This is a genomic window from Microlunatus phosphovorus NM-1, from assembly GCF_000270245.1.
Taxonomy (GTDB): Bacteria; Actinomycetota; Actinomycetes; order Propionibacteriales; family Propionibacteriaceae; genus Microlunatus; species Microlunatus phosphovorus.
This window is the reverse complement of record NC_015635.1, coordinates 4606859-4663549: the sequence shown is the minus strand read 5'-3', so window position 1 is coordinate 4663549 and position 56691 is coordinate 4606859. Positions and strand designations below refer to the sequence as shown.

The following is a 56691-nucleotide window of genomic DNA, read 5'->3' as shown; positions in this document are numbered from 1 at the left end:
GAGTGCGGCCGCCCAGAAGTCCGCGAGCGCTCGCGGGTCGGCGGCATCGAAGGTGATCTGGATAGTCTTCGCCATACCCGCAGGGTCCCACCGGGCACTGACAGTCGTACACCCCAGTCGGCGTACGCCCAGCACGTCCGGCACCAGGGATCACGAGGGACAGCTCGCAAGACAGGCAAGTCGTAAGCCGGACAGAAAGACAGGGGAGAGGCAGTTGCTGATCCTGCTGCCGCCCTCGGAGACCAAGCGGCCAGGTGGTCGACGCACCCCGCTCCGGCTGGAACATCTGGCCCTCCCCAGCCTGCAACCGCAGCGGGAAGCCGTCATCGAAGCCCTGATGACGCTGGCTGAGGACGCCGATGCCGCGGCCAGGGTGCTCAAGCTCAGCGCGCGCCAACTCGGCGAGATCGAGGTCAACGCCGCACTCCGCCACGGTCCGACGCTGCCGGCGGTCGATCGCTACACCGGCGTGCTCTACGACGCCCTCGACGCGCCGAGTCTCGATGCCGCTGCCCGGCGGTGGCTGGGCAAGCACGCTCTCATTCATGCCGCAGCGTTCGGGCCGGTCGGTGCCCTGGACAGGATCCCGGCGTATCGACTGGGCGCCGCCGTCACGGTGCCCGGGCTGCCACCGCTGCGCCGGGTCTGGGCCGACGCCGTCACTGCAGCGTTGGCGCAGCACTCGGCGCCGTTCATCCTCGACCTCCGTTCCGAGGCGTACGTGGCGCTCGGACCTGTGCCCGTGACCGCTGGGGCCGCCTATGTCCGAGTCGTGACCAGCGGCGAGGACGGCCAGGTCCGCGCACTCAACCACTTCAACAAGGCGGCAAAGGGAGTCCTGGCCCGGACACTGGCTGAGCAGCGTCCCGCGGTGCGCTCGGTCCGCGGACTGCTGCGCTGGGCTGCGGAGTCAGGTGTCGCCTTGGAGCCCGGCCCCGCCGGGGAACTGCTGCTGCATGTCTGAGCGCGCCCTGCCTGAGTCGGCTGTGCTCGCGGTCTACCTATGTCCGAGCCGGCGCCCGACCAGGCGCCACACATGACCTACGCTGCTGCCATGGTGCGACCTGCCGACCCGACCCGTGGTTGGGTGCGGCTCGCGCGCGCCGGAGTGCTCGGCAGCGGCTCGCTGTTCTTGGCGACCGCGGGTCACGTGGCCGGTGGCGGTGTGTTGCCCGGTCCCGGCATGCTTGTCGTTCTTGGTGGGGTGCTGGCCCTGGTCTCGGTCTCCATGACCACTCGCCGCCTCCGCTTCGGTCTGCTGCTCGGCTTGTTGACCGTCGAGCAGTTTGCCCTGCACCTCATCCTGCAGGCGGCTGGTGGAGCCTCCGCCTGTGTGGCGGTGATGCCTGGGCACACGATGGCGGCCCCCACGATCTGCGGCGGCCCAGCTTCGGCTTCCGCGGTCGGCAGTTGGACGACTGGCGGTTGGCTGATGCTGGTCGGCCACGGTCTCGCGCTGCTGGCGACCGCCTGGCTGATGTCCGCCGGTGAACGATGGCTGTGGCGCCTGGTCGAGCAGACCTACCGGCGCGCCACCGTCCGACCGACCCGCGCTCGACGGACGTACGTCGGCGCACCCCCGGCTCCGTTGTTGACCCCGATCCAGCTCGCCTGGGTCCCTGCGGTCCCTCGTGGGCCGCCCGTCGCCTGATTCGACCTCACTCGGTGCCACCCGGCACTGCTCTTCGTACGCAGCTCTTCGCACGCGGCCGCGTACTCCCGGATCTTGCGATAGGACAACCATGACCATGCTTCTTGCCAACCAACTGCCTGCTGGCCGGACTGTACGACGACGCCCCACCTGGCGACGCCGAGCCCTGCTGACCGCGGCCGGCCTGACCGCCACCAGCCTGACCCTGCTGCCGATCACCGCGGAGGCCCACGTACGGGTCATTTCGGATGGCGCCAACAGCGGCGGCTACAGCGCCCTGACCTTCCGGGTGCCCAACGAATCGCCGACTGCGGGCACGGTGAAGCTCACCGTCGAACTGCCGACCGACCATCCGTTCCTGTCTGTCAGCACCAAACCGGTGCCGGGTTGGACGGCCACCACGAAGAAGTCGAAGCTGCCCGAGCCGGTCGACTCCCACGGCACCACCCTGACCGAGGCGATCAGCTCGGTCACCTGGACCGCCGACAAGGGCAATCAGATCAAGCCCGGCGAATATCAGGAGTTCTCCATCTCGGTCGGCCCGCTGCCCGAGCCGGGCACGGTGCTGCTGCCGGCCGTCCAGACCTACAGCGACGGCGAGATCGTCAGTTGGGATCAGCCGACGCCCGCCTCCGGTGAGGAGCCGGAGCATCCGGCGCCCCAGCTCGAGGTCGTGGCGGCCGACGGCGCTGACCATCACGGCGGCGCCGCGGGCAGCCCGACCGACGCGGCTGCCGAAGCCAACCCGCAGCAGGCCGGCGAGTCCCAGGGGGCCAACAACGACGGGCTCACCCGTACGTTGGGCGGCCTCGGGCTCATGATGGGCCTGGTCGCCTTCGTCGTCGCCGCGCTCGCGTGGCGACGTTCGGGCCGAGGACCATCCGCGTGAGGCATGGGCTGAGCCGAGCGGGCGACGCCAGTCGCGCCGTCGGCCCGGTTGGCGGCGGTCGCCGGATCTGGCTGACGGCGGTGATCGCCGCCGTACTGTTCACCCTGTACGGCACGCCGCAGGCGGCCTGGGCCCACAACGCCCTGCTCGGCACCACCCCCGCCGACGGCGCGCAGGTCAAAGCGGCGCCGGCGACGGTGGTGCTCACCTTCAATGAGCCGGCCATCAGCACCGGCACGAAGGTGCTGGTCACCGGTCCGGACGGTCAGGTCGCCGTGGGCGCCCCGGCCCTGATCGACAACACGGTGCAGCAGGAACTGAAGCCGGGCCTGCCGGCCGGGGAATACACGGTCGAGTGGCGGGTGACCTCGGCCGATGGTCATCCGATCAACGGGTCGTTCTCCTTCCAGGCACTGGCCGGTGCAGCCAGTGACCTGCCGACAACGGTGAGCCCAGCCGCGTCACCACCCTCGACGCCATCGTCTTCGACCGGGAACGAGGAGTCGGGTCAAGGCTCCGGCTGGTTGTGGTGGTTTGCAGCGGTTCCGATCGGGCTCGCTCTGGTGCTGGGCTGGCGATTCAGCCGACGCTGACCGGATGCTGGTCGAGGTGCATCAGCACAGCCTCGGCCAGTGCCTCCGGATCCTCGTCGGGAATCCAGTGCGAGACACCGTTCAATTGGATGAAGGTATAGGCGCCGTCGACGTAGCTGGCGGTGTCCTCGGCTGCTTGCCGGCCCAAGGCGACGTCGCCATCACTCCACACGTACAGGCTCGGGACACCGATCCGCCCGGTGCCCGGTACACCCTTCAGCCGCATCGCGCGATACCAGTTGAGGGCGCCGGTGGCTGTGGTCCGATCGGCCAGCAACCGCGCCATCTCGCCCGGATCCGTAGTTCCGCTGGAGGCCAGCCAGCGACCGCCCAACGGGCTGCCGAGCAGGGTCTCCGGTAGCCAGGGGAGCTGGAACAGCAGCATGTACCACGATCGCAGCGCCTGCTTTCCGCGCAACGCCTTGAAGAGCGCTTGCGGATGCGGCGCGGAGGCCACCGACAGCGTCCGGATCCGTTCGGGGTAGCGCGCCGCGAGATGCCAGGCGACACCACCGCCCCAGTCGTGCCCGAGCAGGTCGAACCTGTCCAGACCGGCGGCATCGGCGAGCGCGAGGACATCGCCGGCCAGTCGGTCGAGCCGGTACGCCGCGACGTCGGCCGGCTGCGCACCCGGCGAATAGCCCCGCTGATCGGGGGCCAGCACCCGTACTCCGGCTGCTCCCAATCGAGTCGCCACCCCCGCCCAGCACGCAGAGGTCTGCGGGAAGCCGTGCAAGGCGATGACCGGACGCCCATCTATCGGCCCCCAGTCGTGCACCCGGAAAGTGAAGCCGTCATTGCCATAGCTGGTCAGTGGCACGGTCACAGGCGGAGCCTCTCAAGAGTGCAGGAGCGATTCCGAACGACATGCCCCGCGAGGGGGGCGAGCTGATCGGTCAGAGTCGTCGTTCGGAATCGCGACGAACGAGTGAGATCTCGCGGAGCCTGTGACCGCGGAGCGCGGAGCGCGACATGCAATACGGTCATTTGTGCAGCATGTCACACGGGCAGGTCCCGTTTCGGGCGACCGACCCTTCGATGGGCTATGGACTTCGGTGGAGTGCTGTCGATCCGCATAAGGTCGTACGGTGCCCGCCGACGATGACACGATCACCGAGACTGCCGCTCCGCTCAGTCTGACCCGAACGGAAGCGGTCGAGAGAGCGGCCACGATTCGGGTCGAGCACACCGAGATCACCCTCGATCTGACTCGGCCGGGTGCGGCTTTTGACTCGGTCAGCGTCATCCGGTTCGTGCTGCGGGAGGGCGTCGCCGAGGGCTCGGAGACCTTCGTCGACTTCAAGGGCACCGAGCTGGTTGCGGTCGAGCTCAACGGGAGTCCCGTCGATCCGGCGCTGTGGCAGCAGGGCCGGATTCCGCTGCGGGACCTGCGGCGGGCGAACACGTTGCGGATCGCCGGCACCATGGCGTACTCCAGCGACGGTGAGGGGCTGCATCGGCACACCGACCCGGCCGACGGCAAGACCTATCTCTATGCGATGTCGTTCCTGGACGCTGCGCCGCGCTGGTTCGGCTGCTTCGATCAACCCGACCTGAAGTCCACATACGCGCTGGATGTCACGGCGCCGATCGGTTGGACGGTGCTCGGCAACGGCCCCAGCGGCCAACTCCAGCCCGGACAGTGGCAGATCCGCCCATCCGCTCCGCTCTCGACGTACTACGTGACGCTGGTCGCGGGCCCGTACGCCTCGTGCTATCGCGAGCACGACGGAATCCGCCTCGGCTTTCACGCTCGAGCGTCGCTCGCGGAGTCCCTGGAGGCGGAGGTCGCCGACCTGGCCTCGGTGACGGTGGCTTCCTTCCACTACTACCACCGGCTGTTCGGCTTCCGTTATCCCTTCGGCGAATACCACCAGGCGTTCGTGCCCGACTTCAATGCGGGCGCGATGGAGAACCCGGGCTGTGTGACGCTGCGGGACCAATACATCTTCCGCGGCCGTGCGACTAGGGTCGAGCGGGCCTCGCGGGCCGGCACCATCGCACATGAGATGGCCCACCAATGGTTCGGTGACCTGGTCACCATGCGCTGGTGGGACGACCTGTGGCTGAACGAGTCGTTCGCCGAGTACGCCGCCCATCGCTGCTGTAGTGAAGCGACCAACTATCCGCTGTGGACCGAGTTCGGGATCGTCCGCAAGGACTGGGGCTCGGTGGCGGATCAGTCACCGTCCACCCATCCGGTGGCAGGGAACGGTGCGCCCGATGCAGCGGCGGCCCTGCAGGACTTCGACGGGATCTCCTACGCCAAGGGTGCCGCGGTGCTCAAGCAGTTGGCGACGTACCTGGGTGATGAGGTCTTCATCGCCGGACTGCAGGACTACTTCGCTCAGCATGCGTACGGCAACGCCACCCTCGCCGATCTGCTGGCCGCCTGGCAGCGCGCGGGGGCTCAGGACCTGGACAGCTGGTCGCGAGTCTGGCTGCAGACCGCCGGGATGGACACGCTCACCATCGATGGCGTCGCGCTGCTGCGGACGCCTCCCGATGCCCCCGCTTCCGATGACAGTGCCCCTCCTCGGCCGCACTCGCTGGCGGTCGCGGCTGTGGATGCTGACGGGACCGAGGTCGCGAGGCAGCAGCTGACGGTGACCGGTAACCAAGCCCCGCTGGGCCCAACCGATCCTCGTACGGCACTGCTGATCCCCGATGCCGGCGATGAGACCTGGGCCAAGCTCCGCTTTGCCGCGCTGTGGCCCGAGGTGGCGGCGTTGCTGCCGCGGATCCAGGCGCCGTTGAGCCGCGTCGTGGTGGTCAACGCGTTCCGCGACGCGGTCCGCGGCGGCGAGGTCGATCCGGCACTGGCGCTCGACGCGCTGCTCGGGCTGGCCGCCGTGGACGACGAGGACGTGCTGATCGGCTCGGTGTTGCGATTCTGCACCGATGTGCTGGCCGCGACCTACACGGCGGTGGCCGAGCGGGCTGAACGGGTGGCACGGATCCACCAGGTCGCCGATCAGCTGGCGGGCAGTTCGGCGGCCGGCTCCGATCGACAGCTGCTCGGGTTCCGCTACACCATCGCCACCTGCGTCGACGCCGAACGGTTGCGTCGCTGGCTGACCGGCCGGGCGCTGCCGGCCGGCCTGTCCCTGGATCCGGATCTGACCTGGCTGATCGTCGTCCGGCTCGCCGAGATCGTCGATGACGAGCGGGTGATCGATCAGGCACTGGAACGAGACCCGTCCGCGGCCGGCCGGGTGCACGCGGCGCGGGCTCGCGCAGGTCTGCCCAGCGCTGCGGCCAAGCAGACCGCCTGGGCTGCGCTGGTCGAGCCGTCGGAGCTGCCGGCGTCGGAGTTGTACGCGGTCGCACGTGGGTTCTTCCGACCCGGCCAGACCGAGCTGACGGCCGCGTACCTGCCGCGGTTCTTCGCCGAGATGCCGCTCACCGCGGCGCTGCGCAGCGGCTGGGCACTGGGTCAGGTGGTGAGCGACGCCTTCCCGCTCAGTCACGCCACGCGAGCCACACTCGAGCTGGCGGAAGCGGCGTTGGCGACCGACCTGGCCGCCCCGGTGCGCCGGTCCATGGTCGACGGCACCGACATCGTGCGCCGAGCCGTGCGATCACTGGCGCGCTTCGCGTCGTCCTGAATCCGACTTCGCACCAGCTAAGGCGACTCCGCACCATTTCGGGTGGCCCCGATTCCGACTTCGCACCAGCTGCTGTCACCGCGCACCAAGCGGACCTGGTGCGGAGTCGCACGAAATGGTGCGAAGTGGTGAGGGGCCTCCGTCGCCGGCGCGGCCCCGGCGGCGGAGCACCCGCTGAGTGCCCCGGGGCATCCGCTCAGCTTTCCCGGAGCAGCTGGTTGAGTCGTGCAGCTTGGCGGGTGAGGTGGTCACGCTCGGCGGCGTTCGAGGCGTGTCGGGCCGCGTCGGCGTACAGGCTGGCGGCAAGGCTGAGATCACCGGACTTCTCATGCAGATAGGCGGCGACGGCGGTCCGGCGGGGCACCGAATCCTCGACCTCGGCCAGTGCCGCCAGCCCTGCCAGCGCTCCATCGGCCTCGCCGACGGCGACGGCGCGATTGAGTCGAACGACGGGGGACTCGGTGAGCCTCAGCAGTTCGTCGTACCACTCCACGATCTGCACCCAGTCGGTCTCAGCCGTGCTGGGTGCATCGGCGTGCAGGGCGGCGATGGCCGCTTGAGCCTGGTACGGCCCGAGCCGGTCACGAGTCAAGGCGTCCTGCAGCAGGTCGATGCCTTCGACGATCAGCTCGCGACGCCAGAGCCCTCGATCCTGCTCCGCGAGCGGGATCAGCCGACCATCGGCGGCCGTACGTGCATCGCGGCGGGCGTGATGCAGCAGCATCAAGGACAGCAGACCACTCACTTCGGGGTCGGGACTGAGCACCGCGAGCTCACGAGTCAGCCGGATCGCCTCCGCCGCCAGGTCGACGTCACCCGTGTAGCCCTCGTTGAACACCAGATAGAGCGTGGTCAAGACGGTGCGGACATTGCCGGGTTGGTCGAAGCGGAGGTCGGCCACCGTGCGCTTGGCGCGACTGATCCGTTGAGCCATGGTGGCCTCGGGGACCAGATAGGCGGCGGCGATCTGCCGGGTAGTCAGGCCGCCGACCGCCCTCAGGGTCAGCGCGACCGCCGAGGCCGGCGTCAGTGCAGGGTGCGTACAGCGCAAATAGAGCTCGAGGGTGTCATCCCTCGTCTCGGCGGGTCCCGGCGGCGGTTCGGCGATCAGCCGCTCCTCGCGACTGCGCCTTGCCGTATCTGCCCGTGCCAGGTCGAGGAATTTGCGCCAGGCGACGGTGACCAGCCATCCCTTCGGATCGCGGGGTAGATCGTCGGCCCAGGCGCCGATGGCGGCGAGCAGAGCCTCCTGGACCGCATCCTCGGCCGTCGCGAAGTCGGCTCCGCGACGGACGAGGATGGCCAGGACGGCTGGGCTCAGCTCGCGCAGCAGCGCCTCGGTCGAGGGGTCGATCACTCGTTGACCGTGGCCGGCACACCATAGAAGGGACGAACCTCGAGCCACTCGTGAATCGGCTTCCCGTCCTTGCCCGGAGCGGCGGACAGCTCCCCGGCCAGGGCGATCGCTCGGTCGTAGGAGTCGACGTCGATCACCATCCAGCCGGCGATCAGGTCCTTGGTCTCGGCGAACGGGCCGTCGGTGACCGGCGGACGGCCAGGGCCGTCGTACCGGACGAAGGTGCCCTCCGGGGCCAACGCCTGGCCGTCGACGAACTCGCCGGACTCCTCCAACCTGGCGGCGAAGTCGTTCATATAGGTGATGTGTGCATCGATCTCGGCCGGCGACCACTCCTCCATCGGGATGTCGACGAGATTCTCCGGTCCGCTGTTGCGACGGTAGTGCTTCAGCAGCAGGTACTTGGCCATGATGGTTCTCCTCAGCTCGTGCGGCCCATTCTGGCCGCGTCTCACCCCAGGGACGGAGCCGGTCGGGCGTTCTCGACATCCCTGCCCCTCTTGATCCCCAGTTTTGTCTCACGGTCCCCGCTGACGGTGGACAGCGGAACAAAGGCGCCGATGAGCCGGGCAGATGAGGGGTTCCTCATCGCGGGTTCATGACTGCCTCACACCCCGTGACAAGGGTGTCTCGCAGAGCAGTTGAGGTCGGCGTCCCGAGCTGAGGCGCCGGCGGCGAATATTCGATCGGGGTGGAACGGAGCGAAGATGAGGAGGCGCCGAGTGGCGACCAACCGGACTGAGTCCCTAGCCACGCGCACCTCCGGACCCCGGATTGCCTGTTACTCCCACGACACGGTGGGCCTGGGTCACATCCGCCGCAACATCGCGGTCGCCACTTCCCTGATCAACGCCTGGCCCCACGCCGATGCCTTGATGCTCACCGGCAATCCGGAGGCGACCTCCTTGTGGTTACCGCCGCGTACCGATGTGGTGACCTTGCCGACGGTGGCGAAGGACCGGGCGGGTCGCTATCGCAGTCGCACGCTGAACGCGTCGCTGGACAGCGTGGTCGCCATCCGCTCGGCGGTGATCGAGGCGGCCGTGACGACCTTTGCCCCGGATTTGTTGATCGTCGACAAGGTCCCGTTGGGGGTCGCCGAGGAGCTTGCGCCGACCTTGCGGCGGCTGCGGGCCGAGGTCGGCACCAGGATCGTCCTGGGGTTGCGCGAGATCCTGGACGATCCGGTGACCGCGGTCGCCCAATGGACCGCCAGCGGGGCGACCGCAGCGATCGAGGAGTTCTACGACGCGGTCTGATCTACGGAGACCAGCAGGTCTACGACCCCGTGGTCGAGTACGGCCTGCCAACGGCCGTCGCCGACAAGGCTGTGTTCACCGGCTACCTGGGCACCGATCGCTTCGTCGATCCGACAGCTGCGACGAAGGCGGGCAGCAGCGCACCCGAGCGCCCCTACGTGCTCTGCACGGTCGGCGGTGGTCAAGACGGTGCCGCCTTGGCCCGTATGTTCGCGCGTACGCCGCTTCCGGGCAGCCATGACGGGGTGGTCGTCTGCGGCCCCTTCATGGCCGCGGGCGATCGCGCGGCCGTCCGGGCGGCGGCCGCCGCCAACCCGGCCATGCAGATCCACGACTTCGTGCCGGATCTGCATCGCCTGATCGCCGGCGCCACGGCGGTGGTCTCGATGGCCGGCTACAACTCTGTCTGCGAGATTCTCAGCTGCTCGCGTCCAGCACTGCTGGTGCCCCGGACGAGGCCTCGGCTGGAGCAGTTGATCCGAGCCCAGCGGCTGACCGAGTTGGGGGCGACCGACCTCATGCCGCTGGACAGTCTTGCCGTGGCCGATCTCGCGAACTGGATCGACCAGGCGGTCGGCCGAGGACCGGTCGCGGAGCGGGCACAGATCGACCTCGATGGTCTTGGCCGGCTGCCCGCGGTCGCCGCCCGGCTGTTGCCCGACATCCCGCGGGCCGAGTTCGCCACCGCCCGCTCCGCCCGTCAGCCAGGAGTTGATCACCATGCGGCCTAAGTGCACCTCGGACCAGGCAGGACTCGCCCGGCCCCGCCGCGGCGGCCACGTCAATGCCGACGACATTCGGGTCGGCTACGTGACCAAGATGTTCCCGCGGTTCTCCGAGACCTTCGTCTTGACCGAACTGCTGCAGCTAGAACGGCTGGGGTACGAGGTCGAGATCTTCTCCCTGCGTCCCCCGGCCGATGGCCGCTTCCACGCCAAGCTGGCCGACCTGCGCGCCCCGGTGACCTATCTGACCTCGAGCGGCATCCGGGCCGCAGACCTCTGGTCGGAGTTCGCGGCCACCGACGAACTCGACGAACTCGGCCCGCACCTCGACGAGCTGCTCAGGCTCGACTACCGGTCCGCCCTGCAGGCGGTGCAGCTGGCCCGCCACTGCAGACGGCTCGGCCTCACTCATCTGCACGCGCACTTCGCCAGCGCCGGCACCACCGTGGCCCGGGTCGCTGCGCGGATCGCCGGCATCAGCTACGGCTTCACCGCCCATGCCAAGGACATCTATTGCGAGGTCGATCAGGACGATCTTCGGCGCAAGCTGCGGGACGCCGTCGACGTGGTGACGGTCAGTGACTTCAACCGCGACTACCTGACGAGTGAGTTCGGCGCCGATGCCGACCGGGTACGCCGGGTCTACAACGGGCTGGACCTGGATGCCTTCGAGTTCTCCGACCCGTCGGAGCGGTCCGCGACCATCGCCGCAATCGGCAGGCTGGTGGAGAAGAAGGGCTTCGACGTCCTGCTCGACGCACTCGCTCTGCTATTGGCCGACGGACATCAGGTGGACCTGGTCCTGGTCGGGTCCGGAGTCCTGGAGGGCGCGTTGCGGGCGCAGGCGGAACGGCTCGGCCTGGCCGATCGGGTCACGATGCTGGGCAGTCTGCCGCAACACCGGGTGGCCGAGATCGTGGCGACCGCAGCGGTGTTCGCGGCCCCCTGTGTGGTGGGGGAGGACGGCAACCGCGACGGTCTGCCGACCGTGCTGCTCGAGGCGATGGCCCTGGGCACGCCGTGCGTCGCCACACCGGTCACCGGTATCCCGGAGATCATCGAGCACGAGGTCACCGGGCTGCTCGTTCCGGAGCGTGATCCGCGGGCTCTGGCAGACGCGCTCAATCGGCTCCTCGATGATCCGGTGCTGCGCAGCGGCTTGGCCAAGGCCGCCCGAGATCTGGTGGAGACCGAGTTCGATGCCCGACGGCAGGCCGCTCTCGTCGCGGAAGGCTTCGGCCGATGAGAATCGCGTACGTCTGCACCGACCCCGGCATCCCGGTCCTCGGTCGCAAGGGTGCCTCGGTGCACGCCCAAGCTGTCTTGACCGAATTCGTCCGGGCCGGTCACGAGGTGCATCTGCTCACTCCGCGTCCGGATGGTGACGCGTTTCCCGGTGTCCGGGTCCACCTGCTGCCATCGATAGGAAAGGGCGACGCCGCGGTTCGCGAACGACGGGCTCAGGCCAGCGACGCGGCCGTTGCCGAGGTGCTCAGCACAATCGCGCCCGACCTGGTCTACGAGCGGTATGCCTTGTGGGGGCGTACCGCCACCCGATGGGCAGCCGAGCACGGGATCCGCAGCGTGCTCGAGGTGAACGCGCCACTGGTCGCGGAACAGCAACGATTCCGCGAGCTGGTCCACGTCGACGAAGCGGAGGCGGTCGCCCACAGCGCGCTGTCCTGCGCCGACACCGTGATCTGCGTCAGCGAACCGGTCGGTGCCTGGGCCCGCGAGCGTGGGGCACGTCCAGGAGCCGTGCTGGTCGAGCCCAACGGCGTCGACCCGACCAGGATCACGCTCCCGCTCGGCCCGGTTGCCCCGGTCGACAGCGACACGTTCACCGTCGGCTTCCTCGGCACCCTGAAGCCGTGGCACGGGCTGGACACGCTGGTCAGCGCCATGGAACCACTGATCCGAGCCGACCGCAGCTGGAGATTGCTGCTCGTGGGCGATGGCCCGATGGCCGAGGACGTACAGCACCGGCTGGCCGCGGCCGGACTGGCGGATCGGGCGGAGCTGACCGGTGCGGTGTCCCCGGCCGAGGTGACGGCGTACCTGCACCGGATGGACATCGGCTGTGCGCCCTACCCGGCCGGCGGCAACGACTACTTCTCGCCGCTGAAGGTGTACGAATACCTGGCCGCCGGCGTGCCGGTGGTCGCCAGCGCGGTCGGTCAGCTGCCGGCCGCGCTCGACCAGGGTCGGCTCGGCCGGCTGGTCCCTCCCGGCGATGCCGCAGCCCTCACCGAGGGACTGACCGATCTCCGTGGCAACCTGGACGAGCGGATCAGACTGCGGCGGCTCGGTCGGGAGGCCGTGCTGGCCCGGCACACCTGGCGGGCGCTCGTCCAACGAGTGCTGGCCCATGGCGACCACCCGAGGGCAGCCTGATGGCCAGACCGACCACCCTGCACGGCGCCCTGCCCGGACTGCGGGCCACCGCCCACCGATTCCGCGACCACATCGGTGAACAACGGCGGCTGCTCGTCCTCGGGCTGATCGCGCTGATCGCCGAGGTCGGCTTCCGGCTGCTGGAGCCCTGGCCGCTGGCGTACGTGATCGACGCCGTCGTCGCTGCCTCCGGATCCGAGCTGGCCACCCGACAGGCTGATCTGGGCAGCATGACCCTGCTGATCGGGGTCTGCGCCGGCGGGCTGGTGGTGATCGTCGCCCTGCGGGCACTGATGTCCTATCTGATGACGATCTGTTTCGCGCTCGCCGGCAACCGGGTCCTGACCAGGGTCCGCTCGGAGCTTTACGCCCACCTGAACGCCTTGTCGATGAGCTTCCACGATCGCCGTCGCACCGGCGACCTCGTGACCCGGGTCACCGGCGATGTCGGACGGTTGCAGGAAGCCGCGGTGACCGCGATGGTCCCGCTGGTCGGCAACCTGCTGACCCTGGGCGGGATGCTGGTGGTGATCGCACTGCTGGACTGGCAGCTGGCTTTGGTCGTGGTGGTCGTCTTCCCGACCTTTCTGTTGATCAGCACCCGGCTGACGAAGCGGATCGTGCGCGTCTCCCGCGGTCAACGGAGCGCGGAGGGCAATCTCGCCTCGCTGGCCACCGAGTCGCTGTCCTCGATGGCGGTGGTGCAGAGCTACTCGCTCGAATCGCGGCTGCAGGAGCGGTTCGGCGGCAGCAACCAGCGCAGCCTGGCCGACGGGGTCAAGGCCAAGAAGCTGTCCGCCGGCTTGGAGCGCAAGACCGACGTGCTGGTCGGTATCGCGACCGGACTGGTGCTGTTCTTCGGCGCCCACCAGGTGCTCACCGGCAAGCTGACCCCCGGCGAACTCACGGTGTTCCTCACCTACCTGAAGACGGCATTCAAGCCACTGAGAGATATCGCCAAGTACACCGGGCGGATCGCCAAGGCCTCAGCCTCGGGGGAGCGGATCATCGATGTGCTGGACGAGCGGATCGAGATCATCGACCCGTCCTGGGCGCGCCCGGCGCCGGCCTTCCGGGGTTACGTCAGGTTCGAGGACGTGCACCTGGCCTACCGGCCGGGCCACCCGGTGCTGCGCGGCCTGAACCTGTCCATCCAATGCGGTCAGCGGGTCGCGGTGGTGGGCCCATCGGGTTCGGGGAAGTCGTCGCTGATGTCACTGGTCTGCCGGCTGCGCGATCCCGACTACGGCCGGGTCCGCATCGACGGACACGATCTGACCGATCTCACCCTGGCGTCGACCCGACGGCAGATCTCGATCGTGCTGCAGGAGAGCATGCTGTTCGCCACGTCGATCCGGGACAACATCGCCCTCGGTTCGCCGGAGGCGGTGACCGATGAACAGATCCTCGCCGCGGCTCGGCTCGCCGGTGCGCACGACTTCATCATCGGGTTGCCGGACGGCTACGACACCGTGCTGGGGGAGCGTGGGGCCACGCTGTCGGGCGGACAGCGGCAGCGGATCGCCATCGCCCGAGCAGCGATTCGTGACGCCCCGATCGTGATCCTGGACGAGGCGCTGACCGGTCTCGATCCAGACACCGAGACCGAGGTCAAGGCCGCACTCGACCGGCTCACGCGCGGTCGGACCACGTTCGTCATCACCCACGACCTGCAGTCCGCGCGGGACTGCGACCTAGTGGTGTGGCTGGACCGCGGCCAGGTCCTCACCTCGGGGCGACCCGACGAGGTGCTGAACGCGTCCGGTGACGTCGTGGTCGGGAGCTCGCGGTGAGTTCACCGGCGCACGCTCGCGGCGCGCTCGGGCTCACAGCTCCGTGTCCCGGCGAGCCGGCACTCGGGGATCTGGGCCTGAACGATCCGGAAGTGCCGGGCGTGGCCGTGATCGCCGACAGCGGCGCCCTGTCCGGCCTGCTGGCGGGGGTCGGTGAAGAACTGCTCGGTCGCAGTTATCTGCGATACAAACCAGGCACCAGTCTGATCGCCGGTCTGCGCCTGGCCTCGGGCCCCGCCTTCACGTACGCCGTCAGCGCCGAGGCCAGGCCCAAGCTCGCCAAGCTGGTCGAGCGAGCGCCCCACGGTGCCGTGCTGGTGAACTCCACCTCGCTGCTGGTGGCCCGGCCGGCGGCCGACCGTGACCTGCCGGCGTTGGCGGATCCAGGCCGCCTGTCCGCCGCGGTCGGCCGACCTGTGGAGACCTGGACGACGCTGACCTACAAGCCGCAGCGTCGCTGGGTCGGCCGTCCCGAGGGCGACCCCTGCCGGACCGGCCTGATGCTGCGGGCCTATCGGCCAGGTGAGCTGCCTGCCGCGATGGCGGGTTGGCGTCTGGCCGGACAGCTCGCTGCGGCCGGCATCGACGGTGTTCGGCTGCCGACGACGCGTACGGTGTCCGCGCGGCGTGGGTTGGCCGTTGTCTCCTGGCTGTCAGGGACGCCGCTGGACCATGTGCTGAGTGACCAGTCACGGACGTCACCGTCGGAGGTCGTGCTGGCCGAGGTCGGCGCGGCACTGGCCCACCTCCACGACGCGCTGCCCCCAGGTACGGCAGACATCGTGGTGGATACTCAAGCTCTGCGTCCGGTGCTGTCGGAGCTGTCTGCGGTGCTGCCGGCGCTGCGCCGCCGTACTGTCTCAATGCTGCAGGCGCTCGAGGCGCGGGCGCCGCGCATCCACGGCAGCCGGCCAATCCATGGTGACTTCTCCGCCGACCAGGTGATCGTTGCAGCCGACGGGCGCATCGGAGTCACCGATTGGGATCGGGCCGGCTGGGGCGACCCTGGAGCAGACCTCGGCAGCTTGCGGGCCGCCGGGATGTCCGAGACCGCGTACGCCGCGGTGCTCGACGGCTATGCCCGTGTGCGCGCAGTGCCGGCATCGACCGAGTGGCACGGAGTAGCTGCCGCCGCGCAGCGGCTGACCGAACCGCTGCGGCGCGGTCGCGAGGAGTGGCGCTCGGAGATCGTGGATCGGCTGGGGCGGGCCGAGGAACAGCTCGAGGCCCTCGTCTCGCGTCCCGGCGGAAAGTGTGTCTGATGGTCACCTTCGTCGAGGTGCTCGCCGATCTCGGGGCGGCAGGTCTCAGCCTGCGCCGGGCCTGGCCACGGACCGACGGGCATCTCCTGCTCGACCTCGATGACCTCGAGCCAGGGGAGGAGTGCGCGGGGGAATCGGATCGCGGTGACTCCGGCAGCCGGGTCGCCGGGCAATGGTTCGCGGATGCGGACATCGCGAGAAAGGTGGCGGGCGCTACCGTGGGCGCCCGACGCCATGGCCGCGTCGTGCTCCAGCCGGCCGGCGCGGACCGCCGACTCGGCGAACTCGCAGCACTGCTGCGTCGGCCTGGGGCCCGGCTGGTGGCCCACCGCCCGGAGCGTCGTGCGGTCGTCGCTCTGGATGGCGGAGCGCGGTTCGCCAAGCTGGTGCCGCGTCGGCGACTGGGCAGACTGCATCACGCGGCTCACCGGGCAAACCAGCTACCCATCCGGACTCCGCGGGTGTTGTCCGACGGGGTCGAGGATGCTCTGGTCACCGAAGCATTGCCCGGCACGCCGTTGTCCGAGCTGCTGAGCGGGCCCCGGGCAGCCGAGGCGCTGCATGCCGTGGGTGCCGCGCTGGCGCAGCTACACCGCTGTCCAGCACTCGCCGGCTCGACCGTGCATGGTCCACGCGACGAGGTCGCGGTCACCACTCGATGGGAGGACTGGGCGCGTGCCTACGGGTTGCCGGTCGGGGTGCCCGAGGACTCGATTCCCTCGGCGACACCCGATCTGCGGGTGATCCATCGGGATCTGCACGACGGCCAGATCCTGCTCGCTGCCGGACCGGACGGAGGCTTCCACCCGGCCGGTGTCGGGCTGCTGGATTTCGATCTGGTCGCCGCAGGCGACCCCGCTCTTGATCTTGCGAACCTGATCGAGCATCTGCTGCTCCGGGAGCGTCAAGGCAGCCTCGCGGACGCCCAGTCTGCGGTCGGGGCCTTGCTCGATGGGTACCACCCGGACCAAGATGTGCTTGGCAGAGTAATCCCCTACCGGGCGCTGACGGCGCGCCGGCTGGTGGCCCTGTACGGCTTTCGGCCACTGAATCTTGCGACCTGATGTCGTGACGTCACAATCTAGTTGCGTATGTGACAGAAATCTCCCTAAGAGTTGCCGTAACTGCTTGGATGCCCTAGAAATGGGTTACTGCTCAGTACAGCTGAGTTGCGTATGTCCGAGTTTTCGCGCGCATCTGGGGCCGATCGGCTCCACGCGCACACAGTAGGGAGGGGCAGTTCATGCGGGGAAGAGCTCGCGCCGTACTCGCGGTCGGCGTGACCACGGTGGCGCTGTTTGCAGCCGCCTGCAGCGGCGGTAGCGGGGAGTCGCCAGGAACCGAGAACGAGGGCGGCCAAGCCGGCGGCGAGATCGTCATCAACGGCTGCACGCCGGAGAACCCGTTGATCCCGGGTGCCACCAGTGAGACCTGCGGCGGCAATGTGATCGATGCGTTCACCGCGAAGCTGGTGCACTACAACACTGAGACTGCCGCTCCGGAGATGGACATCGCCGAGAGCATCGAGACCTCGGACAACCAGAACTTCACCGTCAAGCTGAAGGCCGGCTATAAGTTCCAGGACGGCACCGACGTCAAGGCGAAGAACTTCGTCGACGCCTGGAACTTCACCTCCTACGGCCCGAACGGCCAGGCGGGCAGCTACTTCTTCGGCCCGATCGAGGGGTATGGCGACCTGCAGTGCGGCACCAAGTCCGACGGCACCGCCGACTGCGAGGGCAAGGCACCCAAGGCCAAGGAGATGTCGGGCCTGAAGGTGGTGGACGACACCAGCTTCACCATCAAGACCAGCGAGAAGGTGTCCAACCTGCCGGTTCGGCTCGGATACTCGGCCTTCTCGCCGCTGCCGGATTCCTTCTTCAGCGACCGCAAGGCGTACGAGGCGAAGCCGATCGGCGCCGGGCCGTTCCAGATCGACTCGATCAGTGCCACCGAGACGGTGCTGAGCAAGTTCGCCGACTATTCCGGTGCCCAGAAGCCGCAGGTCGACAAGATCACCTTCCGGGTCTATCAGGATGACGCCGCGGCGTACGCCGATGTGGTCGGCAACAACCTGGACTACACCAACAACATCCCGACCGACCAGCGGATCGACGGCCAGTTCCAGAACGACCTGCCGGATCGCAACCTGATTCGTGAAGGTGGCCGCTACGCCGAGATCGTGTTCTCGCCGTACGACCCGCAGCTGAAGGACAATCTGAAGCTTCGTCAGGCGCTCTCCTTGGCGGTCGACCGGAACCTGATCGCCGAGCAGATCTTCGGCGGCACGGTCAAGCCGGCCGACGGCTGGGTCTCCCCGGTGGTCGATGGCTACAAGGCCGGCGCCTGCGGTGAGTACTGCACCTACGATGCCGCCAAGGCCAAGTCTCTCTACGAGGAGGCCGGTGGTTACAAGGGCACGCTGACCCTGACGATCAACGGCGACGGCGGTCACGGCCCGTGGGCTGAGGCGGCCTGCAACTCGATCAAGAACGCTACCGGCGCCAACTGCCAGGTGAACACCGTGCCTGACTTCGCCCAGTTCAACAAGTTCGTCGATGCCAAGGACTGGAAGGGCCTGATCAGGTCCGGTTGGCAGATGGACTACCCGTCGATCGAGAACTTCCTGGCACCGCGGTTCGCCAAGGGTGCGGACTCCAACTGGGCTCAGTACGACAACCCGGCCTTCGACAAGAAGCTGGCTGAGGCTGCTGCAGCGACTGATCCGGCGCAGGCCAACACCCTCTACCAGGAGGCCGAGGCGATGCTGGGCCAGGACCTGCCGACCTCTCCGATGTGGTATCCGGCGACCGTCGTCGGCTGGTCGGACAAGGTGACCAACGTCAAGGTGAACGCGTTCGGCGTGCTGGACTACAGCGCCATCACGGTCAAGTAACGCTCTGCGTGACGTGAGTCGACCCGCCGGGGACAACCGGCGGGTCGACCCCACATCGTGAGCCGGACGAGCAGACCTCGTCGCTCATGATTCTGCGGGTTCCCCCCACCCAAAGGAGATGGTGCAGTGGTCACCTACGCGATCCGTCGCATCCTGCAGATGATCCCGGTCATCATCGGGACAACCTTCATCATCTATGCGCTGGTGTTCGCGCTGGGTGACCCCACCGTGGGACGGTGCGGTGAACGACCGTGTCCGCCCGCCTATATCGCGGCGTTCAATGCCGAGTACAACCTCGACAAGCCGCTCGTCGTGCAATATGTGCTCTATCTGGGCAAGCTCGTGCAGGGCGACCTCGGCACGAACTTCTACGGCAACAGCGTGGCCCAGGAACTGCTCCAGCGCTATCCGGTGACCATCAAGCTGGCGCTGATGGCGATCGTCATCGAGATCGTGATCGGCATCACCGCAGGCATCCTGGCCGGCATCCGGAAGGGCAAGTTCATCGACAACCTGGTGATGGTGTCGACGCTGGTGGTCATCTCCATCCCGACCTTCGTCATCGGCAGCCTCGCCCAGCTGGTGTTCGGCATCCGGCTCGGCTGGTTCCCGGTCACCGCGACCCAGGGCACGTTCTATCAGTTACTCATGCCGGCCTTCGTGCTCGGCGCGACATCCGTGGCCTATGTCGCCCGGTTGACCCGCACCAGCTTGGTGGAGAACCTCCGGGCCGATTACGTGCGCACCGCCAAGGCCAAGGGCCTGACGCGCAACCGGGTGATCGGGGTGCATACCTTCCGCAACTCGCTGATCGCCGTGGTCACCTTCATCGGTCTCGATATCGGCGCGCTGATGGGCGGTGCCCTGATCACCGAGCGGATCTTCAACATCAACGGGATCGGCAGTTTCATCTGGCGGAGCATCAATCAAAAGGACGCGACCTCCGTGGTGGGCACCATCACGGTGCTCGTCTTGATCTACCTGTTCGTGAACCTGTTCGTCGACTTGCTCTACGGCGTACTCGACCCAAGGATCAGCCATGACTGAACGACCGACGCAGGAGGGTCCGGGCATCACTGGCGCCGACGTGGTCGGCGACGAGGTCGGGACCCGGCTGATCAACCAGCCCGATCCGGCACTGGTGGCTCAGCCGGGAGTGACCGCGATCCAGGTCGAGGGCCGCTCGCTGTGGCAGGACGCCTGGACCGAGTTGCGGCACAACCCGCTGTTCTGGATCTCGGCCGCACTGATCTGCTTCTTCGCCCTGATGGCCATCTGGCCCAGTCTGTTCACCAACGGCGACCCCAACTTCGCCGACCTCTCCCGAGCGCGGGAGAAGCCCTCGGCCGACGCCTGGTTCGGCATGGACGGGCAGGGCTACGACGTGTACACCCGGACCATCTACGGCGCCCGGGCCTCGATTCTGGTCGGCGTGATGACCAGCATCTTCGTGTTGATCATCGGTCTGGTGTTCGGCATCATCGCCGGCTACCGGGCCGGCTGGGTCGACTCGTTCTTCTCCAGGTTCGGCGAGATCTTCATCGCCATCCCGATGCTGCTCGGCGGCATCGTGTTCCTGACCGTCTTCCCGAACAAGCCCGGGGATCCGTACGTGGTCATCGTCGGCAAGATCGTGCTGGTGCTGACGCTGCTGAGTTGGCCCCGGCTGATGCGGATCATGCGGTCGTCGGTCGTCCAGGTCAAACCCGCGGAGTACGTGGCGGCGGCACGTGCGCTCGGCTCCGGGCCATGGCGGATCGTCCGGTCGCACATCATGCCGAACGCCATCGCACCCGTGATCGTGATCGCCACCATCGACCTCGGTGTCTACATCACGATCGAGGCCTCGCTGTCCTTCCTGGGCATCGGCCTTCAGCCCCCGGCGATCTCCTGGGGCCTGGCGATCTCACAGGCCTCCGGCCTCGGCTCGGTGCGCAACGCACCGCACATGCTGCTGTTTCCGAGCCTGTTCCTGTCTTTGACCGTGTTGTCGTTCATCATGCTTGGCGACGCCGTCCGAGACGCCATCGACCCGAAGCTCCGTTGAGGAGGGCTGGCAGCATGGCTGTATTGGATGGTCGCACTCCGTGCTCCGGGGTCATCGGGCTCTGCGAATCTCGCTCGTTCGTCGCGATTCTGTGCGACGAAGAACGTGTCGCACAGAATCGCTCCTGCACTCGCGAGAGGCTCCGCCCATGACCCAGCAAGTCGAAGAGCTCCGAGTCGATCCCCACAATCCTCGCTGGCAGCCGGTCGACGGTCGGCTGCTCGACGTGGACCGGCTCGAGGTCGAGTTCCGGACCCGCGACGGCGTCGCGAAGGCCCTCAACGGCGTGTCGTTCAGCCTGGACGAGGGCGAGACACTCGCCGTGCTCGGCGAGTCCGGCTCGGGCAAGTCGGTCACCGCACAGGCGATCATGGGCATCATCGACACCCCGCCCGGCTTCATCACTGGCGGTGAGATCCGCTACTGCGGTACCGACATCCTCAAGCTGAGCGAGGACCAGCGGCGGCGGATCCGCGGTCCGGAGATCTCGATGATCTTCCAGGACGCGCTGTCGGCGCTGAACCCGGTCTATCCGGTCGGCTGGCAGATCGCGGAGATGTTCCGCAAGCACCGAGGGCTGAACAAGTCCGACGCGATGGACGGCGCGGCGCAGCTGATGGAGCGGGTGCAGATCCCGGCCGCTCGACAGCGGCTGAAGGCGTTCCCGCACCAGTTCTCCGGCGGTATGCGGCAGCGGATCATGATCGCGATGGCGATCGCCCTCGATCCGGCCGTGTTGATCGCCGACGAGCCGACCACCGCGCTCGACGTGACGGTGCAGGCGCAGATCATGCGACTACTCAAGGAGTTGCAGGAGGAGCGCAAGATGGGGCTCATCCTGATCACGCACGACCTCGGGGTGGTGGCCGACGTGGCGGACAAGATCGCCGTCATGTACGCCGGGCGGATCGTCGAGCGCGCCGATGTCTTCGACCTGTACGGCAACCCGGGCCACCCGTACACCCAGGGGCTGCTGGAGTCCATCCCGCGGCTGGACCAGAAGGGCCAGCAGCTGGCGGCGATCAAAGGACTGCCCCCCAACCTGACCAGGATCCCCGCCGGGTGTGCCTTCAACCCTCGGTGTCGCTACGCCCAGGACATCTGCCGAGCCGATCCGCCGCCGGAGCTGCGCGAGATCGGGCACCATCGCTACTCGGCCTGCCACTTCGCCGAGTCGGTACTGAGCGGAGAGGCGGTGCGTACCGATGCCTGACGAGCAGACGACCACGACGGCCACGAAACCACCCCGGGCGAGCGAGGTGATCCTCGAGGCCACGGACCTGGTGAAGCACTACCCGATCAAGGCGGGGGTCTTCCGCCGCACCGTCGGTCACGTCAAGGCGCTGGACGGCGTCTCGTTCCAGCTCTACAAGGGCGAGACCCTGGGCGTGGTCGGCGAGTCCGGCTGCGGTAAGTCCACCCTGGGCCGGACGTTGATGCGACTGGAGGAGCCGACCTCCGGGTCGGTGCTGTTCGACGGCGTGCCGATGTACGAGCAGCAGGGCAGCGCCATGCGAAAGCTGCGGCGCGACATCCAGATCGTGTTCCAGGATCCGTACACCTCGCTCAACCCCCGGATGACCGTCGGTGACATCATCGGAGAACCGTTCGAGATCCACCCGGACGTGGTGCCGAAGGAGCGCCGTCGGGAGCGGGTACGTGAGCTGTTGTCCCTGGTGGGCCTGAATCCCGAGCACATCAACCGCTACCCGCACCAGTTCTCCGGCGGCCAGCGGCAGCGGATCGGGATCGCTCGGGGGGTCGCCCTCAACCCGAAGGTGATCATCTGCGACGAGCCGGTCTCGGCGCTGGACGTCTCGGTGCAGGCGCAGGTCGTGAATCTGATGGAAGGGCTGCAGGAAGAGCTCGGGCTGGCGTACGTCTTCATCGCCCACGACCTGTCCGTGGTGCGGCACATCTCCGACCGGGTGGCGGTGATGTATCTCGGCAAGATCGTCGAGATCGGTGACGAGGACGAGATCTACTCGCGGCCGACGCATCCCTACACTCAGGCCTTGCTGTCAGCCGTTCCGGTGCCCGACCCGACCCTACGCACCGCGCGGGAGCAGATCGTGCTCACCGGAGACGTACCGAGTCCGGCGAACCCGCCGAGCGGCTGCCGGTTCCACACCCGCTGCTGGAAGGCGCAGGAGATCTGCAGCACCACCGAGCCGCTGTTGATCATGCGACCCGATGGGGTGGGCGAGCATCAGTCGGCGTGTCACTTCGCCGAGCCACGGGCGGTCGTCTGACGTAGTGTGTGGCCGTGACCTCGGCCGACCACGATTCCCGATCCGCCCGGCGCCTGATGCTGGTGCACGCCCATCCCGACGACGAGTCGATCAACAACGGCGTCACCATGGCGCGCTATGTCGACGAGGGTGCTGCGGTCACGCTGGTCACCTGCACCCTCGGTGAGGAAGGGGAGGTGCTGGTCCCCGACCTGGCGCATCTTGCCGCTGAGCACAGCGACGTGCTGGGGGAGCACCGGCTGGTCGAGCTCAAGGCGGCGATGGACATCCTCGGGGTCAGCGACTACGTCCGGCTCGGTGGGGACCACAGGTTCCGTGACTCCGGCATGGCGTGGGCCGCCGACGGCAGAGCCACCGCTCGCGACGTGCTGCGCGAAGGCATCTTCTGGACCACCGACCTGCTGGAGGCGGCCAACGAGCTGGTCACGCTGATCCGGGACCGGCGGCCTCAGGTGCTGATCACCTACAACGAGGTCGGCGGCTACGGACATCCGGACCACATCCAGGCACATCGGGTGGCGATGTATGCCTACCAGCTCGCCGCGATGCCGCACTACCGCCCTGATCTCGGCGCTGCCTGGCAGATCGACCGACTGCTGTGGACCGCGATGAGCGAGTCGCGGCTGCGGGAGGGACTGCGGGCGCTGCGGGCGGCGGGTGACACGGACACCTTCGGCGGACTGGATCCGGAGGGCCCCCTAGGACCGATGGCGGCCCCGGACGATGCGATCTCGGTGGAGATCGACGGTGCCGCGTGGGTGGCTCGCAAGATGGATGCGATGCGGGCGCACGCAACCCAGATCACTCCCGACGGGCAGTTCTTCGCCGGCATCGAGGTGCTGGGCGAGGCGATGTGGGCCCATGAGTACTACCTGCTGGCCGCGGGCGTCGCGTATCCAGGTGACGACTGGGCGCACGATGTGTTCGCTGGGCTCGATGTCGCAGACTGAGCCTCTGAGAGTCACGCCCGAGGCGTTCCGGCATGCGCTCGCCCACTGGTCCACCGGTGTTGCCGTCCTCGCCTGCCGGCTGGAGGATCAGGTGTACGCGATGACGGTCACCTCGCTGGCCTCGGTGTCGCTGACGCCGCCGTTGGTGCTGGTCTCCGTTGGTCGGCAGTCTCGCTGCCATGACCCGATCATCCGCGCCGGCAGCTGGGCGGTCTCGATCCTGGCCGCTGACCAGGGCGATCTCGGGCGCCGGTTCGCGGCGCCCGGCCGGGCGTACGAGGCGCAGTTCGTTGGTGTCGCGGCCACCGACGCACCGTTCTCCGCTGCTCCGGTCCTGGACGGCTGCCTGGCCTGGCTTGACTGTCAGACGGTGGCGCTGCACGAGGCGGGTGACCACACCATCGTGGTCGGTGAGGTTGCTCACACCGGCCCGCTGCACTCGGGTGGTGACGGCCTCGGCGAGTCTTCGGTACGTGAGCCACTCACGTACTATCGAAGCTCGTTCAGCGATGGTGGCCGACGGAGTGTGGCCCGGCCCCAGTGAGGTTTGTCCGTGACCAGCCAGTCCCCGCCGCCGAGCGGGCCGCCCGACGACGCTCGGCGGCCCCATGGGTCACCCGAAGATCCGATCGATCCGGATGCGACCGTGATCCGGGGACCATTGCCCGCTGAACCAGCGCAGTCGCCCGATGAGACGCAGCAGGCAGACCCGGCGGAGCAGCTTGATTTCGCCGAGCCGCCTGCGGCGGCCGAGTCTGCGACGTCGGACGGCGCGGTCTCGTCGGAGACCACCGTGTCAGCGGAGAGCGCAGGGTCGCCGGCCGGCCAGAAGCGGGCCCGGCTGGTGGCCATCGTCGCCGGTGCGGTCGTGGTGTTGGTGGGTGCGGTGTACCTGATCGGCTATCTGATGGCCGGCGACAAGCTGCCGAAGGACGCCCAGATCGCCGGCATCGCGGTCGGCGGGCTGACGACGGAGCAGGCCATCCAGCAGTTGCAGGGCGAGCTGGGCGACCGCGCGACCGCGCCCATCTCGGTGACCGCCGGCGACCAGAAGGCGACCGTGCAGCCTGCCGATGCCGGGCTGAGCGTGGATTACCCGGCGAGCATCTCGGCGGCCGGTGGTGGGCGGAGTCTGGATCCGCGCCACATCTGGCAGGTCTTGACGGGTGGCTCGGACACCGACCCGGTCGTGGTGACCGACCAGCAGAAGCTGACCGCCGCTGTCGCTGCGCTGGCCGCCGATCTGGACCGAAAGCCCAAGAACGCCAAGCTCGCCTTCGATGGCGCCAAGATCGAGCAGACCAAGGGCCGCGATGGAGTGAGCCTGGACCAGGAGAAGGCGGGTGGGGTGATCGAGGCTGCCTTCCTCGGTCCGTCCACGGCAGTCGTGGAGCTTCCGGCGACGATCACCGAGCCGGAGATCACCACCGCCGAGGTGGCGGACGTGGTGGCCTCGTACGCGAAGCCTGCCGTCTCGGGCCCGGTCACTGTGAAGGCCGGAACGGCCGGCTCGTTCACCATCACCCCGGCGATGATCGGCAACTCGATCGACGTCGTGGTGGCCGATGGCACGGTGAAGGCTCAGCTGGACCCGAAGAAGCTGCACTCCGAAGCCGGCCCGGCACTGGCGAAGGTCGAGTTGAAGAAGCCGAGGAATGCGACCGTACGGCTGGTCGACGGCAAGCCGAAGGTGATCCCGGCAGTGAACGGCACGACCGTCAAGGCAGCGGATCTGGCCGGCGCGGTCGAGCCGGTGCTCGCGAAGACCGGCAAGGATCGCCGCGCGGAGGTTCAGTTGACCGGCGCCAAAGCGGCCTTCTCCACCGCCGATGCCGAGAAGCTCGGCATCAAACGAGTGACGGGCGAGTTCACCACGTACTTCCCCTATGCCTACTACCGCAATGTGAACATCAATCGGGCCGCGCAGCTGATCAACAACACGGTGCTGAAGCCGGGGGACACCTTCTCCCTGAACGGGATCGTCGGTGAGCGGACCGCCGCCAACGGCTTCGTGGAGGGCTACATCATCCAGGGCGGCAAGTTCAAGAAGGAGCTGGGCGGTGGTGTCTCGCAGAGCGCGACCACCACGTTCAATGCCATGTTCTTCGCGGGTCTGAAGGACATCCAGCACCAGCCGCACACGCTCTACATCGATCGCTACCCGCCCGGCCGGGAGGCCACCGTCGCCTGGCCGACGCTGGACCTGAAGTTCCAGAACAACACCAAGTACGGCGTGCTGGTACAGGCGTACGTGAAGAAGTCGACGCCCGGCTCGCGGGGCTCGATCACAGTCAAGATGTGGTCGACCAAGACCTACGACAAGATCGCCTCGTCCAACCTGGCCAAGTCGAACTTCACGACCGGGCGTGACATCACCGACGACAGTCCCAAGTGCGAGGCGCAGGCGCCGGTCCAGGGTTTCGACGTGAACTACTCGCGGATCTTCAGCAACGACGGCAAGGTCGTCAAGACGGAGAAGTTCTTCTGGCGCTACGCCCCGACCGACCGGATCACCTGCAAGCGCTAGCCCCACGGATCTGCTCGATCTTGTCGGCTTCGCTCGATCTACAGATAGTGCAGATCCAACAAGATCGAGCAGATCGTGGTGAGGCTCCGGATTGTGATAGCGGGTAGCTTCGCGTCATGATGCGTCGGGTCGGGATCGTGGCGATTGCGCTCGGGCTGCTGGCTGGATGTACGGCCGCACCCGAAGGGGAGCGGTCCGTCGGCCCAGCCGCTGAGTCAACTTCGGCTGCCACCGCTGCACCGAACGGCCGTCCCTTCGTGATCGAGGAGATCGCGGAGCTGGACGAGCCGTGGGCGATGACTTTCCTGCCGGATGGCCGGGCACTGATCAGCGGACGTGGGGGCGACCTCACGCTCCGAACCACCGACGGGCAACTGCTCGAGGTCGACGGCGTACCGGACGTCGTGCACGCGGGGCAGGGTGGCTTCGGCGACGTCATCGCGGCACCGGACTTCGCCTCGACATCGACGGTGTACGTCAGTTGGGCGGAGGCCGGTGAGGGCGGTTCCGGCGCGGCCGTGGGCCGGGCAAAGCTCACCGCCGACGGCGGATCCCCTGCACTGAGCGACCTGACAGTGATCTGGCGGCAGCAGCCCAAAGTGAGCGGGAGCGGCCACTACGGTCACCGGCTGGCTTTCTCGCCGGACGGCGCGTACCTGTTCGTCTCCTCGGGGGAGCGGCAGAAGTTCGATCCCGCCCAGGACCTGGGCGCGAACCTGGGCAAGATCCTGCGCCTGACGCCGGAGGGCCAGCCCGCGGACGGTAACCCGTTCGCCGACCGGGGTGGGGTGGCGGCGGAGATCTGGACGTACGGTCATCGCAACCCGCTCGGCATCGCCTTCGACGCCGATGGCAATCTGTGGAACTCCGAGATGGGGCCACAAGGCGGCGACGAGTTGAATCTGGTGCGCGCCGGCGCCAACTACGGCTGGCCCAAGGCGTCCAACGGGTCGCACTACGGTGGCGCGGACATCCCCGATCACGCCGATGGGGACGGGTTCGAGGCTCCCAAGGTGTGGTGGAATCCGAGCGTGTCGCCGGGCAGCCTGATGATCTACCGCGGTGCGATGTTCCCGCAATGGCAGGGTGATGCGTTCCTGGGCGCGCTGTCCGGCCAGGCCCTGATCCGGGTGAACCTGGACGGCACGGACGCCATCAAGGGTGACGAGTGGAACCTGGGACGCCGGGTCCGGGAGGTCGAGCAGGCTCCGGACGGCTCGATCTGGCTGCTCACCGACGAGGGCCAGGTGCTCCGCCTCCGCGCTCCGTGATCCGTGGGCCGATCAACTGCTGGCTGCACTGGGCAAATGTTGCTCGATCTTGTCGGATTCGCGCTATCTACAGGTAGCGCAGATCCAACAAGATCGAGCAGATCTCACGGAAGGGCTGTCGGCGGAGCCAAGTAGCGATAGCTGTGGTGGTGGACGAAGCCGAGCCGGGCGTACGCCTGCTGAGCGGTCAGATTCTGCTGGGCGACCTGCAGGTAGACGTAGCGGGCACCACGACGGGCTGCCCAGTGACCGAGCGAGCGCATCATGGCCGTGGCGAGACCCCGGCGGCGGTGCTCGGGTTCGGTCCAGATGGCCATCAGGCCCAGCCAGGATCCGCTGACATGGCCGCGAGCGATCGCGGCGATCCTCTCGCCGTCCTCGGCGAGGACAGACGCGTACGCCGTGGGCGGCTGGCCGGTCAAGATCCGGCGGACGACCTCGGGGTCGGCATCATGCGGCCGGCTGCGTCCGAATGCCGCCAGCCAGCCGTCGTCCAGTTCCTCACTCACCTCGACCCGTGGATCGGGCATACCGTCGCCGAGCAGCGTGGTGAGTCGGCAGACCAGGACCTCGGTGGTCACGTGCACCGGGAGCCAGCCCAAGGCGACCAACCCGTGGTCAGCGGCGGAACCCACGATCACCTGCGCCTGGGGAGCGATGCCGTGCGCCTGGGCATACCCGATCACCCGCTCGACGGCCTGGGGGAGCGGCACCCCCGGATCGCCCACCGCCAGCACCGAGTTGGCCCGCGCGGAGAATCCACCACCGGCGCGCAAGGTCCATTCGCCCAGCGCCTCGCTGTCAGCCAGCCAGCCGGTGAGCACCGCGCGCTCCAGCTCATCGGCCGGCGTACGGCGGGGGTCGGGTCCGCCGGCCGCGGCCGGCACTCGTTTGGCGACGATGATGCGATCCCGCCCGATGGTGCGCGGCGGCTGGCTCGCGGACTCGATGGTGACCGCATCCGAGGTCACCGAGACCAGCCACCCGGTCACGTCGGTGGCCGAGCCGTCGGGCTGCCGGCAGCGCAGCACCCAACGCTCACCTACCCGTGCTTTGCCGAGTGCGATGTCCATCACTCCGAGACCAACTTCCGCCGACAACCGGAAGCGCGATACTAGGACCACAGTCGTGTGGCCGCATCGGCCGGGCGCTCCGAAACCCGGTCGACCGACCCCCAGCGGTCACACTCACATACCGAGGAGAGAACTCTCGTGACGTACGTCATCGCGCAGCCGTGTGTGGATGTCAAAGACCGTGCCTGCGTGGAGGAGTGTCCGGTCGACTGCATCTACGAGGGCAAGCGGATGCTTTACATCCACCCCGACGAGTGCGTCGACTGTGGTGCGTGCGAGCCGGTCTGCCCCGTCGAGGCGATCTTCTACGAGGACGACACGCCCGATGAGTGGAGCGAGTACTACAACGCCAACGTCGACTTCTTCAACGACCTGGGCTCGCCCGGTGGCGCGGCCAAGATGGGCGTCATCGACAAGGATCACCCGCTGATCGAGGCCCTGCCGCCGCAGGGCGAGGAGTGAGCCAGGCCGGCTCGCGCGCTCGCGGGCGGCGTCGGCTGGCGGCCAGCCTGCCGGACTTCCCCTGGGACTCCCTGGCCGAGGCCAAGGCCGTTGCCGCCACCCATCCCGACGGGATCATCGATCTGTCGGTCGGCACCCCGGTCGACCCGACCCCTCAACTAGGCCAACGCGCGCTCGCCGACGCTGCCGACAGCCCCGGCTATCCGCAGACTGCGGGCACGCCTCGGCTGCGGGAGGCGATCGCGGGCTATCTCGGGCGCCGCTGGGGAGCGACCGGGCTCGTCCCCGACGCCACCCTGCCGGTGATCGGCACCAAGGAACTGGTCGCCTGGCTGCCGACGCTGTTGGGTCTGGGACCGGATGACCTGGTCGTGTTCCCGACGATGGCCTATCCGACGTACGAGGTCGGTGCCCGGATTGCCGGCTGCCAGGCGGCAGCTGTCGATGATCTGACCACGCTCACCCAGGTGCCGGGGCTGGTCTGGCTGAACTCGCCCGGCAACCCGACCGGTCAGATCCTGTCCGCCGACGAGCTGAAGCGCCGGGTCGACTGGGCCCGGGAGCGCGGCGCAATCGTCGCCTCCGACGAGTGCTACGGCGAATTCGGCTGGGACGCTGAGCCGGTCTCGGTGCTCCATCCGTCCATCTGCGATGGTGACCACACCGGGCTGCTGGCACTCCACTCGCTGTCCAAACGCTCCAACTTGGCCGGCTATCGGGCCGGTTTCGTCGCCGGCGACGCAGCACTGGTCGCCGAGTTGCTGGCCGTCCGCAAGCACGCCGGGATGATCGTGCCACGGCCGGTCCAGGAGGCGATGCGGGTGCTGTTGGACGATCAGAGCCATGTCGTCGAGCAGTACGAGCGCTATCGGCGTCGGCGCGCGCTGCTGAGGCCGGCCTTGGAGCAGGCGGGCTTCACCATCGACCACTCCGAGGGGTCGCTGTATCTGTGGGCGACTCGCGGTGAGTCGGGACGTGATTCGGTGGCCTGGCTGGCCGAGCGCGGCATTCTGGCCGCACCGGGCGACTTCTACGGCGCCGCCGCCGCGCAACACGTCCGGGTCGCGCTGACCGGCACCGATGAACGGATCGCTGCCGCCGTCGCTCGGCTGGCCGTATGACGTGGTCGTGCTGACTGCGCCGCGCCGATCGTGCCCGTACTGATCCGCCCGGAAAGTCGGGACGCCGCGCCCTGATCTCTGGGCGCCCGGGCGGGTGATCGTGGTTCCACACCGGCAAATCGGCCGGTGCCTTTCGGGGAAGGAATCAGATGACAACGATCGATCAGGCGCGAGTGGAGCAGCCGGTCTCGTCGCGGGGAGCCAAACGCGGCTGGGCAGCCGCAGGCGTCCTCGCCGGCGGAAGCGCGGTCGCCAGTATTCAGCTCTCGACGATGGCGAGCCCGGTGTACGACGCCGCCACACCGCCGACCGCCGCGTGGGTCGCCGAGCAGCTGTCCACCAAGGTGCCGGTGCTGATCGGCTTCCATCTCACCACCACCATCGCCGCGCTGCTGCTGATGATCTTCGCTGCCGGCCTCAAACGCCGACTGGACGCACAGGCGCCGGCCGACTCGCTGCTGCCGAACGTGGCGGCCATCGGACTGGTGATCACATCCGCGATCTTGATCATGGGTGCTGGGCTGAACACCGAGTTCATCTTCGGGCTGGCCACACCGGGGATGATGCCGGCCACCGATGTGTCGTTCTACTCCCACTGGGTGGCGACCATCTCGTGGCTGTGGGTGGCCGCCGGGGTGAGTGCCGTCGCTCTCGGGCTGGCCTCGTTGCGAGGTGCCGCGCCGCGCTGGATCGGGGTGGTGAGCCTGGTGCTGGGTGCGCTCACCGCGCTGCTGGGAGTCTCGCCCTTGCAGTACATGGCCGGCTTCGTCGGTCCGCTCTGGCTGCTGGTGGTCGCGCTCGGCTTCCTGCTCGGAGATCGCCGCTAGGGTCGAGTGATGAGGTCCAGACGATGATCACCATCGCCGTCCCTCGGCAGCAGGCCGTCCCCGGTTCTCCGGGGGCGGCCTGGGCTGTCACCGTGGGTTGCTGGGTGCTCTGCCTGTCAGCGCTGGTGCTCTTCTTCACCTCCGCCGGCCCGGAGGCATTCTCCGACGACTGGCTCTTCGTGGTCACCGACGCGACGATGGCGGCCGTCTACGGCACGGTGGCGTCGGTGCTGCTGGCGCGCCGGCGGCATGTCGTGATCATCTTCTTGCTGGTCGCCGCGGTCGGTGGCGGTCTGGCCGCGTTCGGGGGTGCCTGGGCTCAGGCAAGCCAAGTCGGACGGCTGCCCGATGCACCGGTCATCGAGGCGCTCTATTCCACGGCGTGGGTGCCGGGCACGATGAGCCTGTTCCTGGTCGTTCCCTGGCTGGTACGCCGGGACGTCGATCGGGCGGCGTGGCTGTGCGCGGCGCCGGGGATGCTGCTGACGCTCGGCTTCGGGGTGCTCGGACAGGCTCTCCCGGAGGACGCTCTTGCGGCCATCGCGGCAGTGATCCTCGTCGCGGTGCTCTGGGGGCTCGTCACCGCCGCCGCCGTGGAGCGTCGGCGGCGAACTGCGCCAGCAGGCGAACGCGAAGGCCTGCGCTGGCTGGCGACGGGCACCGCCGTGCTGGCCCTGTCATTCCTGCCGCTGTTGTTGCCGTACGGCCTGGTCCCGGACTGGACGGTGCCGGCGTTGCATCTGGCCTGCCAGACGGTCTTCCCGATCGCGATCCTGGCGGTCGTGGCCCGGCAACGGCTCTGGGGCCTGGAGCTGTCGATCTCGCGCGCTGCCGTGGCAGGTTCGCTGACCGCGGTGCTGATCGCGGTCTACCTGCTGGTGAGCGTCGTCATCTCAGGGCTGATCGGCAACCAGACGGCCGCAGCGCTTGTCGGCACCGCGGCCGTGGTTGCCGCGCTGCAGCCATCCCGGCTGTGGCTGCAGCGTCGAGTCCGGCGGATGGTGTACGGAGCGGGTTCGGATCCGACGGCGGTTGCCGCACAGCTCGGCTCGGCGTTGGGCCGGGCCGAGTCGGAGCAGGCGCTGCTGGATTCGGTGGCCGAGACGCTCGGCCGCGCCTTGCGGCTGGAGTCGGTCACTCTCCGCAGCAGCGATGACCGGGAATCCGAAGACCTCGAGGTACGTGGCCGCTGGGGGAGCCCGACTGCGGCGCCGGAGCAACACCAGTTGGTGCACCGAGGTCGAGTCGTCGGCCAGGTGGAGATCACCCTGCCGGCGGGCGAGCTGCTCGACGGGCGTGGACGCAGCTCACTGGAACGACTGCTGGAGGTCGTGACCGCCGCCGTCGTACTCGCCGACAACGCCGCCGCGCTGGAGACGACCCGTGAACGTCTGACCACCGCTCGGTTGCGGGAGCGGCAGGTGATCCGACGTGAGCTACACGACGGACTGGTGCCCTGGCTGGCCGGGCTGCGACTCGGGCTGCAGGGCGTGCAGAACACCCTCGGTGCTGATCCAGCGGCGGCCGGCACCATGGTGGCCGGGTTGCAGACTGAGCTGTCCCGACGCATCGACGATGTCCGATCCGCCTCCCGCAGTCTGCTGCCGCCTGTGCTCCTGGAGCTGGGACTCTACGCAGCGCTGCTCGAGCTGGTGGAGCAGCAGCGCGCCGCCGGCATGACGGTCGAGTTGGTGTGCCCAGCGGCTGCCGCTACGGAGCTGGCAGGTCTGCCGGACGGGCTGGCCGAGGCCGCGTACGGGATCGCCGGCGAGGCGGTCACGAACGCTGCCCGACACAGCGGGGTCGACCACTGCCGGCTGGAGATCACCGTGGATCGGTTGTCTCTGCGGCTGGTCTGCGCCGACAACGGAAATGGGATCGGCGCCAACGCTGTCGGTGGGGTCGGCACCCGTTCGATGCTGGAGCGTGCCGAGGAGCAGGGCGGCAGTCTGGTCATCACACCCGGACAACCGACCGGCACGGTGGTGACCGCGATCCTGCCGCTGCGACAGCCGGACGAACTGCGACAACCGGACGGACTGCGACGGCCGGACGGACCGCGACAGCCGGACGAGCCGTGCGGGCCAGCTGGACTGCTTCAGCCGAACGGAGGGCCCCGATGACCGATCAGGCGATCACGGTGGTCGTCGTCGACGACCACCCCGTGTTCCGACTCGGCATGGTCGGTCTGCTGTCCTCCCTGCCCGGCATCGAGGTGTCGGGTCAGGCGGCGAACCGGGTCGAGCTCGAACGAGCGATCGCCTCGCCACCGCGGGTGGTGATGATGGACCTGCAACTCCACGGCGCAGCTGACGCCATGGATGAATCCGGCATCGAGTTGACTCGGTGGCTCTCGCACAGCCACCCCGAGATCGCGGTGCTGGTGATCACCATGAGCGATGACGACACCTCGGTGGCCGCTGCCGTCCGCGCCGGCGCGAGGGGATATCTGCTCAAGGCCGCAGCCCCGGAGGAGGTCGAACGCGCGGTTCGGGCAGTCGCCAACGGCGAGATGATCCTGGGCGCACAGGTCGCCGCCCGGGCGATGGCCCAGGTGGTCGGCGGCCGTGCCGCGGTTCGCGTACCGTTTCCCGAGCTCACCGATCGGGAGCGCGAGGTGCTGGACCTGGTAGCCCGTGGCTTCGACAACGCCACCATTTCGCGACGGCTGGTGCTGAGTCCGAAGACGGTCCGCAATCACGTCGCGAACGTGCTCACCAAGCTCTCGCTGCGCGACCGCGCGGCTGCGATCATCGCGGCGCGAGAAGCCGGTCTGGGGTCCTGATCGACGACGCGCCAGATTCTGTGAAGGTCGGAGCACTCGACCGGGTAGCGGTTGCGGTCAGCTGCTTTCAACCTCTCGGATGACCGGCCGGGCATGGTGCCGGGGATGCCCGATGCTGTGCTCGGCCTGGTGCAGGGCATCGGTGACGAGTTGAGCGACGTGCTCGTTGGCGAGCCGGTAGTAGACCCGGTTGCCTTCTTGGCGGGTGAGCAGAATACGGGCCAGGCGGAGTTTGGCGAGGTGCTGGGAGACAGCCGACGAGGGCTTGCCGACTGCGACAGCGAGGTTGTTGACCGAGCTTTCACCACCGATGAGCGTCAGGATGATCTTGACCCGGGTCGGGTCCGCGAGCATGGCGAAGATCTCCACCGCCAGCGCGACCAGGTCGGCGTCGTCGGACTCGTCGCCCTGCTGCTCATCCTCACGAGCCATGTCGTCAAGTCCTCTCGGTCCCTGTCTCTGCCGGGACAACAATTCCGGACGTCCTAGGACTCGGTCTTCAGCAGTATCCCTTCCGATGTCGACTCTGCGGACCCGCGGTGGACGTCGGGCGTCAGACGGACCACGCCGATGCTGGCCATGGCGTGGCGGAGGGCGGCGTCAGCGATGTGCTCGATCTGGTGGAAGTCGGCGACCGACATGTCCGGATCGGTGGTGATCGTGGCTTCGACGCTGAGCCGGTGGCCCAGCCAGCGCAGGCGCGTGTCGGAGACTGCTTCCACGCCTGGCACGGCTGACAGGGTCTGCTCGGCCTGGTCGACCAGGTTGGGGTCGACGCCGTCGAGGAGGCGACGGCCGATGTCGCGAGCCGTGCCGAACAGCAGCACGAAGATCGCGAGGCTGATCAGCAGACCGACGATCGGGTCAGCCAGGGGGAATCCGAGCCAGATGCCGACCACCCCCGCCACCACGGCAAGCGAGGTGAAGCCGTCGGTCCGGGCGTGTACGCCGTCGGCGACCAACGCGGCGGACCCGATCCGGCGTCCCACTCGGATCCGGTAGGTGGCGACGACCTCGTTGCCGGCGAAACCGATCAATCCCGCCACGAGCACCCAGCCGAGGTTTTCGACCGACTGGGGCACAAAGAACCGGCGGATCGACTCATAGCCCGCCACCACCGCCGACATCGCGATCATCGCGACGATGAACAGACCGGCCAGGTCCTCGACTCGACCGAACCCGAAGGTGTAGCGGCGGGTGGCGACCCGACGCCCCAGAATGAACGCCACCCACAGCGGCACCGCGGTCAGGGCATCGGAGAAGTTGTGGATGGTGTCGGCAAGGAGTGCTACCGACCCGCTGACTGCCACGACGACGATCTGCAGGGCGGCGGTCGCGGCGAGAACCAGCAGGCTGATCTTCAGCGCACGCACACCTTCCTGGTTGGCCTCCAGAGCGTCGTCGATGGAGTCGGCTGCGTCATGGCTGTGTGGCACGAACAAGCCGTGGAAGAAGCCCTTGACACCCGTCGGGTGGTGATGACCCTCGTGAGCGCCGGGCTCGTGGACGTGGCGGTGGCCGGACATCTGTGTGCAGCTTCCGTTGGGAAATGGGGCCCTATCAATCTATCTGCATTTATACGCAGATACTAGGGCTACGGGTTTCCGGAGAGGCTGAAAATCAGTTCGTGGCGTTGGACCGGAAGCTGCGCAGTCGCAGGCTGTTGCCGACCACGAAGACGCTGGAGAACGCCATCGCGGCACCGGCCAGCATCGGGTTCAGCAGACCGAGTGCGGCGAGCGGGATCGCGGCGACGTTGTACGCGAACGCCCAGAACAGATTGGTCTTGATGGTGCCCAGGGTCCTGCGAGACAGCCGAATCGCGTCGGCGGCCGCGCGCAGATCACCGCGGACCAGGGTGATGTCGGAGGCCTCGATCGCCACATCGGTGCCGCTGCCCATCGCCAGACCGAGATCGGCTTGGGCCAGGGCGGGGGCGTCGTTGACGCCGTCGCCGACCATGGCCACGACCTTGCCCTCAGCCTGCAGCCGGGACACGACCTCGACCTTGCCTGCGGGCAGCACCTCGGCGATGACCCGGTCGATGCCGACCTCGGCGGCGATCTGCCGAGCCACCGTCTCGTTGTCACCGGTCAGCAGGATCGGGGTCAGCCCCAGGCCCTTCAGCTGGGCGACGGCCTGCGTACTGGTCGGTTTGACGGCGTCCGCGACCACCAGCACCCCGCGAGCCTGACCGTCCCAGCCGACCGCGACCGCCGTCTTGCCCTCGCTCTCGGCGGCGGCCTTGGCCGCGGCCAGGTCGTCGGGCAGCTGCTGCGACCACTCGGCCAGCAACGTCTCCCGGCCGACCAGCACGGCGTGCCCGTCGACGATGCCCTGCACACCCTTGCCTTCGACGTTGGCGAAGTCCTCCGGTGTGGGCAGCGCCCCGACCTCCTCGACCGCCCCCTTCACGATGGCCTTGGCAATCGGGTGCTCGGAGGCGTTCTCCAACGCTCCGGCAAGCCGTAGCAGCTCGCTTCGATCGGTGTCAGGGGCGGTGTGCACCTCGACCAGGGTCATCTTGCCGCTGGTCACCGTGCCGGTCTTGTCGAGTACGACGGTGTCGATCTTTCGGGTCGACTCCAGCACCTCGGGGCCCTTGATCAAGATGCCGAGTTGCGCGCCGCGACCGGTGCCGACCAGCAGCGCGGTCGGCGTAGCCAGACCCAACGCGCAGGGGCAGGCGATGATCAGCACCGCCACCGCGGCCGTGAACGCGGCCGTCGTGCCGAACCCGGCACCCAACCACACGCCGAGTGTGCCAACCGCAATCGCGATCACGATCGGCACGAACACCCCGGAGATCCGGTCGGCAAGTCGCTGCACCTCGGCCTTGCCCGACTGCGCGTCCTCGACCAGCTTCGCCATCTGCGCCAGCTGGGTGTCGGCGCCGACCCGAGTGGCGCGGACCACCAGCCGGCCACCGGCGTTGACCGTCGCACCGGTGACGGTGTCGCCGACACCGACCTCGACCGGCACCGACTCCCCGGTCAGCATCGAGGCGTCGACCGCCGACGTACCGGTCACGATCACTCCGTCGGTGGCGATCTTCTCGCCGGGCCGGACGATGAACTCGTCGCCCACTCTCAGGTCCTCGACTCCGATCAGCGTCTCCACGCCGCCCCGCAGGACGGCGACCTCCTTGGCGCCGAGTTCCAGCAGGGCCCGCAGGGCGGCCCCCGCCTGCCGTTTGGACCGCTTCTCGAAATAGCGGCCCGCCAGGATGAACATGGTCACCCCGGCCGCGACCTCGAGGTAGATGTTGGCGGCACCGTCGCTGGGGGCGACGGTCAACTCGAAGGGGTGGGTCATGCCCGGTTCGCCGGCAGTGCCGAAGAACAGCGCATACAGCGACCACAGGAACGCCGCCGTGGTGCCCAGCGAGATCAAGGTGTCCATGGTCGCTGCGCCATGGCGCAGGTTGGTCCAGGCCGCCTTGTGGAACGGCCAGGCGCCCCAGACGATCACCGGTGCGGCCAGGGCGAGTGAGGCCCACTGCCAGTAGGTGAACTGCAGTGCGGGAAGCATCGCCAGCACGATGACGGGCACCGCCAGCACGACCGACCCGATCAGCCGGTTCCGCAGCGACACCAGCTCGTGATCGACCTCATCCTCGCCAGTGCCGATCGCCCCGGCCGAGGTTGTCGAGACCTTCTTGGGGGCTGGCAGGGTGGCGGTGTAGCCGGTCTTCTCGACCTCGGTGATGAGCAGCGCCGGATCGTAACCGGCCGGGACCTCGACCTTCGCCTTCTCGGTGGCGTAGTTGACCGAAGCGGTCACACCGTCCAGCTTGTTCAGCTTCCGTTCGATCCGGTTCGCGCACGACGCGCACGTCATGCCGCCGATCTCCAGCTCATAGCTCGACCCCAGCTGCTGGACTTCAGCCGCCGACTCGGTCATCCATGCTCGCCTCTCCCTGCTTGGTGGTTGCTCAGTTGTGGTTGCTGGCGTCGAGCACGAACGACGCGGTGTGCACGGTGCCGTCGACCTGGAAATCCAGGTAGAGCAGATAGCGTCCGGCCGTCGGAGCCTCGGCGGCGAAGGAGATCGCCGGGCCGGCAGTCGCCCCCGGCGCCGGGTCCTCGCCTTCGGCATGCACGTGCAGGAAGGCCAGGTCGCCCTCCCGCAGCGCGACCAGGTGCCCGAAGGCTCCCAGGTAGGGCTGCAGCGTGGTGACCGGCCGGCCGTTCCGGGTGACCTCGAGGGTCAGCTGGCGTGACTCCCCGGCGGCCAGGTCGCCGCTGAGGCTCACCTGGTAGCCGCCGACGGTGTCGGTACGCTGCACCGCGGTCGCTGGTCGCGGCGTCACGTCGCCGGCCACCTCGACGGTGCGGGTCAGCGTGACATTCGGAGCGTTCTCACCGTTGGGTACGAAGTCGGTGAACACCCGGTACGTCCCCGCCTCGGTCCAGGTCCACGGCACCGACCAGGTCCCCGTCTGCGGATCCATCGTGGGGTGCACGTGCTCGAAACGCTGCCCGTCGCTGCGAACCACGATCAGGTGCAATTCCTTCTCGTGCGATACGGCGAAGTCGGTGAACGGCTTGTCGTCGGCACCGAGGACGGTGAAAGACAGCTCACCGGCCTTCCCGACCTTCGTCGGCGTGGTCACCGGGCCGAGGACGAGGTCGTCCTGGACCAGCGACAGTCCCCGGAGTGTTGCGGTCTCGGCTTGGCCGGCGGAATGCTCCCCACCGCCGCCGTTATCCGCCTCTGTTGACTCATGCTGTGTTGACTCGTGACCGGATGGGGCCGGCTGCTGCCGGGCCGCGACCGTCGCGTCCGGAACGAACGCCGAGCCGGCGGCGAACGCGCCGCCGAAGATCAGCACCAGAGTGGCGCCGTAGACACCGAGGCGTCCGGCGGCGTTCATGCCACTCGCACTGCTGAATATCCGGCCTCCTCGACCGCCCCGTAGACGGCAGCGTCGGACAACGGCTCCGAACTGGTCACCACCAGGGTGCCGGTGGCCGCGCTGACCTCGATCCGCTGTACGCCGATCAGCTGGCCAACCTCTTCCCGGATCGACATCTCGCAGTGCCCGCAGCTCATGCCGGTCACCTGGTACTCGCTCGTGCTCATCGCTTGATCGTTCCCTTCTGGCAAATGTCTCTCGTACCCCTCGGGGGTATCTCTACCTTATACCCCTATGGGGTATCCGACAAGGTCGTCATGCTCGACCCAGAGGTGGCAGCGGGTCATCGCTGGGGACGCCTCGTCGATCTCAGGGCGCGTACGCCGGGTGGGGCTGTTGGTCGGTGCCGGTCCGGCACGATCGTGTCGGGCCGAAGGTCCAGCCTGCGCAGCAGCTGGGCGTTGGCGGCGACGACGATCGTGGACAGCGACATGAGTATCGCCCCGACTGACATGGGCAGCACGAATCCGATCGGAGCCAAGACCCCAGCGGCAAGCGGGACCGAGATCAGGTTGTAGCCGGCCGCCCACCACAGGTTCTGCTTCATCTTGCGGTAGCTGGCCTTGGACAACTCGATCACCGAGAGCACCGACCGCGGGTTGTCGCTGGCCAGGATCACCCCGGCGGAGGCGATCGCCACGTCAGTGCCGGCACCGATCGCAATCCCGACATCGGCCTGCGCCAGTGCAGGTGCGTCGTTGACGCCGTCCCCGACCATGGCCACCCGCCGGCCTTCGTGCTGGAGCTGCTGGACCTTGCCCGCCTTGTCCTCTGGACGTACGCCGGCGAAGTAGCGGTTGATGCCCAGCTCGGCCGCCACCGATGCGGCGACGGCCTCGGCGTCGCCGGTGATCATCACCACCTGGACGTTGCGCTCGTGCAGCGCTGCGACGGACTGCCGGGACTCGCTGCGGATCTCATCGGCCAGCCGGAGTGCACCGGCCACCCGGTCGTCGACCAGCACATGCAGGATGATCGCACCGTCGGTACGCCACTGGTCGGCGATCGGCAGTTCGTCGGCCCCCTGCTCCTGCAGCAGATTCGGTCCACCGACGTGAACCCGATGGCCGTCGACGGTCGCGGTGACACCCACAGCAGGGGAGGAGCTGAAGTCGTTGGCCGGGCTGAGGCCCAGGTCGCGCTGCCCGGCGGCGCCCACGATGGCCTTGGCCAGTGGGTGCTCGGAGTCGGCTTCGGCGCTCGCCGCCAGCCGCAGCACCTCACCTGCACTCCACTCCCCGCCGGGGATCGGCTCGATCGCGGTCACCGTGGGTTGGCCCTTGGTGAGCGTGCCGGTCTTGTCGAACAGCACCGTGTCGACGGTCCGCATCGATTCCAGCGCGAGCCGGTCCTTGACCAGGACGCCGCCGCGGGCGGCGCGCTCGGTGGCGATCGAGACCACCAGTGGAATGGCCAGACCCAGAGCGTGCGGGCAGGCGATCACCAGCACTGTGATGGTGCGGACCACACCCTCGTCGGGCAGCCCGACCAGGGTCCATACGATCGCTGTGATCGCGCCGGCGCCCAGTGCGAACCAGAACAGCAACGCCGCGGCCCGGTCGGCGATCCGCTGCGCCCGAGAGGAGGAACTCTGCGCGTCGCTGACCAGCCGTCGGATGCCGGCCAGGGCGGTGTCCTCGCCGACGGCGGTGATCTCCACCCGTAGTCCGGAGTCGGTCGCGACAGTGCCGGCGACGACCGGGTCGCCTTCGCCGCGGTGGACCGGCTTCGACTCGCCGGTGATCATCGACTCGTCCATGCTGGCCGAGCCGGACCGGATGCTGCCGTCGGCCGGGACCCGGCCACCTGGCCGGACCACGACCACGTCACCGAGCCGGAGATCGGCGGGTGCGACCAGCTCGGTGCCGTCGCCGCTCACCCGTTCGGCCTCGTCCGGCAACAGCGCGGCCAGCGAGTCGAGCGCGGAGGTGGTCTGGGCCAGGGATCGCATCTCGATCCAGTGACCGAGCAGCATGATCACGATCAGCAGCGCCAGCTCCCACCAGAAGTCCAGCTCGTGGTGCAGCACGCCGAGGCTGGCGCCCCAGGAGGCGAGGAAGGCGACCGTGATCGCCAGCGCGATCAACAGCATCATCCCCGGCTGCCGACCCTTGATCTCGCCTATCGCACCGGTCAGGAACGGCTTCCCACCCCAGGCATACATGACGGTGCCGAGCACCGGCGAGATCCAGCCGATCCATGACGGAGCGGGCAGCTGATAGCCCAACAGCATGGCGAACATGCCCGAGAACACGATCACCGGGACCGCCACCACCAGCATGATCCAGAACAACCGGCGGAACTGGCCGACGTGATCCCCATGACCGCCATGACCGGCGTCCCCGCCGTGCTCTGAGTGCCCACCACGGGTGGGTTGCCCGGTCGGGGCGGCGGGATGGCCCGCCTGATCGGCAGGTTGACCGTGGTGCTGGTGGCCGGCGTGCTCGTCGTGCGTGACGTGGTCGGGGTTGCTGTGCTGCTGGTGGTCGCTCATCTGGTCCTCAAGCTCAGTCGAGACGTTCGGCGGCCATGGCTTGTTCGCCGCACTCCACCCTGAGCATTATACCCCCCTAGGGTATTCCAGATCGGACGATCTGCCGGGGAAGGTTCGGATCAGTAGCCGACGCGGTAGATCTGGCCGGTCTGGCGGCCGCGGACCGACTTCACATACGCTCGGCCGGCTTCAGCGACGGCAACGGGCTTGTGGCCGGGGAAGTAGTCGGCGTACGCGTCCCAAGCTTCTTCGAAGACCGTCGCGCTCACCGCGTTGATCCGCAACCCGCGCGGCAGCTCGATGGCAGCTGCTCGGACGAACGCGTCGAGGGCGCCGTTGACGGTGGCGGCGACCGCTCCGGTGACGATCGGATCGTAGGCCAGCACCCCGCTGACCAGGGTGAAGCTGCCGCCATCGCTGAGATGGTCGATGCCTTGGCTGACGAGCTCGATCTGGCCGAGGAGCTTGTCGGTCAGCCCGGCCAGATAGTCGGCCCGGGTGAGCTCGGTCAGCGGCTTGAACGGGGTCACTCCGGCGCTGCAGGCAATGGCATCGACCGTGCCGATGCTCTCGAGCAGAGCGGCGATGCTGTCCGGATCCGTGATGTCAACCGGATGGTCTCCATGGCGGGAGGCGGTGATCAGCTCGGCGTCGACGCGGAGCGCGTCGGCGACTGCGGTGCCGAGGGTGCCGGACGCGCCGACGAGGAGGATGCGCATGACTGTGGTCCTTCTGGTTTGGGTCGGGTGGTTGATCTTGATTCGTTGCTCGTGCTCGCGGCTTCTCAGCGGACGGTGATCCTCACCTGCTTGGGATACAAGGGATCCTCGGCAGCCACCCAATCCGGCAGCTTCTTGGCGTTGGTGTTCCACTGCTTGTTGCCGACCACCACCTGCACAGTGCCGTACTGGGCGGAGTTCGCGACCGCGAAGGAGCCGTACGCCCACGCGTCGTCCTTCGACTCGGCGGTGATCGTCAAGACCTTCCCCTCCGCGGAGGCCTTCGCCGCCGACCCGAAGGTCACGGTCAGCGCCGAGCGGAGTCCCTTCGCGTCGCCGTCGGCCCCGGTCCGGTCCAGGCAGGTGAACCCGGCCGGAGTCTGGCCGGTCAGGGTGCTGGCCAGCACCCTGGCATCGGCCTCATGATCGCGGTATGCCTCCGGATGGCCGGAGATCTGCACCTTCTGGGCGACCTCGGTGATATCGCGGGTCTGCCAGTTCGAGACCTTCACCAAGGCGTTGTAGAACTTGCCTGCGGCATAGTGCGGATCCATCAGCTGCTTCTCGGTGCCCCAGCCTTGCGACGGGCGCTGCTGGAACAGCCCGACGGAGTCTCGGTCACCATAGTCGAGATTGCGGATTCCGGACTCCTGGTAGGCGGTGGCGAGCGCGATCGACGCCGCCCGCGGTGGCAGTCCGCGCTTCACCGACAATCCGGCGATGATCGACGCGTAGTGCGCCTGCTCCAGGCTGACGGCCGTCGAGTTGGCCCCGGCGGTCGCCACGCAGCGCTGCTTGCCGGGCACCGGTGCGGGCTGCCACTTCCCGGCGATCCAGGAGAATCCGCCGACCGCGAGGGCGACTACTGCGGCGAGCAGCAGGACGCCGACGATGACGCAGCCGCCGAAGCGGGCGTTGCGAGAAGGCACGGTGACTGGCTGCCCCGCCTCAGTTGGCGTGCAGCACGGCGTTCAGCTCGACGGCCTGGCCGGCCCGTCGACGTACCTCGATGGCGCCACTCACCGAGTTGCGGATGTAGAGCAGTCCGCTCTGCCCGGACAACTCGGCGGCCTTGACCACCTGACCGCCCGGCAGGCTGACCTTTGTCGCGGCCGTGACATAGAGCCCGGCCTCGACGATGCAGTCGTCACCGAGGGAGATACCGATGCCCGCGTTGGCCCCCAGCAGGCAGCGCTCGCCGACCGAGATCTGCTGCTTGCCGCCACCGGACAGGGTGCCCATGATCGAGGCGCCGCCGCCGATGTCGGAATCCGCACCCACGATCACTCCGGCGGAAATCCGGCCCTCCACCATCGAGGTGCCCAGGGTGCCGGCGTTGAAGTTGACGAAGCCCTCATGCATCACGGTGGTGCCGGCCGCCAGATGAGCGCCCAGTCGCACTCGGTCGGCGTCGGCGATCCGTACACCGCTCGGCAGCACGTAGTCGACCATCCGCGGGAATTTGTCGACGCCGTAGACGGTGACCTGACCGTGCTTGGCGCGTAGCCCCAGTCGTACGCTTTCGAATCCGGCGACCGCGCAGGGACCTGCGGAGGTCCAGACCACGTTCGGCAGCGCCCCGAAGACGCCGTCCAGATTGATCGAGCGGGGCTGGACGAGCCGGTGGCTGAGCAGATGCAGCCGCAGGTAGGCGTCCACGGTGTCGGCCGGGGGCGCGTCGAGGTCGATCGTGATCGAGGTCAGCTCGGTCCGGACCTCGCGAAGCGGATCAGACCCGATCAGCTGATCGATGCCGACCGGCAGCTCACCTGGATCGGAGCCCAGCCGGGGCTCGGGGAACCAGGCGTCCAATGCGCCGGAGGCGTGCACGGTCACCACACCCCAACCGGCGGCAGACCGCGTTTCGGTGGGCGTCGAGTCGGCCGGGTTCACGGTGGGGGCAGGCGCACTCATGCGCCGAGGATACCGGCGTCGGTAAGGTGCGGATCATGCCTGAACCGTTGCTGGAAACCCCGGTGCTCGATCTCACCTCCGATCCGGTCGAGCTGCTGGCGACCTTGATCGACATCGAGTCGGTCAGCGGCACCGAGCGGCGGATCGCGGACACGGTCGACCAGGCCCTCCGCGCGTACGGCCATCTGGAGGTCATCCGCGACGGGAACGTGGTGATCGCCCGCACCCACCTGGGTCGGGCCGGTCGGGTGGTGATTGCCGGCCACCTCGACACGGTGCCGATCGCGTCGAATGTGCCGCACTGGCGAGAGGGTGCGGGCGCTGACTTGGAGATCTGGGGCCGCGGGGCCTGCGACATGAAGGGTGGCGTCGCCGTTCAACTGGTGTGTGCGGCTGCCCTGACTGCACCGCAACGCGACCTCACCTGGATCTTCTACGACAACGAGGAGGTCGAGGCGGAGCTCAACGGACTGGGCCGGATCGGCCGGGAGCGCCCTGAGTTGCTGACCGGCGATTTCGCTGTGCTGTGCGAGCCGACCAGTGCCCAGATCGAGGGTGGCTGCCAGGGCACGATGCGGCTGGCCTGCGAACTGACCGGCCGAGCAGCGCACTCGGCTCGAGCCTGGATGGGTCACAACGCGATCCACGACGCGGGTGCCTTGCTACACCTGCTTGCCGATCACGTGCCGGCTCAGGTCGAGGTCGACGGCCTGACCTATCGCGAGGGTCTGAACGCGGTCTCGATCAGCGGCGGCATCGCGGGCAACGTCATCCCGGATCGCTGCCGGGTGGAGATCAACTATCGGTTCGCGCCGGACAAGTCCGCTGCCGAAGCCGAGGCGTACGTCCGTGATGTGCTGCCCGGTTTCGAGTTGACGGTGACCGACGTCGCGATCGGCGCTCGGCCGGGGCTCGACCAGCCCGCCGCGGCGGAGTTCTTGGCTGCTGTCGGGGCCGAGGCCAGCGCGAAGTTCGGCTGGACCGACGTGGCCCGCTTCGCCGAGATGGGCATCCCGGCGGTCAACTTCGGTCCGGGAAACCCGAGCAAGGCCCACGCCGACGACGAGTTCTGCCCGGCGGCGGAGGTCTACCGCTGCCGGGACGCGCTGCTCGCCTGGCTGGGCTAGTTGCCCGGCTCACTCTGGGATCTGCTCGATCTTGTTGGATCTGCACTACCTGCAGATCGAGCAGAACCGACAAGATCGAGCAGCTGTGAGGGTGCGGGGTGAGCGGGTACTAGGGTCAGCCGGGTGAGTGAGGAGATCCCCATCACCCGGGGGAAGCGGCGGGTTCGGTCCTTCCAGGGACCAGTGCTACGTACCGACGACCAGGTGCCAGGGACCACGACCGACCAGCGGTTGCTCGACTCCCGTGGACCGACGGATTGGGTGCACACCGATCCGTGGCGGGTGATGCGGATCCAGACCGAGTTCGTCGAGGGATTCGGCACCCTGGCCGAGCTCGGACCGGCGATCAGTGTGTTCGGTTCGGCGCGGACGGCTCCCGACCACTGGAGCTACGCCGCCGCGGTCGAGTTGGGGCGGCAGTTGGCGCAGTCGGGTTTCACGGTGATCACCGGTGGCGGCCCGGGGATCATGGAAGCGGCCAACAAAGGGGCTGCCGAGGCGGGCGGGCGATCGGTCGGGCTCGGCATCGAGCTGCCGTTCGAACAGGGCCTCAACGACTACGTCAACCTCGGCATCAACTTCCGCTACTTCTTCGCCAGGAAGACGATGTTCGTGAAGTACGCGCAGGGCTTCGTGGTGCTGCCCGGCGGCTTCGGCACCTTCGACGAGCTTTTCGAGGCGCTCACGCTGGTCCAGACCCGCAAGGTGACCTCGTTCCCGGTGGTGCTGTTCGGCAGCCACTACTGGCAGGGACTGGTGGACTGGATCCGCGACTCGGTGCTCGACTACGGATGCATCTCCGAGCCCGATGCCCAACTGATGCAGGTCACCGACGATGTCGACGAGGCCGTCGCCATCATGCGCGCCTCCCGCGACCCTCGCTGAGTCCACGCCGGCCGCACGGTCTTGTTCCGTGGTCCCCCCAGGAGGGGGACCACGGAACAGAAGACGGGCTGGGGAGGTCGGCGAGCTCGGCAGGCCACGACGGTACGGGTTGGCGTGGCAGGATCGAGGCGTGGAATGGTTCATCGCCGTGGTCGTCGTGGCTGCGCTCGGGGTCGCCGCCATCGTGGCGGCAGGAGGGCTGGGATCGATGCCGGCAGAGCCGACGCGGGACGTCTTCCGTCAGGATCTGCCCATTGATCGCGACTTGACCGGGGAGGATCTGCGACGACTTCGATTCGGGGTTGCGGTGCGCGGTTATGCGATGAGCCAGGTGGACGACGTGCTGGATCGGCTCAGCGGCGAGGTCGCCGAACGGGACCGGCGGATCGCCGACCTCGAGGCTCTGCTGGTCGAGCACGGGATCGAGTACCAGTCGGACAAAGCATCCGGTGACGAAGGGCCGGCCGGCGATGGGTCGACGCACCAGGTGCCACCGGGAACGGAACCAGGCGGCGAACCCAAGGTCGAATACCTCAGGTGAGTCTCGAGCTGCGCGTCAGCCATGGGATTCCGGCACCTCCGGCGGCGGTCTGGGACGTGCTGGTCGACTGGATCGGGCAGCGGCGTTGGATCCCGGTCACCACCGTGCGGGTGGTAGGCGAGCGGACCTCGGGTCTGGGTGTCCGCTGCGACGCGCTCTCCGGTTGGTGGCTCGGCAGGTTTCCCGCGGGCCTGCTCGATCGCTTCATCGTCACGGCCTGGCGTCCGCCGACCGCGGCCGAGCCGGGCCTGTTGGAGGTGCTGCACCTCGGTCCGTACTTCACCGGACCTGGTGCCTTCGAGCTGGTGCCGGCGGCTCACGGGACTGAGGTGCGGTGCACTGAGATCGTCGACGTGGTCGGCGGGCGGGTGGTCACCCGGCTGGCCGGTCTGCTGACGCCGGTGATGCGAGCCGGCTTCCTGAGCAGCTTGCGTGCCTTAGGCAGGCTCAGCTGCGCTGACCGGTGAAGGTGGGCGGCTGCTTCGCCAAGAAGGCATCCACTGCGCGGCGATGATCCGGGGTAGCCCCGGTACGCTGCATCAGCTCAGCCTCGCGAGCCAGCGCATCCGTCAGCGTGTTGCTCGCCGCGTACGCCAGTGCCTGCCGGATCGCTGCGTACGCTTGCGTCGGACCTGCCGCAAGGCGTGCGGCGAGTTCGGTTGCTCGATCGTCGAACTCGGTGTCGGGCACGACCTCCGAGGCAATGCCGAGTCGCAGCGACTCCTCGGCCGAGATCGTGCCACCCAGATAGAGCAGCCGGAAGGCGACCGTGGGACCGACCAGGCGGGGGAGTGTCCAGGAGCAACCGGTGTCACAGCTCAACCCGATCTGCGCGAACGCCAGGTTGAAGCCGGCACTCTCTGCCACGATCCGATAGTCGGCCAGGAATGCCAGCGAGGCACCAGCCCCGGCGGCGATCCCGTTGACCGCGGCGATCACCGGCTTGTCCATCGTGTGCAGCAGGGTCGCGATCGGGTTGTAGTGCTCGGCAACGGTGCTCAACACTTCGTCGGCGCCGGCCTGCTCGAGGTCGACGGCGTGCTCCCGAAGGTCCTGGCCGACACAGAACGCTCGCCCCGACCCAGTGAGCACCACGCAGCGGATGCCGCGATCCGCGGCGAGATCCTGCAACGAGGTCAGCAACAACTGCTTGGTCGCCAGGTCCAGAGCGTTCAGAGCGTCCGGGCGATTCAGCCGGACCAGTCCGACCCCGCCGAGACGTTCGACCAGCACAGAATCCCCAGGCATGTGTGGACTATAGGAGCCTGGTGTCTGATCTCGTGACCCGCATAGGCGAAAGTTGGTCGAGTACGGAATAATCGGTGTCGATAGTTCTGGAAGACGACAGATGAGGATGCGCACATGGCTGCCATGAAGCCGCGGACGGGTGACGGCCCGATGGAGGTCACCAAGGAGGGTCGGGGAATCGTCATGCGAGTCCCGCTCGAAGGGGGTGGCCGATTGGTTGTCGAACTCAACGCCGATGAGGCCGCCGAGCTCGCCGGCGCGCTGCAAGAGGTAGTCGGCTAGTCCTGGCACCACGACGAGTGAACGGCCTCCCGCAGACATGCGGGGGGCCGTTCTGCATGTTCTGTGCTGGGGCATGTCAGGATGCTCGCCATGTCGACCGCCGCCGTACATCCCAGCGTGGAGAAGATCAACGCGATCCTCGCCGAGAACGGTCTCCCGGGCCGGGTGTGGATCCTCGAGGACGCCGCTCCGACAGCGCAGGCAGCTGCTGACCAGATCGGCTGCGAGGTCGGCGCCATTGCGAACTCGTTGGTCTTCACCACCGGTGACGGTGAACCCTTGATGGTGATGACCAGCGGCGCGCATCGGGTGAACATCCGTGACCTCGGTAGTCGGATCGGCGTCACCATCAAACGGGCCAGCGCGGAGTTCGTCCGCGAACACACGTCCCAGCCGATCGGCGGTGTGGCGCCGTTCGGTCACCCGCGCCCCATCCGGACCATCATCGACGTCGACCTGGCGGCGTACGACCAGCTGTGGGTCGGTGGTGGCATCCCGCACGCGGTCTTCCCGCTCACGTACGCCGATCTGGTGGCCATGACCGACGGCGAGGAGCTTCCCGTCGCCTGAGCGATTCCGTCTCCCACGCTCTGGTTACCGGAGCGGTCCGTCTCCCACGCTCTGGTTACCGGAGCGGTCCGTCTCCCACTTCGCACCATTTCATGCGACTGCGCACCGGGTACACCCCATGCGGGGTAGACCGAAATGGTGCGAAGTCGGGATCGGGGCCGGGTCGAGGAGTCGGATCCGGGCGACCGGAGCGGCCGCAAGATTCGTCTCGGAACGACGATGAGGTCAGGGACCGGAGCGGCCGAGGATCTCGAGCACCTCGGAGTCGGTTGTCTGGGTGAAGTCTCGATAGTGCTCACCGACCGCGCGGAACGGGTCAGGGCGGCGCGGGCAGACCACCAGGTCGGCCAACTGCTCCAGATCGTGGCAGGCTTCTGCCGCGCCGACCGGCGCAGCTGCGATCACCAACGATGCGCCGGCCCGGCGGACGGCCGCCACGGCGGCGCGCATGGTGGCCCCGGTGGCCAGCCCGTCGTCCACGACGATCACCACGCGCCCGGCGACCGGTGGCGCCGAACCGAACGCCGCGACCCGGCTCTGCAGCACGGCGGTCTCGCGGTCGATCAGACGGGACAGCCGACGATCGGACAAGCCCAGTTGACGCACCCAGTCGGTGTTGATCACCTGTTCGACCCGGTCACCGATCGCGGCAATCGCCCCGATGGCCAGTTCGGGCTGCCCGGGTGCGCCGAGCTTGCGTACCACCAGCACTGACAGCGGGACCCCGAGAGCCTGTGCGACCGGAGCGGCGACGGGTACGCCTCCTCGCGGCAGGGCGAGCACGACCGGGCTGACCGCTCCGAGACCCGCGCCGCCTGGATCACTCGTGAGCAGGGACGGTTCGACCGTACGCACGATCTCGTCGGCCAGGACCAGACCGCCCTCGACCCGATCGGCGTACCGATTCGGCCCGATCATGATCGAGGCCAGCTCATGACCGAAGCCGCAGGATCGAGTTTCAGCCGGCGTGTGCGGCGATCGCGGCACGGTAGACGTCGACGGTCTCCGCGGCGATCTTGGCCCAGGAGAACTCGTCGATGCACCGCTGCCGACCCGCCAGTCCGAAAGCTGACGCACGATCCGGATCCCGGGTCAACTCGTTGATCTTGGTCGCCATGCCCTGCTCGAACTCGGCGACGGCCGCGGGGTCATCGGCCTGGGCCGGATCGTAGGGCACCAGATAGCCGGTCTCGCCGTCGACGACGACCTCGGGGATGCCGCCGACCGCCGAGGCGACCACGGCGGTCTCGCAGGCCATCGCCTCGAGGTTGACGATGCCGAGCGGCTCGTACACCGACGGGCAGGCGAACACCGTCGCATGCGAGAGCACCTGCCGGACCTGTGCCCGCGGCAGCATCTTCTCGATCCAGATCACGTTGCCCCGCTTCGCCTCGACCGTCGCGAACGCATCGCCGATCTGCTGCGCGATCTCGGGGGTGTCGGGGGCGCCGGCCAGCAGCACGAGCTGGGTGTCCGGGTCGAGATACTCGGCAGCCCGGACCAGGTGGATCAGCCCCTTCTGCCGGGTGATCCGCCCGACGAAGACCACGGACGGCTTGTCGAGGTCGATCCCGAGATCGGTCACGATGTCGGTGCCCGCGTCGGGGGCGAACTCGTCGGTGTCGATGCCGTTGCGGACCACATGCACCTTGGCCGGATCCAGGTCTCGGTACGAGTCCAGGGTGTCGGTGCGCATCCCGGCACTCACCGCGATCACCGCGTCGGCGGCCTCGAAGGCGGTGCGCTCCGCCCAGGACGACAGCCGGTAGCCGCCGCCGAGCTGCTCGGCCTTCCATGGACGGTGCGGCTCCAGCGAGTGCGCGGTGGTCACGTGCGGGATGTCCTGGAACATCGCGCCGAGCATGCCGCCCAGATTCGCGTACCAGGTGTGGGAGTGGATCAGATCGACCTGCGGCACAGCGGCCGCCATCGCCAGGTCGGCTCCGAAGACGCGCAGGGCGGCGTTGGCTCCCTCGGGATAGGTCTCCGGGTGGGCGGTCGCCCCTTCGCGAGGCTCGCCCATGCACTGCACGTCGACATCGATCAGCTTGCGCAACTGGGGGACGAGTTGGGCGACGTGCACGCCGGCGCCGCCGTAGATCGAGGGCGGGTACTCCCGGGTGAACAACGAGATGCTGAGACGGTCACCGTTCGCTGGGCTCATGCTGGGCATCGTTGCACAGCCCGTACGGTGTCGAAAAGGGACCGCTGATCTTGTGAGCGCGAGCCCCGACCGGGGTGCTGACCGGACGGTGATCACCGTCGGCACGAGACACGTGCTTGGCCGCTTGTCGCCCGACCGTGGAAGCGCCTAGGTTGAATCCGGATCCGGGCACCGGTCCCGGCATTGGCGTCGAGCAAGGATAGGTTTCAACACATGGCAACCTCGCGTCCCAAGGTTCTTGCGATCGTCCTGGCCGGCGGCGAAGGCAAACGGCTGATGCCGCTCACGAAGGACCGCGCCAAGCCCGCCGTCCCCTTCGGCGGGACCTATCGACTGATCGACTTCGTGCTGTCCAATCTCGCCAACGCCGAGATGCGACAGATCGCCGTCCTGACCCAGTACAAGTCCCACTCGCTCGACCGGCACATCTCGCTGACCTGGCGGATGTCGACACTGCTCGGCAACTATGTGACCCCGGTGCCGGCGCAGCAGCGCCTCGGCCCCCGGTGGTACCAGGGCAGCGCCGATGCGATCTTCCAGTCGATGAACCTGTTCGTCGACGAGAATCCCGACTACGTGGTGGTGTTCGGTGCGGACAACATCTACCGGATGGACGTCTCGCAGATGCTGGACGCGCACATCGAGGGTGGTCTCGACTGCACGGTGGCCGGCATCCGGGTGCCACGCGAGCAGGCGAGCGCCTTCGGAGTGATCGATGCGGGCGAGGACAACAAGATCAAGGAGTTCCTGGAGAAACCTGCCGATCCGCCCGGGCTGCCGGACGACCCGAATGCGTCGTTCGCCTCGATGGGCAACTACATCTTCACCTGCGAGGCCCTGGTGGAGGCGCTGTTCGCGGACTCGTCGAACCTCGACTCACGTCATGACATGGGCGGCGACATCATTCCGAGCTTCGTGTCCCAAGGAAACGCCCAGGTCTACGACTTCACCAAGAACGACGTGCCGGGCACGGGGGAGCGCGACAAGGCGTACTGGCGTGACGTCGGCTCGGTCGATGCCTACCACGAGGCTCACATGGATCTGGTCTCGGTCGACCCGGTGTTCAACCTCTACAACACCAGGTGGCCGATCTGGAGCAATATGCCGCAGTTGCCGGGTGCCAAGTTCACCCTCAACGGCACCGCCACGGACTCGATCGTCAGCCCAGGTTGCATCATCTCCGGAGGGCGGATCGACCAGTCCGTGCTGTCCCCGAATGTCCGGGTGGCCAACAACGCCAACATCCGTCAGTCGGTGATCTTCGAGAACGCCCGGATCGGCGAGGGCGCGGTGATCGAGCGCGCCATCCTCGACAAGAACGTGCTGGTCGAGGCCGGTGCGACCGTGGGCGTCGATCTCGACGAGGACCGTGCCCGCGGCTACACCATCTCCGACGGCGGCATCACCGTGGTCGGCAAAGGCATCACCGTCCGGCGGTAGTTCGGCGCTGGTCGTCACGCGGCCGTACCCGTGCTTTCGACCCGGGATCTGCTCGATCTTGTTGGCGTCGCTCTATCTGTAGATGGTGCAGATCCGACAAGATCGAGCAGATCGTGGCGGGCGCCAAGATCCGCGTACGTGACCGCGAAGAAAGTTGTCCACTATCTGTGGATAACCCCGACGTCGGGTTGGCGTTTGGGCTGCCACAACGGGTCGGCTGTCCTGCATGGACAACAACGTGATTCTTGCCAGTGACTTCCGGCGGCTTGGGGTGACGAGCGACGAGGTGGCCCGAATGGTCCGCCGAGGCGAGCTCATCCGGCTACGCCGAGGTGCCTATCTCCGGGCGTCCGGCGTTGCTGACGCTGCCGACCCGTGGGCGCTGCGGACCCGACACCTCCAGCTGATCGATGGCACCATGCCGCAACTGCATCCGAGGGCAGCGCTGAGTCATGGGTCGGCTGCCGCCCTTCATCGGCTGCCACTATTTCCGGCGATGACGGAGACCGTCCACGTGACCCGTGACCGACGAGGTGGCGGGGCGGTCCGCCCTGCCCTACGGGTGCATGGCTCACCGCTGAGAGACCTCGATCGTGGGGTCATCGACGGTCACCCGGTGACTTCCCTTGCTCGTACGGTCGTGGATCTCGCACGGACCGCGTCGTACGAGCAAGCGGTCGCCGTCGCTGATGGCGGACTCGCGCTCGGTGCCGATGTCGGGCAGCTCGCGGAGAGCGTCGAGCAAGCCAGGTCGTGGTTGGGAGCACCACAGGCACGCAGAGTGCTCGCGTTCGCCGATGGACGAAGTGAGAGCGTTGGTGAGTCGTTCAGCCGGATCAGGATCCAGCGGATGCCCGTGCCGGCACCCACGCTGCAGTACGAGGTGCTCGACCACTGCGGCCAGTTGGTCGGCCGGTGCGACTTCGCCTGGCTGGAACGGCGTACCGTCGGGGAGTTCGACGGAAAGGTGAAGTACGGACGATTCCTCCGCCCGGGAGAGACGATCGAGGAGGCCGTGCTCCGCGAGAAGCTGCGCGAGGACGCCATCCGAGATCAGGGCTGGCAGGTCGTGCGGTGGACCTGGGATGACCTGTGGACTCCACAGGTCATCGAGGATCGGATCCTCCGTGCATTCGACCGCGCCAAGCGCTTTCCCCAGGCGGGGTGAGGGTCTGGAGGGCCGCCGGATCTGCTCGGGTTTGTCGGCGCTGCACTACCTAGAGATAGAGCAGAACCGACAAGATCGAGCAGATCGGGGTGGGCTGGCGTCAGAGCTTGACGGCGACCAGGAGGCCGTCGCCGACGGGGAGCAGGGCGGGGCGCAGGCTCTCGTCGTCGGTGACCATGCTCAGCGCGTCGCGGATGGCGATGGTCTCGTCGTCGTCGTTGCTGGGGTCGGCGGTGCGGTCGTGCCACAGCGCGTTGTCGACGGCCAGGATGCCGCCGGGACGCAGCAGTCGTACGCCCTGCTCCACGTACGCGGGGTATTCGACCTTGTCGGCGTCGATGAAGACCAGGTCGTACGCCCCGTCGCTGAGCCGGGGGAGCACATTCAACGCGGCGCCGGCGATCAACCGGAAGCGCTGGGTCGGGATGCCGACCGACAGGAACGCCTTCCGGGCGACCCGTTGGTGCTCCGGCTCGATGTCGATGCTGGTGAGGATGCCGTCCGGCTTCATGCCGGCGAACAGGGCCAGCCCGGAAACCCCGGATCCGGTGCCGATCTCCACGACCGCCTTGGCGTGGACCACGGACGCCAAGAACGTCAATGCGCTCGCGGTGCCCCGGCCCAGCGGTGCGACGCCCAGGGGCGCGGCAGCCGCGCGTGCTTCGGCGGCGGCTTCGGACTCGGCGACGAGATCCTCCGCGTACGCCCAGGACGCGGCCTTGGGAGCGGACTTCACAGGGGTCTTGACAGGTACGGCGGTCACGGACGTCAAGCCTAGTGGTTGCCGGCTGAAGCAGGCGCCGGGGCAATAACATGTGGTTGCAGCAGGCGGTCACGGGCCGGCGACCGACTCACGGGAGTCGGCTCCGGATGCAGTAACTTCTATTGTTTGACCAGTGATCGCCTGGCTTAGACGACAAATTCCACGGTTAGGATGCCTCAATGACCCCCGCGCCTCCGTTCGGACGCCTGCTCACGGCGATGGTGACCCCGTTCACCGACGAGGGGAAGGTCGACTACGACGGTGCTGCGGCGCTGGCGACGTACCTGGTCGACGAGCTGGGGAACGACGGATTGGTGATCAGCGGGACGACCGGGGAGTCGCCGACCACCACCGACGCGGAGAAGAGCGAGTTGCTCCGGGTTGTCGTGGCCGCAGTCGGGGACCGCAGCACCGTCCTGGCCGGGGTCGGCACGTTCAGCACCGAGCACACTCGAACGCTGGCCGCGGCGGCGGCCCAGGACGGCGCGGCCGGACTGCTGGTCGTCACCCCTTACTACTCGCGGCCGCCGCAAAGCGGTGTGCTGATGCACTTCACGGCCGTGGCCGACGCATCCGAGCTGCCGATCATGCTGTACGACATCCCGCATCGCGCGGGCGTTCCGATCGCCACCGACACCATGCTCCGGCTGGCCGAGCACCCGCGGATCGTCGCGGTGAAGGATGCCAAGGGCGATCTCCAGGCGTCGGCGAAGGTGCTGGCCGCCACCGATCTGGCCTACTACTCCGGCGATGATGGCATGACGCTGCCACTGCTCTCGATCGGCGCGGTCGGGGTGGTCGGCACCTCGACTCACTTCAGCGCAGTCGGGATGCGGTCGTTGATCGAGGCCTATCTGGGCGGTGACGTGGCCGGCGCCCTGGCCTGGCACCGGAAGCTGCTGCCGATCTTCACTGGCGTCTTCGCCACCCAAGGCTGCATCCTGGTCAAGGCCGGTCTGCGGCTACAGGGATACGGCAACGGCCTGCTGCGTTCGCCGATGCCGGTGGCGACCGAGGCCGAGGTCGCCGGCCTGGTCGCTGCGCTGGAGGCAGCAGGTCTGCCGATCGGGAACGTCTGAGCGACCTGCGACGTTGATTTCGGGGAGACATCGCTCACCGAGACTTTGGTCACAAGCGGCCCGGCGCACAGGCTGCTGACAGCTTCGTCTCAGTCTCTGCCCAGAATCATCCGGGAGAATAAGAGTCCGTTGGTGATCGACAAGCAAGGGAAGGGAGGCGTCGTGACTCACTGGCCGGCGCCTGAAACCGTCCCGACGACCGCGGGGTCGACTCCCGCGGTGTCGAGTGCAGCAGGGACGGCTGCTCCCGGTCGGACCTGGGCGCCCCCAGCCCCGCAGCAGTGGACGCCGCCGAGCTGGGAGCAGATCGTCCGGGACCACAGTGCGCGGGTCTATCGGTTGGCGTACCGGCTGACCGGCAACCCCCACGATGCCGAGGATCTCACCCAGGATGTTTTCGTCCGGGTCTTCCGCTCACTGCACACCTTCCAGCCGGGTACGTTCGAAGGCTGGCTGCACCGCATCACCACCAACCTGTTCTTGGACTCAGCCCGCCGCAAGCAGAAGATCCGCTTCGACGGACTCGCCGACGGCGCCGACGAGCGGCTGCCGAGCAACTGGCCCACGCCGTCGGAGGTGCTCGCCGACGCCGGTCTCGATCATGACGTCGCCGCCGCCCTGGCGGCCCTGTCGCCGGAGTTCCGCGCCGCCGTGGTGCTCTGTGACATCGAGGGACTGACGTACGAGGAGATCGCTGCGGTCTTGGACACCAAGATCGGCACCGTCCGCAGCCGCATCCACCGTGGTCGGGCGCAGTTGCGTACGGCGCTGGCACACCGGCGCCCGAGCGGCGAGCGCGAGCGCTATCTGGGTGTCGAGGTCGAACAGGGCGGGATGCCGGCGCTGGCCGGTCAGTCGATACCGGGGTACGCGAGGGGTTCGTGAGGCCGGAGTCCTGCGCTGACCTGGACGAACTCCGGTCGGCGTACGTCGATGGTGCGCTGGGGGACAGTGACCGCGAGCGGCTTCTGGCCCATCTGGTCGATTGTGCCGACTGCCGACGAGACGTCGCGGAGATGCGGCACATCCGATCGCTGCTGACCGCAGCCGGCACCTTGGACTCGGCGCCGGTCGATCTGTCGGATCGCCTCGTCTCGATCGCCGGCGACGAGGCCACCGAGCCACTGTGGACGCGTCCGTTTCGCCGCACCCAGACACCTGGTCGGCTGCCTACTCGCCAGCAGCTGGTACGTGCGCGCGTGCTCGCGGCTGTGCTGGGGTCCAGCCTGGCCGTGCTGGCCATCCTCGGCATCGGTTACGTCAGCGCGCCGGCCGTGAGTCTGGCGAACGTCGATCCGACGAGGCAGGCCACCATCGAGTTCACCACTGCCGTCTCTGGCTTTCCCTTGGACGGGCGGGTCAGTGGGGCTTTGCAGGGTCTGGCACCGGTCACCGGCACCAATATGGATCGCCCGGAGCCGATCTCGCGGTCGGGCAAGCCGCTGTCGAAGTCGAAAGCGATCAAGGTCTTGGTGCGCGCCGGCCAGGCCGGCTGGGAGTCGAGTTACACCGCGAACCAGGTCGTCACACTGACCCGCGACGGACAGCAGGTGAGCAACACGGTGCAGGTGATCAGCCGCGGCGATACCGGTTTGGAGCTGCGGACCGTGCCGTCGGACTCGTCGGCGGCGCCGGTC

General features: G+C 68.0%; 55 protein-coding genes (2 of these 55 only partly in view). 37 read left to right on the top strand and 18 right to left on the bottom strand.

Annotated features, from left to right (window positions below; genetic code table 11):
- A protein-coding gene (locus MLP_RS21030; RefSeq protein WP_013865198.1) for a VOC family protein crosses the window boundary here: on the bottom strand, positions 1-75 show its 5' portion. Its footprint begins 363 nt before the window's first position; the window shows 75 of its 438 coding nt (coding positions 1-75); the start codon lies at positions 73-75; its stop codon lies off the left edge, out of view.
- A gap of 139 nt (positions 76-214) precedes the next feature.
- On the opposite strand from MLP_RS21030, the gene MLP_RS21025 reads away from it, so the two are divergent.
- The 4 genes from MLP_RS21025 to MLP_RS21010 all read left to right on the top strand — a co-directional run bounded on the left by MLP_RS21025 (position 215) and on the right by MLP_RS21010 (position 3133).
- Positions 215-964, top strand: a complete 750-nt coding sequence (locus MLP_RS21025; protein WP_013865197.1) for a YaaA family protein — start codon at positions 215-217, stop codon at positions 962-964.
- 72 nt (positions 965-1036) lie between these two features.
- Complete coding sequence (locus MLP_RS26725) at positions 1037-1651, top strand: hypothetical protein (RefSeq protein ID WP_156821247.1); 615 nt, start codon at positions 1037-1039, stop codon at positions 1649-1651.
- Between the two features lie 91 nt (positions 1652-1742).
- The gene (locus MLP_RS21015; protein WP_013865195.1) at positions 1743-2540 is read left to right on the top strand and encodes a YcnI family copper-binding membrane protein; all 798 of its coding nucleotides are present in this window, start codon (positions 1743-1745) and stop codon (positions 2538-2540) included.
- Positions 2537-3133 carry a copper resistance CopC family protein gene (locus tag MLP_RS21010; protein WP_013865194.1) on the top strand — a complete coding sequence of 199 codons (597 nt, stop codon included), beginning with the start codon at positions 2537-2539 and terminating at the stop codon, positions 3131-3133. Before MLP_RS21015 ends, MLP_RS21010 begins: the two co-directional genes overlap by 4 nt.
- On the opposite strand, the gene MLP_RS21005 is transcribed toward MLP_RS21010, so the two are convergent.
- Complete coding sequence (locus MLP_RS21005) at positions 3120-3959, bottom strand: alpha/beta fold hydrolase (RefSeq protein ID WP_013865193.1); 840 nt, start codon at positions 3957-3959, stop codon at positions 3120-3122. The two genes, MLP_RS21010 and MLP_RS21005, sit on opposite strands and share 14 nt — an antisense overlap.
- 262 nt (positions 3960-4221) lie before the next feature.
- Here MLP_RS21005 and pepN point away from each other — a divergent pair, with 262 nt between their 5' ends.
- On the top strand, positions 4222-6741 hold the full coding sequence (pepN, locus tag MLP_RS21000) for an aminopeptidase N (RefSeq protein WP_013865192.1): 2520 nt from the start codon (positions 4222-4224) through the stop codon (positions 6739-6741).
- Positions 6742-6937: 196 nt separating this feature from the next.
- On the opposite strand, the gene MLP_RS20995 is transcribed toward pepN, so the two are convergent.
- A complete protein-coding gene (locus MLP_RS20995; RefSeq protein ID WP_013865191.1) occupies positions 6938-8098 on the bottom strand; it encodes an RNA polymerase sigma factor in 1161 nt (386 codons plus the stop codon).
- On the bottom strand, positions 8095-8508 hold the full coding sequence (locus MLP_RS20990; RefSeq protein ID WP_013865190.1) for a YciI family protein: 414 nt from the start codon (positions 8506-8508) through the stop codon (positions 8095-8097). Before MLP_RS20990 ends, MLP_RS20995 begins: the two co-directional genes overlap by 4 nt.
- 312 nt (positions 8509-8820) lie before the next feature.
- Between MLP_RS20990 and MLP_RS26720 the strand changes: the two genes are divergently transcribed.
- The 16 genes from MLP_RS26720 (at position 8821) to MLP_RS20915 (ending at position 27474) form a co-directional block, all read left to right on the top strand.
- Entirely contained in the window at positions 8821-9357 is a 537-nt protein-coding gene (locus MLP_RS26720; RefSeq protein WP_156821246.1) for a hypothetical protein, read from the top strand.
- A complete protein-coding gene (locus MLP_RS26715) occupies positions 9303-10088 on the top strand; it encodes a glycosyltransferase family protein (RefSeq protein ID WP_049804616.1) in 786 nt (261 codons plus the stop codon). The genes MLP_RS26720 and MLP_RS26715 overlap by 55 nt, the downstream gene beginning before the upstream one ends.
- Positions 10078-11328 (top strand): glycosyltransferase, encoded by a 1251-nt coding sequence (locus MLP_RS20980; RefSeq protein ID WP_013865187.1) that lies wholly within the window; start codon positions 10078-10080, stop codon positions 11326-11328. The genes MLP_RS26715 and MLP_RS20980 overlap by 11 nt, the downstream gene beginning before the upstream one ends.
- A complete protein-coding gene (locus MLP_RS20975; RefSeq protein ID WP_013865186.1) occupies positions 11325-12476 on the top strand; it encodes a glycosyltransferase family 4 protein in 1152 nt (383 codons plus the stop codon). Before MLP_RS20980 ends, MLP_RS20975 begins: the two co-directional genes overlap by 4 nt.
- The gene (locus MLP_RS20970) at positions 12476-14269 is read left to right on the top strand and encodes an ABC transporter ATP-binding protein (protein ID WP_013865185.1); all 1794 of its coding nucleotides are present in this window, start codon (positions 12476-12478) and stop codon (positions 14267-14269) included. Before MLP_RS20975 ends, MLP_RS20970 begins: the two co-directional genes overlap by 1 nt.
- Positions 14266-15531, top strand: a complete 1266-nt coding sequence (locus tag MLP_RS20965; RefSeq protein ID WP_013865184.1) for a phosphotransferase enzyme family protein — start codon at positions 14266-14268, stop codon at positions 15529-15531. Before MLP_RS20970 ends, MLP_RS20965 begins: the two co-directional genes overlap by 4 nt.
- A complete protein-coding gene (locus MLP_RS20960; RefSeq protein ID WP_013865183.1) occupies positions 15531-16595 on the top strand; it encodes a phosphotransferase family protein in 1065 nt (354 codons plus the stop codon). The genes MLP_RS20965 and MLP_RS20960 overlap by 1 nt, the downstream gene beginning before the upstream one ends.
- A 179-nt stretch (positions 16596-16774) precedes the next feature.
- Positions 16775-18427, top strand: a complete 1653-nt coding sequence (locus tag MLP_RS20955; protein ID WP_013865182.1) for a peptide ABC transporter substrate-binding protein — start codon at positions 16775-16777, stop codon at positions 18425-18427.
- A gap of 126 nt (positions 18428-18553) precedes the next feature.
- Positions 18554-19474 carry an ABC transporter permease gene (locus tag MLP_RS20950; RefSeq protein ID WP_013865181.1) on the top strand — a complete coding sequence of 307 codons (921 nt, stop codon included), beginning with the start codon at positions 18554-18556 and terminating at the stop codon, positions 19472-19474.
- A complete protein-coding gene (locus tag MLP_RS20945) occupies positions 19467-20474 on the top strand; it encodes an ABC transporter permease (protein ID WP_013865180.1) in 1008 nt (335 codons plus the stop codon). The genes MLP_RS20950 and MLP_RS20945 overlap by 8 nt, the downstream gene beginning before the upstream one ends.
- Before the next feature lie 148 nt (positions 20475-20622).
- Complete coding sequence (locus tag MLP_RS20940) at positions 20623-21687, top strand: ABC transporter ATP-binding protein (protein WP_013865179.1); 1065 nt, start codon at positions 20623-20625, stop codon at positions 21685-21687.
- On the top strand, positions 21680-22726 hold the full coding sequence (locus MLP_RS20935; RefSeq protein ID WP_013865178.1) for an ABC transporter ATP-binding protein: 1047 nt from the start codon (positions 21680-21682) through the stop codon (positions 22724-22726). Before MLP_RS20940 ends, MLP_RS20935 begins: the two co-directional genes overlap by 8 nt.
- A gap of 14 nt (positions 22727-22740) precedes the next feature.
- A complete protein-coding gene (mshB, locus tag MLP_RS20930; RefSeq protein WP_231851362.1) occupies positions 22741-23676 on the top strand; it encodes an N-acetyl-1-D-myo-inositol-2-amino-2-deoxy-alpha-D-glucopyranoside deacetylase in 936 nt (311 codons plus the stop codon).
- Positions 23663-24220, top strand: coding sequence for a flavin reductase family protein (locus tag MLP_RS20925; protein WP_013865176.1), 558 nt, complete (start codon positions 23663-23665; stop codon positions 24218-24220). The genes mshB and MLP_RS20925 overlap by 14 nt, the downstream gene beginning before the upstream one ends.
- A 9-nt stretch (positions 24221-24229) precedes the next feature.
- Positions 24230-26203: a VanW family protein gene (locus tag MLP_RS20920; RefSeq protein ID WP_013865175.1), complete on the top strand. Its 1974-nt coding sequence runs from the start codon at positions 24230-24232 to the stop codon at positions 26201-26203.
- Between the two features lie 116 nt (positions 26204-26319).
- Positions 26320-27474 (top strand): PQQ-dependent sugar dehydrogenase, encoded by a 1155-nt coding sequence (locus MLP_RS20915; RefSeq protein WP_013865174.1) that lies wholly within the window; start codon positions 26320-26322, stop codon positions 27472-27474.
- Between the two features lie 104 nt (positions 27475-27578).
- Here MLP_RS20915 and MLP_RS20910 read toward each other — a convergent pair whose 3' ends face one another.
- Positions 27579-28547, bottom strand: a complete 969-nt coding sequence (locus MLP_RS20910) for a GNAT family N-acetyltransferase (protein ID WP_013865173.1) — start codon at positions 28545-28547, stop codon at positions 27579-27581.
- 138 nt (positions 28548-28685) lie between these two features.
- Between MLP_RS20910 and fdxA the strand changes: the two genes are divergently transcribed.
- The 5 genes from fdxA (at position 28686) to MLP_RS20885 (ending at position 33742) form a co-directional block, all read left to right on the top strand.
- Positions 28686-29009: a ferredoxin gene (gene fdxA, locus MLP_RS20905; RefSeq protein WP_013865172.1), complete on the top strand. Its 324-nt coding sequence runs from the start codon at positions 28686-28688 to the stop codon at positions 29007-29009.
- On the top strand, positions 29006-30130 hold the full coding sequence (gene dapC, locus MLP_RS20900) for a succinyldiaminopimelate transaminase (RefSeq protein ID WP_013865171.1): 1125 nt from the start codon (positions 29006-29008) through the stop codon (positions 30128-30130). Before fdxA ends, dapC begins: the two co-directional genes overlap by 4 nt.
- Before the next feature lie 149 nt (positions 30131-30279).
- On the top strand, positions 30280-30957 hold the full coding sequence (locus tag MLP_RS20895; protein ID WP_013865170.1) for a hypothetical protein: 678 nt from the start codon (positions 30280-30282) through the stop codon (positions 30955-30957).
- Between the two features lie 23 nt (positions 30958-30980).
- The gene (locus MLP_RS20890) at positions 30981-33080 is read left to right on the top strand and encodes a sensor histidine kinase (protein ID WP_013865169.1); all 2100 of its coding nucleotides are present in this window, start codon (positions 30981-30983) and stop codon (positions 33078-33080) included.
- A complete protein-coding gene (locus tag MLP_RS20885; protein ID WP_013865168.1) occupies positions 33077-33742 on the top strand; it encodes a LuxR C-terminal-related transcriptional regulator in 666 nt (221 codons plus the stop codon). The genes MLP_RS20890 and MLP_RS20885 overlap by 4 nt, the downstream gene beginning before the upstream one ends.
- Positions 33743-33799: 57 nt before the next feature.
- On the opposite strand, the gene MLP_RS20880 is transcribed toward MLP_RS20885, so the two are convergent.
- The 9 genes from MLP_RS20880 to dapD all read right to left on the bottom strand — a co-directional run bounded on the left by MLP_RS20880 (position 33800) and on the right by dapD (position 43787).
- Complete coding sequence (locus MLP_RS20880; RefSeq protein WP_013865167.1) at positions 33800-34174, bottom strand: ArsR/SmtB family transcription factor; 375 nt, start codon at positions 34172-34174, stop codon at positions 33800-33802.
- Between the two features lie 53 nt (positions 34175-34227).
- Complete coding sequence (locus MLP_RS20875) at positions 34228-35268, bottom strand: cation diffusion facilitator family transporter (protein WP_013865166.1); 1041 nt, start codon at positions 35266-35268, stop codon at positions 34228-34230.
- Positions 35269-35362: 94 nt separating this feature from the next.
- Entirely contained in the window at positions 35363-37645 is a 2283-nt protein-coding gene (locus MLP_RS20870) for a heavy metal translocating P-type ATPase (protein ID WP_013865165.1), read from the bottom strand.
- A gap of 31 nt (positions 37646-37676) precedes the next feature.
- Complete coding sequence (locus tag MLP_RS20865; RefSeq protein ID WP_013865164.1) at positions 37677-38618, bottom strand: hypothetical protein; 942 nt, start codon at positions 38616-38618, stop codon at positions 37677-37679.
- Positions 38615-38827 carry a heavy-metal-associated domain-containing protein gene (locus tag MLP_RS20860; RefSeq protein ID WP_013865163.1) on the bottom strand — a complete coding sequence of 71 codons (213 nt, stop codon included), beginning with the start codon at positions 38825-38827 and terminating at the stop codon, positions 38615-38617. Before MLP_RS20860 ends, MLP_RS20865 begins: the two co-directional genes overlap by 4 nt.
- 116 nt (positions 38828-38943) lie before the next feature.
- The gene (locus MLP_RS20855; RefSeq protein ID WP_013865162.1) at positions 38944-41154 is read right to left on the bottom strand and encodes a heavy metal translocating P-type ATPase; all 2211 of its coding nucleotides are present in this window, start codon (positions 41152-41154) and stop codon (positions 38944-38946) included.
- A gap of 119 nt (positions 41155-41273) precedes the next feature.
- A complete protein-coding gene (locus MLP_RS20850) occupies positions 41274-41873 on the bottom strand; it encodes a short chain dehydrogenase (RefSeq protein ID WP_013865161.1) in 600 nt (199 codons plus the stop codon).
- A gap of 65 nt (positions 41874-41938) precedes the next feature.
- Positions 41939-42802: a hypothetical protein gene (locus tag MLP_RS29350; RefSeq protein WP_013865160.1), complete on the bottom strand. Its 864-nt coding sequence runs from the start codon at positions 42800-42802 to the stop codon at positions 41939-41941.
- A 19-nt stretch (positions 42803-42821) separates the two neighbouring features.
- Positions 42822-43787 (bottom strand): 2,3,4,5-tetrahydropyridine-2,6-dicarboxylate N-succinyltransferase, encoded by a 966-nt coding sequence (dapD, locus tag MLP_RS20840; protein ID WP_013865159.1) that lies wholly within the window; start codon positions 43785-43787, stop codon positions 42822-42824.
- Positions 43788-43822: 35 nt separating this feature from the next.
- On the opposite strand from dapD, the gene dapE reads away from it, so the two are divergent.
- The 4 genes from dapE to MLP_RS26705 all read left to right on the top strand — a co-directional run bounded on the left by dapE (position 43823) and on the right by MLP_RS26705 (position 46807).
- Positions 43823-44914 carry a succinyl-diaminopimelate desuccinylase gene (gene dapE, locus MLP_RS20835; RefSeq protein ID WP_013865158.1) on the top strand — a complete coding sequence of 364 codons (1092 nt, stop codon included), beginning with the start codon at positions 43823-43825 and terminating at the stop codon, positions 44912-44914.
- Between the two features lie 123 nt (positions 44915-45037).
- Entirely contained in the window at positions 45038-45799 is a 762-nt protein-coding gene (locus MLP_RS20830) for an LOG family protein (protein WP_013865157.1), read from the top strand.
- A gap of 130 nt (positions 45800-45929) precedes the next feature.
- A complete protein-coding gene (locus MLP_RS28150) occupies positions 45930-46340 on the top strand; it encodes a DivIVA domain-containing protein (protein WP_013865156.1) in 411 nt (136 codons plus the stop codon).
- Positions 46337-46807, top strand: a complete 471-nt coding sequence (locus MLP_RS26705) for an SRPBCC family protein (RefSeq protein WP_013865155.1) — start codon at positions 46337-46339, stop codon at positions 46805-46807. The genes MLP_RS28150 and MLP_RS26705 overlap by 4 nt, the downstream gene beginning before the upstream one ends.
- On the opposite strand, the gene MLP_RS20815 is transcribed toward MLP_RS26705, so the two are convergent.
- A complete protein-coding gene (locus MLP_RS20815) occupies positions 46788-47588 on the bottom strand; it encodes an enoyl-CoA hydratase/isomerase family protein (RefSeq protein WP_013865154.1) in 801 nt (266 codons plus the stop codon). The genes MLP_RS26705 and MLP_RS20815 overlap by 20 nt on opposite strands.
- A gap of 114 nt (positions 47589-47702) precedes the next feature.
- Here MLP_RS20815 and MLP_RS27060 point away from each other — a divergent pair, with 114 nt between their 5' ends.
- Entirely contained in the window at positions 47703-47870 is a 168-nt protein-coding gene (locus tag MLP_RS27060) for a DUF3117 domain-containing protein (protein ID WP_013865153.1), read from the top strand.
- 90 nt (positions 47871-47960) lie between these two features.
- A complete protein-coding gene (locus MLP_RS20810) occupies positions 47961-48440 on the top strand; it encodes a YbaK/EbsC family protein (protein ID WP_013865152.1) in 480 nt (159 codons plus the stop codon).
- 225 nt (positions 48441-48665) lie between these two features.
- Here MLP_RS20810 and MLP_RS20805 read toward each other — a convergent pair whose 3' ends face one another.
- Together MLP_RS20805 and glgA are read right to left on the bottom strand one after the other, a co-directional pair.
- Complete coding sequence (locus MLP_RS20805; protein WP_041793132.1) at positions 48666-49358, bottom strand: phosphoribosyltransferase; 693 nt, start codon at positions 49356-49358, stop codon at positions 48666-48668.
- A 40-nt stretch (positions 49359-49398) separates the two neighbouring features.
- Complete coding sequence (gene glgA / locus MLP_RS20800; RefSeq protein ID WP_041790405.1) at positions 49399-50604, bottom strand: glycogen synthase; 1206 nt, start codon at positions 50602-50604, stop codon at positions 49399-49401.
- Positions 50605-50817: 213 nt separating this feature from the next.
- On the opposite strand from glgA, the gene glgC reads away from it, so the two are divergent.
- The gene (gene glgC, locus MLP_RS20795) at positions 50818-52044 is read left to right on the top strand and encodes a glucose-1-phosphate adenylyltransferase (RefSeq protein WP_013865148.1); all 1227 of its coding nucleotides are present in this window, start codon (positions 50818-50820) and stop codon (positions 52042-52044) included.
- 226 nt (positions 52045-52270) lie between these two features.
- Positions 52271-53212, top strand: coding sequence for a type IV toxin-antitoxin system AbiEi family antitoxin domain-containing protein (locus MLP_RS20790; RefSeq protein WP_013865147.1), 942 nt, complete (start codon positions 52271-52273; stop codon positions 53210-53212).
- A 100-nt stretch (positions 53213-53312) separates the two neighbouring features.
- Here MLP_RS20790 and MLP_RS20785 read toward each other — a convergent pair whose 3' ends face one another.
- The gene (locus MLP_RS20785; RefSeq protein ID WP_013865146.1) at positions 53313-53975 is read right to left on the bottom strand and encodes an O-methyltransferase; all 663 of its coding nucleotides are present in this window, start codon (positions 53973-53975) and stop codon (positions 53313-53315) included.
- A gap of 179 nt (positions 53976-54154) precedes the next feature.
- On the opposite strand from MLP_RS20785, the gene dapA reads away from it, so the two are divergent.
- The 3 genes from dapA to MLP_RS20770 all read left to right on the top strand — a co-directional run.
- Complete coding sequence (gene dapA, locus MLP_RS20780) at positions 54155-55054, top strand: 4-hydroxy-tetrahydrodipicolinate synthase (RefSeq protein WP_013865145.1); 900 nt, start codon at positions 54155-54157, stop codon at positions 55052-55054.
- Positions 55055-55273: 219 nt separating this feature from the next.
- Complete coding sequence (sigE, locus tag MLP_RS20775) at positions 55274-55939, top strand: RNA polymerase sigma factor SigE (protein ID WP_013865144.1); 666 nt, start codon at positions 55274-55276, stop codon at positions 55937-55939.
- A protein-coding gene (locus MLP_RS20770; RefSeq protein ID WP_013865143.1) for a zf-HC2 domain-containing protein crosses the window boundary here: on the top strand, positions 55936-56691 show its 5' portion. It continues 804 nt past the right edge of the window; only the first 756 of its 1560 coding nucleotides appear in the window; its start codon is at positions 55936-55938; the stop codon falls past the right edge of the window. Before sigE ends, MLP_RS20770 begins: the two co-directional genes overlap by 4 nt.

Excerpts from the sequence above, each read along its gene's own strand:
- MLP_RS20790 (WP_013865147.1), top strand. The coding sequence starts at position 52,271 with ATGGACAACAACGTGATTCTTGCCAGTGACTTCCGGCGGCTTGGGGTG.
- dapA (WP_013865145.1), top strand. The coding sequence starts at position 54,155 with ATGACCCCCGCGCCTCCGTTCGGACGCCTGCTCACGGCGATGGTGACC.
- MLP_RS20915 (WP_013865174.1), top strand. The coding sequence starts at position 26,320 with ATGATGCGTCGGGTCGGGATCGTGGCGATTGCGCTCGGGCTGCTGGCT.
- dapE (WP_013865158.1), top strand. The coding sequence starts at position 43,823 with ATGCCTGAACCGTTGCTGGAAACCCCGGTGCTCGATCTCACCTCCGAT.
- glgA (WP_041790405.1), bottom strand. The coding sequence starts at position 50,604 with ATGAGCCCAGCGAACGGTGACCGTCTCAGCATCTCGTTGTTCACCCGG.
- MLP_RS20980 (WP_013865187.1), top strand. The coding sequence starts at position 10,078 with ATGCGGCCTAAGTGCACCTCGGACCAGGCAGGACTCGCCCGGCCCCGC.
- MLP_RS20870 (WP_013865165.1), bottom strand. The coding sequence starts at position 37,645 with ATGACCGAGTCGGCGGCTGAAGTCCAGCAGCTGGGGTCGAGCTATGAG.
- MLP_RS27060 (WP_013865153.1), top strand. The coding sequence starts at position 47,703 with ATGGCTGCCATGAAGCCGCGGACGGGTGACGGCCCGATGGAGGTCACC.
- MLP_RS20960 (WP_013865183.1), top strand. The coding sequence starts at position 15,531 with ATGGTCACCTTCGTCGAGGTGCTCGCCGATCTCGGGGCGGCAGGTCTC.
- MLP_RS20810 (WP_013865152.1), top strand. The coding sequence starts at position 47,961 with ATGTCGACCGCCGCCGTACATCCCAGCGTGGAGAAGATCAACGCGATC.
- MLP_RS20865 (WP_013865164.1), bottom strand. The coding sequence starts at position 38,618 with ATGAACGCCGCCGGACGCCTCGGTGTCTACGGCGCCACTCTGGTGCTG.
- MLP_RS20970 (WP_013865185.1), top strand. The coding sequence starts at position 12,476 with ATGGCCAGACCGACCACCCTGCACGGCGCCCTGCCCGGACTGCGGGCC.
- MLP_RS20940 (WP_013865179.1), top strand. The coding sequence starts at position 20,623 with ATGACCCAGCAAGTCGAAGAGCTCCGAGTCGATCCCCACAATCCTCGC.
- MLP_RS20935 (WP_013865178.1), top strand. The coding sequence starts at position 21,680 with ATGCCTGACGAGCAGACGACCACGACGGCCACGAAACCACCCCGGGCG.
- MLP_RS20990 (WP_013865190.1), bottom strand. The coding sequence starts at position 8,508 with ATGGCCAAGTACCTGCTGCTGAAGCACTACCGTCGCAACAGCGGACCG.
- MLP_RS20850 (WP_013865161.1), bottom strand. The coding sequence starts at position 41,873 with ATGCGCATCCTCCTCGTCGGCGCGTCCGGCACCCTCGGCACCGCAGTC.
- MLP_RS21015 (WP_013865195.1), top strand. The coding sequence starts at position 1,743 with ATGACCATGCTTCTTGCCAACCAACTGCCTGCTGGCCGGACTGTACGA.
- MLP_RS20885 (WP_013865168.1), top strand. The coding sequence starts at position 33,077 with ATGACCGATCAGGCGATCACGGTGGTCGTCGTCGACGACCACCCCGTG.
- MLP_RS20945 (WP_013865180.1), top strand. The coding sequence starts at position 19,467 with ATGACTGAACGACCGACGCAGGAGGGTCCGGGCATCACTGGCGCCGAC.
- dapD (WP_013865159.1), bottom strand. The coding sequence starts at position 43,787 with ATGAGTGCGCCTGCCCCCACCGTGAACCCGGCCGACTCGACGCCCACC.
- MLP_RS20875 (WP_013865166.1), bottom strand. The coding sequence starts at position 35,268 with ATGTCCGGCCACCGCCACGTCCACGAGCCCGGCGCTCACGAGGGTCAT.
- MLP_RS20895 (WP_013865170.1), top strand. The coding sequence starts at position 30,280 with ATGACAACGATCGATCAGGCGCGAGTGGAGCAGCCGGTCTCGTCGCGG.
- MLP_RS20880 (WP_013865167.1), bottom strand. The coding sequence starts at position 34,174 with ATGGCTCGTGAGGATGAGCAGCAGGGCGACGAGTCCGACGACGCCGAC.
- MLP_RS20805 (WP_041793132.1), bottom strand. The coding sequence starts at position 49,358 with ATGATCGGGCCGAATCGGTACGCCGATCGGGTCGAGGGCGGTCTGGTC.
- MLP_RS20890 (WP_013865169.1), top strand. The coding sequence starts at position 30,981 with ATGATCACCATCGCCGTCCCTCGGCAGCAGGCCGTCCCCGGTTCTCCG.
- MLP_RS20855 (WP_013865162.1), bottom strand. The coding sequence starts at position 41,154 with ATGAGCGACCACCAGCAGCACAGCAACCCCGACCACGTCACGCACGAC.
- MLP_RS20910 (WP_013865173.1), bottom strand. The coding sequence starts at position 28,547 with ATGGACATCGCACTCGGCAAAGCACGGGTAGGTGAGCGTTGGGTGCTG.
- MLP_RS26725 (WP_156821247.1), top strand. The coding sequence starts at position 1,037 with ATGACCTACGCTGCTGCCATGGTGCGACCTGCCGACCCGACCCGTGGT.
- MLP_RS20925 (WP_013865176.1), top strand. The coding sequence starts at position 23,663 with ATGTCGCAGACTGAGCCTCTGAGAGTCACGCCCGAGGCGTTCCGGCAT.
- glgC (WP_013865148.1), top strand. The coding sequence starts at position 50,818 with ATGGCAACCTCGCGTCCCAAGGTTCTTGCGATCGTCCTGGCCGGCGGC.
- MLP_RS20860 (WP_013865163.1), bottom strand. The coding sequence starts at position 38,827 with ATGAGCACGAGCGAGTACCAGGTGACCGGCATGAGCTGCGGGCACTGC.
- MLP_RS20975 (WP_013865186.1), top strand. The coding sequence starts at position 11,325 with ATGAGAATCGCGTACGTCTGCACCGACCCCGGCATCCCGGTCCTCGGT.
- MLP_RS20815 (WP_013865154.1), bottom strand. The coding sequence starts at position 47,588 with ATGCCTGGGGATTCTGTGCTGGTCGAACGTCTCGGCGGGGTCGGACTG.
- MLP_RS20955 (WP_013865182.1), top strand. The coding sequence starts at position 16,775 with ATGCGGGGAAGAGCTCGCGCCGTACTCGCGGTCGGCGTGACCACGGTG.
- MLP_RS26715 (WP_049804616.1), top strand. The coding sequence starts at position 9,303 with ATGGACCGCCAGCGGGGCGACCGCAGCGATCGAGGAGTTCTACGACGC.